We start from the raw sequence: 54,601 nt of genomic DNA on the forward strand, positions 1-54,601 counted from the left end.
ATGGTGGAGGGCGCGGCGGGATCGAACTCGATGCAGCTCAGGTAGCTGGCGACTCCGGGCAGGGCGCCGGCTTGGGACCAGTTGGAGCCGCCGTTGGAAGTCAGGAAGACCCGGGACTGGTTGCCGGCGATGCCGAGGATGCTCGCACTGAGGGAGGAGGCCGCCAGGTTCCGGATGAACAGCGGGGTGGGCGTGATGGTGGCGGTGGAGGAGGTGTCGAGGGGAGTGGGAAGGCCGCTGGTGCCGAGGGCGCTCCAGCTGGCCCCGAAATTGACGCTCTGGTAGATCTTCCCGTTGGTGGAGGTGTAGACCACCGCCGGGTGGGCCGCATCGCCGGGGACCACCTTGGGGGCGAAGGGCGCGAGATCCTTGTTGTTGGCCTCCGTGATCCCCGTGATGGATTCGCTGAAGCTGGCCCCGCCATTGGTGCTGCGGTAGATGTCCGTGTAGTAGATGCTGCCCAGGACCTGATCCCCGTTGGAGGGATGGAACAGGGTGGCGAAGCCGTCGCCGCCGATCATGTCCTCGAAGGTGCCTTCGGTGCCGGTGAGTGCCGTTCCCGGGGTGTTGGGCTGGCGGAGCCGCGTGCCGTCGTCCTGGAGGCCCAGGGAGATGCGCCACCTGGAATCCGAGGGGCTGGCCGCCGCGGTGGAACCGACGTTGTAGGCCAGGTGGGAGGCCAGGCCCTTGTTGCGGCGGTTGTCGAGGAAGGTGAGGTCGAAGGAGGCGGTGGGGATCGTCGCGATAAAGGGTTGCAGCATCACGGCCAAGCCGCCGTCATTGGCGACATAGAGGGTGGTTCCAGTCGGCGACCAGGCTGCGGCGTGGAAGTCCGCATGGGCGTAGACATGGCCGCTGCCGTACCAGTGGGTGAGCTGGACCCAGTTCAGGCCGCCATCAATCGAGCGGTAGAGGGCGAGGTTGGCCCCGACAAAGAGGCGGGACGGGTTGTTGGGATCCACTGCGAGGCCGTGGTTGTACCAACCCTGCCCGCCGTCGGTGCCCATCTGCGGCCCGGTCCCCTGGAAGAGGCCGCCGCTCGCCGTGGGGGCCGCCTGCCAGGTCCAGGTCACGCCCTTGTCGGTGCTCTTGAGGACGCCTCGGGCGACCGTGGTGCTGCTGGGACTGGTGGTGGTGTCCTCGAGGATGGCGTAGGCCGTGGCGCCGTCACCCGCGGCCTGGATGGTGATGCGGCCGGGGGTGAAGCCGAGGGTGGCGGTGCTGGGCAGGGTGGCCAGCGTCCAGGAGGTGCCGGCATTGGTGGAGTAGTAGATAGTTCCGGTGCCGTTGGTCGCACCGCTTGGAGTGACCTCCACGGAACAGAGGAGGTCCGTAGAGGTCACCTTCTGGAGGGACCAGACCTGCCCCGTGGCGGGGCCTCCGGCGGCTGTGGCGAAGGTGGTACCGCCGTCCGTGGAGATCCGGAGGCCGCTGTTGGTGCCCCAGAGGACGCGGCTGGCGTCCAGGGGGAGGATGGCGTACGAGCGGGTGGCGCTGCCAAGGCTCGCCGTGGGGGCGGCGGTCCAGGTGGTGCCGCCATCCGTGGTCTTGAAGAAGCCGCGGCCCTCGGCGTCGAAGGCGTCGCCCGCCCCGAGGTAGAGGGTGTTGGGATCGGCGGGGCTCATGGCCAGGGCGCCCACCGAGACATTGCCGCCGCTGCTGCTGGTGGGCAGGGCGTCGGTCACGGAGTACCAGGTCCAATCACCCGAGGCGGCCGGATTGGCGTTGTCGCAGCGGAACACGCCGCCGCCGCTGGTGGCCAGGTAGAGGGTGGCCGCCGTGGGGTGGGGCACGATGGCCACCGGACGGCCGCTGTCGATGTCAGGCGTCGTGCTGGTGAGCTGGGAAAAGGGGCCCAGGTTGGTCCAGGTCCCCCCCACGCCTGCGGGGCCGGTCGACTGGGTCGCGGGCAGCGGGGAGTCGGTCAGCGACTGGGCGGAAGGGAGGGCGGATCCGGAGCCCTGGAGGCGGCGGGGCGTCCAGGTGCCGGCCTCCTGCGCGGCGAGCCGGTTCTTGTAGTCCAGATAGTCGGGCCCCACGAGACCGCCGAACCAGAAGAGGTTCCAGTCCCGTCGCAGGTCCGCCCGGTCGTGGCCACCGAGGGCATGGGGGCTCAGGCGGTAGGGCAGCTCGCGGCGGCGTTCGGCGGGGTTCCCCTCCTGCGCGGCGAGGCTGGAGAGCGCCGAGGCCAGGATGAGAAGGGAGAGGAATGGGATCGCCCGGCCGTTCATGGCGCCTCCAGGTAGGGCCGCCCGGGGGCCTCGGGGGGGAGTGTGTGTCGGGGCCGGGGGGAATTCAAACTATACGACAGCCAAAGCCCCGTGCCAGTTGGCTTTTACGGACCAGGCCGGACCTCCGGCCAGAGCCTGTCGTTGACCCTTTCCCCCGGGGCCCCTAGGCTGAAGGTTTGGGTCTGCTGCCACCGTGATCGCCCTCCGTCCCGACAATCCGCTGATCGTCCAGAGCGACCGCACGCTGCTGCTCGAGGTGGCGCACCCGGCGTTCGAGCAGGTGCGCGACGAATTGGCCCGCTTCGCGGAGCTGGTGAAGAGTCCCGAGCACATCCACACCTACCGCATCACCCCCCTGAGCCTGTGGAATGCCTCGGCTTCCGGTGTGGCCTGCGTGGACATGATCGAGACCCTGAACACCTGGTCGAAGTACCCGGTGCCGCAGAACCTGCTGCAGGAGATCGAGGACCACGGCACCCGCTACGGCAAGTTGCGCCTGGTGGCCAAGGGCGACCGGCTGGCCCTGGAGATGGATGACCGCGGCCTGTTCTGGGAGCTGGAGAACCAGAAGTCGCTGCAGGGGATGCTGGCCGAGCCCTATCCGGACGAGAAGGGCATCTTCCTGAACACAGGCATGCGCGGCGAGGTGAAGCTGCAGCTCATCCGCCTGGGCCATCCCGTGCAGGACATGGCCGGCTACAAGCCCGGCGACCCGCTGCCCTTCGAGCTTGCGCCCATCACCAAGCAGAACGGCAAAGCCTTCGGCCTGCGCCACTACCAGCAGGCGGCGGTGGATGTCTTCCACGCCGGCGGCGGGCCCGATGGCGGCGCGGGCGTGCTGGTCCTGCCCTGCGGGGCGGGCAAGACCGTCATCGGCATCGGCTGCATGGGCACGCTGCAGACCCACACCCTGGTGCTCACCACGAATGGCACCGCCGTGAAGCAGTGGAAGCAGGAGCTGCTCGACAAGACCACGCTCACCGAGGACCAGGTGGGCCTCTACACGGGCGACACCAAGGAGATCAAGCCCGTCACCATCGCCACCTACCAGATCCTCACCTACCGCAAGAGCAAGACGGGGCCCTTCGAGCACTTCAAGCTCTTCGAGGCCGCCAACTGGGGCCTGGTGATCTACGACGAGGTGCACATGCTGCCCGCCCCGGTGTTTCGGGCGGTGGCGGAGCTGCAGGCCAAGCGGCGACTGGGCCTCACGGCCACCCTGGTACGGGAGGACGGCAAGGAGGAGGATGTCTTCAGCCTCATCGGCCCCAAGCGGGTGGATGTGCCCTGGAAGATGCTGGAGAAGGATGGCTTCATCGCCACGGCCCACTGCCTGGAGATCCGCGTCCCCCTGCCCACGGACGAGCGCATGGAATACGCCGTGGCGGATCAGCGCCAGCGCTTCCGCATCGCCAGCGAGAACAGCCTGAAGCTGGTGGTGATGGACGAGCTGCTGGCGGGCCATCCGAAGGACAACATCCTCATCATCGGGCAGTACCTCGAGCAGCTCCGCATCATCGGGGAGCGGCTCAATGCGCCCGTACTCACGGGGCAGACGCCCGAGAAGGAACGCGAAGTCCTCTTCCGCCGCTTCCGCGAAGGCGACCTGCGGATTCTCATCGTCAGCAAGGTGGCCAACTTCGCCATCGACCTGCCGGACGCCAGCGTAGCCATCCAGGTGAGCGGCACCTTCGGCTCGCGGCAGGAGGAGGCCCAGCGCCTGGGCCGCATCCTGCGCCCCAAGGGCGAGCGTAACGTGAGCTACTTCTACTCGCTCATCAGCCGCGACACCACCGAGCAGGAGTTCGCCCGCAACCGCCAGCTCTTCCTCACCGAGCAGGGCTACCGCTACCTCATCGAGAGCCGGCACTTCGACGAAACGGGGCGGCTGAGTGAGCCCGCCGTGTGGAAGCGGCTGTTGGAAGAAACGGCGGGCTGAAGCTGGATTGAAAAGTTCACGCGGAGGATGGCGGAGGCACGCGGAGAGAGGCGTTCATGCTCCGCATTCTCTGCTTCCTCTGCGATCTCTGCGAGAGTGGTTCTGTTGCTACCGCCACAGCCCCGGATGCAGCAGCGACTGCGCGCCCAGCCAGCGGTCCAGGGGCCAGACGAGGAGGGCGGCGAGGAGGCCGGCGAGGACATCGTCCAGCACCACGCCCCAGCCCCCAGGCAGGTGCTGGGAGCGGTCCACCACGCCCGGCTTCCAGATGTCGAAGAGGCGGAAGAGCAGGAACGGCGCCACCAGGCGCGCGGCCCAGAGGCTCCACGGCTGCGGCTGGAGCGTCATGGTGAAGAGCAGGGGCGTCAGGGCGATCCAGACGCCGGCCCACTCATCGGCCACGACGAACGAGGGATCCTTCTGGCCGGTCTCCCGCACCACGCCATCCGCCGCCCAGACAGCCATCAGGGTGAGGGCCAGGGGAGCCGCGAGGAGGGTCCAGGATGGGAGGGCCCAGCCCCGGACGATCCACACCAGCCCGAGCCAAGCCGCCACTCCAGCCAGGCTCCCCCAGGTGCCCGGCGCCGGCTTCAGGTAGCCGCTGCCGAATCCGGTGGCGAGCCACCAGGCGGGACGGGGGGCCCTATACATGCCGCAGGGCCTCCACGATGCGCAGCCGCGCGGCCTTCAGGCCCGGGAAGAGGGCGCTCAGCTGGAGCGTCGCCTGCAGGCCGAGGGCCACGATCGCATACACCATCGGGACGAAGTGGATGTCCAGCTCATAGCCGTGGCTGGTGCCGGGCGGGGCGGGCATCTGGATGTGCAGGGCATTGAGACCGGCGCGGAGCACCAGCGTCGCCGCCAGGCCCAGGAGGCTCCCGAAGAGGCCCAGGAATGCGCCCTCCCACTGGAGCAGGGCCACCAGCTGGCCCGGCTGGAGGCCCATGGCGCGCAGGACGCCGAACTCGCGGACGCGCTCCATGACGGACATGAGCAGCGTGTTGGCCGTGGCCAGCAGCACCACCAGGAACAGCACGAGGCCCATGAACCCGAAGATCGCGTAGTAGAGCAGCTTCACCTGGCGGTAGAAGGAGGCCAGCTCGAACCAGGGCTTCACCGAGGTTTCCGGGAGGAGGGCCTGGATCCGCGCGAGCTCGGCGGCGGTGTCCTGGGGGCGCTTCAGCACGACGGACAGCCGCGATCGGGCGGAGCCGGCGTCCACCAGCTGGCCGGCGGTGGCGAGGCTCACGGTAAGGAGGCGGTCGTTCAGCTCCCGCAGGCCCAGATCCTGGAGGCCGACCACTTCCACATCCACAGCGTTCAGGGCGCCGTCGCGGGTAGTGGACATGAGCGTGAGCAGGCTGCCCACGGAAGCCCCCAGGCTGCGGGCCAGACCCGCGCCGAGGATCACCTCGCGGGCCGAGGGGTCGGCGGAGAGCCAGCGGGAACCCGCGCCGCCCGGGGCCTTGGCGCCATTCTTCAGCGCATCGAGGCAGGCCATGTGCTTCGGCTCGAGCACGGGGTCCACGGCGGTGCCCAGGAAGGCCACGCTCTTCGCGCCACTGGACAGCAGCCCCATGAACTGGGTGCGGGGCAGCACCTCCGCCACGGCAGGATCCCGGCGGAGCCGCGCCGCCAGAGCCTCGCCATCAGGCAGGGCCTTCTCCAGGCTCTGGGCCTCGTCGCCCTCCAGGGCCCCCGGCGGCATCACCTGCAGGTGGCCCAGGCCACCGCGGATGGCCGAATCGGACAGGCCCTGGAAGGTCTGGGCCATGAAGCCCCCGGCCAGGGCCAGGGCCAGGAAACCCGCCACCACGACCATCAGGGTGAGCGCCGTGCGGCGCCGCTGGCGCAGCAGGTTGCGGAGGGCCAGGCGCGGGAGGATCACAGGTGCTCTTCCTCGATGAGCTTTCCGTCGGCGAGGCGGAAGACATGGTTGGCCCGGGCGATGACGGCGGGATCGTGGCTGGCCACGAGGAAGGTGGCGCCGCGCTCGGCGGCCAACTCGGCCATGAGGTCCATGAGCGGACCGCCGTGGGCGTGGTCCAGGCTGGCGGTGGGCTCATCGGCCAGCACCAGCAGCGGATCCGGGGCCAGGGCGCGGGCGATGGCCGCGCGCTGCTGCTGGCCGCCGCTCAGCTGGCCAGGGCGGTGGTGCAGGCGGTCCGCGAGGCCCACGCGGTCCAGGGCCCGCTCGGCGCGGCGGCGGGCCTCGGCTTCGGCGACGCCCTGAAGGTGCAGGGGCAGCATCACGTTCTCCAGGGCCGACAGCACCGGCACCAGGTTGAAGGCCTGGAACACGAACCCCAGGTGCCGCAGGCGCAGGTCACAGCGCTCCCGCTCGGACAGGCTGGACACTTCTTGTCCATTCAGCAGGACGGCGCCCTCGTCAGGCTGGTCCAGCAGACCCGCCAGCTGGAGCAGGGTGGTCTTGCCGCTGCCGCTGGGCCCGGCCAGGACGGCCAGGCAGCCCTTCGGCACCGTCAGCGACACGCCGAACACGCCGGCGCGCTCGCCGCCCAGTTCATAGGCGCGGGTCAGGTTGCGGAACTGCAGCATCCCACCAGTGTAGCCTTCCCCCGCTTCAGAACTGCATGGCCCAGGCCAGCTTGGCGAAGAGCCCCCGCTCCACCATCCGCTCGCTGGGCAGGATGGCGAGGGGATCCCGCCGCCGCTGGCCCGACCAGCCCACGTAGGCATTGGTGAAGGCATTGGGCTGCCAGCCCAGGAAGGCCTTGAGGAACTTGTCCACCCCGTCGATCTCGGAGCCGTCGTACCGCACCACGAAGGCCTGGGTCTTCAGGTAGAAGAACCGCGGCATCTGGTAGGTGGCCGTGGCAGCCAGCTTCCGCGCCCGCACGAGCAGCAGGTCATCGGACTCGCGGTTCAGTTCGGTCTTCTGCGCGGAGAGGTCGTAGCACACGTCCCCGACCGCCCCACGGGAGCTGAAGCTGAGGGTGTCGATGCGCGCCGGGGCGCCCGAGGCCAGGTCGATGGTGCGTCCGCGGACGACCCGCGCCAGCATCTGGGCCCAGCTGAGCTTCTTCCAGCTCAGAGCCATGTTGAGGTTCCGGGTGGCGTTGGAGGTCACCTCGTCGTCCGCCCAGGTGCGTCCCGCGATGTCCCAGTCCAGGCTCCAGGCCCAGCGGTCGGCGGTCTCCACATAGGTGCTCAGGCCCACGGCGCGGTCGAAGGGGTTGCCGTCCCACCACACGAGGCGGCGGGCGCGCAGGTAGAGGTTCGCCTGGGAGAACCTCCCCCCGTTCCAGTTGCCCTGCCAGCCGAAGGTTCCGTTCTGCTGGCGGTAGCCCCGGAGGTCCGTGAACCCCGAGACCAACACCAGGCCGGGGCTGGTGGTCTGGCTGACGGCCGAGGCGAACCAGTGGCGAGTGTTCCAGTCCAGCTCAGCGGAGGTAGAGGTGCCGCGCTGGGAGAGGAGGCTGCCGTCGGCCTGGGGGAGGTGCGAGGTGGCGGTCATGGCACTGCCGATGAAGTGGAACTCGGAGCCCAGGTACTGATCCAGGTAGAGGCCGCCGCTCTGGCCGCCGATCAGCCCCCCGGTGGCATCCGGCCCGCCCTGGAGGCGCTTGTCCGTGCCGAGGAAAGAGAGGCCGGAGCCCCGGCCGTCCAGCTGGAAACGTAACGCCGCCGCCGTGTCGCGGGTGGGCAGGCCCTCGACGCCCTGGGCGCCGTTGGCGCTCAGCATGAGGCCGCCATCCTCGTCCTTGGCATGGAGCACGGTCCAACTGGCCAGGGAGCCCTGGCCCGAGGCTTTGAGGCCGTAGAGGGGGCTCTGGATGGAGCGGCTGAAGAACTGTCGCTGGGCTGCCGGAGGGGAGAGCAGGTCCATGCCCTCCAGGAAGAAGGGGCGGCGTTCGGGATAGAACACCTTGAAGCGGCTGTTGATCTGGAGCGGGTCCACGTCCGCGTCCGCCGTGGCGAAGTCGGGGCGGTAGGTGCCTTCGAAGGTGAGGGCCGTGGTGGCGTACCGGACATCCATGCCCAGGCGGGCCTTGGATTCCACCGGGGCAGCTGGATCGGTCTCCAGCGATTGGGTGCGGCTGTAGGTGGCGAAGGGGATCACCAGGAAGGGCGAGCCGGGCTTGTCCACCGGGGCGCCGGAGATCCGGGCCATCTGGCAGATGTCGCACTGCACGTCCTTGCTCATGCGGGGCCAGGAGATGCCGTAGCGCCGCTCCCGGGGGATGATGCGCAGGATGCGGAAGGCCCAGTCGCCGGGCCGCCGGCGCAGGCTGCTGTAGGGGATGCGCATCTTCACGACGTAGCCGTCCGGCGTCAGCACGCCGGTGGAATCCCAGAGACAGTCGTAGGAGGCGTTCTCGCCCGTGCTGTCCGTCATGATCTCGTCGATCTGGCCGCCGAGGGGCGTCACGAACAGGCGGACAATGCTCTGGCCCTTGCCGGAGGGGTCCAGGTCCACGCCCACGAAGTCGAAGTCGCCGTTGTTGGTGTCGCGCATGTGGCGGGCGGCGTGGATCTTCGAAGGCTCGGGATCCTTCGCCTCCACGGCGACGTAGAGCGCGTCGGGGCCCCAGCCCACGTGGACGATGGTGGGCCAGCGGTTCTCGCCCTGGTCGTCCGGCATGATCATGCCGAACTCGGTGAGGACCAGCGCCTCCTTCCAGGTGGAGAGGTCCGCATCGCGGGCCATGGAAGGCGCTTGGGCCAGCCGGGGGATGGCCACGTGGGGCGGATGGGGGGCCTGGGAGGCCAGGATGGGCAGGCAGGCGAAGGCCAGGGCCGGATGGCGCATGAAAGATCCCCGGAGAACGGTTCTCAAAGTCCTACGAGGCCCTTCGGGGTCCGTTTAGGCCTCCTCCGCCTGGTTCCGGAACCCTCAGCGCTTGGCGGGGACCTGCTTGGCCGCGGGCTTGGCTTCCTTGCCGCGCGGATCATCCGGCTTGGGGCCGATGGCCTTGGTGTCCTTGCCCTTGGGATCATCCGGCTTGGGACCGATGGCCTTGGCATCCTTGCCCTTGGGATCGTCCGGCTTGGGGCCGATGGCCTTGGCGTTCTTGCCCTTGGGATCGTCCGGCTTGGGACCGATGGCCTTGGGATCCTTGGCTCGGGGATCGTCGGGTTTGGGGCCGATCGCCTTGGCCTTGGCCGGGGCCTGGGCGGTCAGCGGCGTGGCCTGAAGGGCGGCGAGCAGGGCGAGGCCGATGGGTAACAGGCAGGCCAGGGCGGACATGCGCATGGACGCTCCTATGAAGGTCGTGCAGAGAGGTGACTCACAGGTTAGCCGGGTTGGCGTTGAGGGTGTGAGCAGGGGCGGACCAGGGGACTGTACGCTTCGACCGGAAGGCCGCCTCATCGGCGGAGTTAATGGTCTCCAGGCCCCCCGCTTCGACTGCGCCGATGAGGTCGTAGGCGTGGGCCTCAACCCCGAGCCAGGTCGCATCTGGGGCTGCGGGGCAGCCTCAGACGCGGGGCACCCGGCCGGGCGTTGACGCCAGGAAGGCCCCGACTAGGACCGCTGGCGGTTCCGAAACGCCTGCTCGTAGGAGGCTGTGCTCGCCTCCAGGCCCCCCGCTTCGACTTCGCCGATGAGGTCGTAGGCGTGGGCCTTCACGATGCGCACCTTCTGGATGGTGTTCACCTGGGGCGCGCCATCCACCAGCAGCACGTTGCCGTCGATCTCGGGGGCCTGGCCCTGGTGGCGGCCCTTCACGAGGAGGTCCGTCTCCTCGTGGGCGCCTTCCACCAGCACGTCGATGACCTGGCCCACCTTCTCCTGGTTCTTCTCCCGGGCGATCTTCTGCTGCAGCTCGAGGAGACGCCGCTTGCGGGCCTCCTTGGTGCGCTTCGGCACGGGGTCGCCCAGGGCGTGGGCGGTGGTGCCTTCCTCGGGGCTGTAGGTGAAGACCCCCACATGCTCGAAGCGGGCCTCCTTCACGAAGGCCTTCAGTTCCTCGAAGGCGGCCTCGTCCTCGCCCGGGAAGCCCACGATGAAGTTCGAGCGGATGGCGATGCCCGGCACAATGCGGCGCACCTTCTCGATGAGCTTCAGAAACTGGGGGCGGCTGCCGCCCCGGGCCATGGCCTTGAGGATGGCGGCGTCCGCGTGCTGGAGGGGCATGTCCAGGTAGCGGGCGCAGTTGGGCGTCTCGGCCATGGCGTGGAGCAGGCCGTCGGTGAGGCGGTTGGGATAGGCGTAGTGGATGCGGAACCAGCGCAGGCCCTCCACCTGGCCCAGGGCCCGGACGAGCTTCTCCAGGGCATCGGGATCCCCGAAGTCGCGGCCGTAGTCCGTGGTGTCCTGGCCCACGAGGCTGATCTCCAGCACGCCCTGGGCCACCAGGTTCCCCGCTTCGGCCACCACGCTCTCGATGCTGCGGCTCCGCTGGGCACCGCGCAATTGGGGGATGACGCAGAAGGCGCAGGCGTGGTCGCAGCCCTCGCTGATCTTCAGGTAGGCGCTGGCCTTGGGGGTGGTCAGCATCCGGGGGCTGGCCTCGGTGTAGAGATAGTCGGGGTTGGGGTTCAGCTCGAAGGACGCGCCGGCGCCAATGACTTCGGCGATCTGCTCGATGTCGCGGGTGCCGATGCAGGCGTCGATCTCGGGCATCTCGGTCATGAGCTCGTCGCGGTAGCGCTCCACCAGGCAGCCGGCGACGATGAGCTTCTCGCAGGCGCCTTCCTGTTTCATGGAGGCGGCCTGGAGGATGGCCTCGACGCTCTCCTGCTTGGCCGCATCGATGAAGCCGCAGGTGTTCACCACCAGCACCTGGGCCTCTTCCAGCACGGGGGTGATCTGGTAGCCCTTGAGCCGCAGGTGGCCCAGCATGACTTCCGAATCCACCAGGTTCTTGGGGCAGCCCAGGGACATGAAACCGACTTTGGTCAACGGATCTCCAGCCACCTTCAGGTGGAACCTCATAGAATACCGCGTCCGGCCGATGAGGTCTGCAGCGCGTGCTAAACTCAGCACCCCCTCCGGATTGGCCATGAAGCTCACCCTCCAGGTTGACGGTGCCCTGCACCCCGTGACCCTCACGGAGGAGGGCGTGACCATCGGCCGGGGTGACCAGGCCACGATCCGCATCCAGGCCAATGCCGTGAGCCGGGTCCACGCCCGGATCTTCCTCAAGGATGGCCAGCCCCACGTGATGGACATGAAGTCCCTCAACGGGACCTCCCTGAACGGCGTGACCCTGGCGGAACCGGCGCCGCTCCATCCCGGCGATACGGTGCTCCTGGGCGAGGCCGTGGTGAAGTGGGTGGCCGAGGGCGACCCTGCGGGACCGGCCTCCGGCCTGAGCTTCAACCTCGCCCCCAGAGCGGGCACCTCGAGGATTTCGCTGGAGGACCGCGCCTTCGACGCCTCGGGCTCCATCCTCGTGCCCCACGCCAGCCTGGAGGCCATGCTGGCCCAGGCCAGCGGCCAGCATCCGGCGGGCGAGGCGGTCTCCCTGTTCCAGCGCCTCGCCACCATGGCGGGCACCCTGCTCCGGGCCGCGGGCCTGGCGGAGCTGCTGGAGTCCGTCATGAGCCTGGTGACGTCCCAGATCCCCTGCCAGCGCGGGTTCATCCTTCTGGCGGACGCCGCTGGCGAGCTGGTGCCTGAGCTGGCCTGGGAGGAGCAGCCCGGCCTGAACCCCAACCCCATCAGCCGCACCATCGCCCGCACGGCCATGAAGGATCGCGTGGCCATCCTGACCACGGACGCCCGCATGGACCCCCGCTTCAGCGCCGGCGAGAGCATCAAGATCCATGGCATCACCTCGGCCCTCTGCGCCCCGCTCATCGTGGAGAACCAGGCGCTGGGCGTCATCTACCTGGAGACGAGCCTCAGCAAGGGCAGCTTCAAGCGTGAGGACGAGCACCTGCTCAGCGCCATGGCCAACTTCGCCGCCGTGGGCATCCAGCGCGAGCGGGAGGCCAAGTTCCGCCAGCGGCTGGAGCGGTACCACAGTCCCGCCGTGGTGGATCAGATCCTCAAGTCCAGCCAGAGCAAGGAGGCGCCCGCCCTCCAGGCCCAGCGCTGCCAGATCAGCGTGCTCTTCGCGGACATCTCGGGCTTCACGCGCATGAGCGAAGGCATGGAGCCCCTGGTGCTGGCGGGCATCCTGAACCGCACCTTCGAGGCCATGACGGACCAGATCTTCAGCCGGGGCGGAACGCTCGACAAGTACATCGGCGACGCCATCATGGCCTTCTTCGGGGCGCCGAACCCCGACCCGGACCACGCGAAGCACGCCGTGGAGGCCGCGGCCGCCATGCAGGAGACGCTGCGGGCCCTCAACGCGGCCCGGCCCGAGGGTTATCCCGAACTGCGAATGCGCATCGGCATTAACAGCGGCGAGGCCTTCGCAGGCGACATCGGCTGCGAGAAGCGCATGGACTACACGGTCATGGGCAGCACCGTGAACCTGGCCTCCCGCCTGGAGAGCGGCGTGGCCAAGCCCGGCCAGATCGTCGTCGGCCCCCGCACCGCCGAGCTGGTGGGCCTGGAGCAGCTGCGTCCGCTGGAGGGGTTCCTCCTCAAGGGCATCGAGCAGGAGGTGCGCCCCTTTGAGGTGGTGTGGGCTCAGGACACCCAGCCGGCCCCCCACGGATCGATGTAGGGGCATGGGCCATCCCTACCGACCGAGGCGGACCTCCATCGAAGGTCCGCTCAAGCTGCTTGTATCCCGCCCATCCCGCCACTAAGCTTTGGCGAGACACCCGTTTCACGCTGTTGTTCCTGATCGTATCCCAAGGCTGGATTCTGCCTTTCCCGAGGAGGTTTCATGTCTCATTCCGATTCCAACGCCCTGGCGGCCATGCTGGGCGGAGGCTGCCTGATTTTCGTCCTGCTGGGCGCGGCGATCGCCCTGGCCATCGCGATCTTCTACATCCTGACGATGCAGAAGGCCCTGGACCTGGCCGGGGAGCGCCACCAGAAGATGAAACCCGGCATGGTCTGGCTGATGCTCATCCCACTCTTCAACCTCGTGTGGCACTTCTTCGTCGTGAAGAATGTCTCCGACTCCATCAAGAGCTGGGCGGCGGAGAACGGGAAAAACGTCGAGGATGCCGGCTACACCATCGGCCTGATCGCCTGCATCGCGCAGTGCTGCGGCCTCGTTCCGCTCGTCAATATGCTGGCGGGTCCTGTGGCCCTGGTCTGCTTCATCATCTGGTGGGTCAAGGTCGCCGGTTTCAACAAGCTCATGAGCACCCAGGCCTAGGCGCCCCGTCCGTTCGCCACCACCGGCCAGGCGGCGCAGAAGCGCCGCCTGGCCGGGGGGGGGGGGGATTGGGTTCCCGCCCGTCCCCCCCCGGGCCGGGGCCCCCGGGCGGTCCCCCCCCCCGGCCCGGGGGCCCCCCCCCCCCCCCCGGGCCGGTGGTGGGCTGGATTGGGATCCGGCGCTCATTCCTTCACGAAATCCTTCCACAGCATCGACGGCTGGATGCCGGAGTTGCGCTGGTATTTCCCGGATTCGTAGCTCTCGTACTCGCCGCTGACGGTGTGGTAGAAGATCTGGCAGATGCCCACGCCGGCGTAGATGCGCACGGGCTGGATGCAGCTGATCTCCAGGGTCCAGAAGCCGCAGAAGCCGATGTCGCCGAAGCCCGCGGTGACGTGGACGAAGAGGCCCAGGCGCCCCACACTGCTGCGGCCCTCCAGCATGGGCACCATGCCGTGGGTCTCGGTGTACTCCAGCGTGCGCCCCAGGTAGAGGGTTCCGGGCTTCAGCAGCAGTCCCTCGGCGGGGATCTTCAGGAACTCGATGCCGTTGGGCTTGGCCATGTCGAGCTCGCGCTCGGTGTAGACGGCCAGGTCATCGCCCAGGCGCAGGTTGTAGCTGTTGGGGTTCAGCTGGCGGTCCGACCAGGGATCGATGCGGATCTTCCCCTGGTCCCGGGCCTCGAGGATCTGCCTGCCGGTGAGGATCATCCGCGCTCCAGACGAAGGGCGCCCGCGAGAGCGGGCGTCGGCGCCAGATCACCCCCGCATCAGCGGTCGACCTTGATGACGAGGGACTTGGAGATGATGTCCTGCAGGCCCTTGCGCTCCGCCCCCAGGATCATGAGGTAGGGCAGGCCCAGCAGCACGCCGTTGACCAGATGGCCGACCATGCGGAGGACGGCCCCGGTCACATCGATGCGGCCGACGGGGTTGTCCTCGGGCACCACCCGCAGCTTCATCATCTTCTTGCCTGGGCTGGCCCCGAACTTGATCCAGCAGTAGGGGAGGAAGAACCAGGCGTACCCGATGACCGCGACGAGGTGCAGGAGGCCGATCAGCGCGGACACCAGGCAGGCGCCGGCGCCGAGAATGGCGCTCAGGACCATCTGAAGCACGAAGATGAGCACCCAGAGGACCACCAGCGGCGCGATGTCGATGAGGTAGGCGAGCAGGCGCGACCCGAAATCACCCCGCTCGCCCGTGGGCTTCGCGTCATCGGGCACGGAAGGCAGGTAGGGCAGGACGAACCCGGGCAGGGGCGATGGGTCCGTGCCGGGTGCGGGCCTGGGCGCCGGCGGCGGCGCCACCGGGGGAACGACCCTGACCGGGACGGGGCCGGTGGAGGGCTGGGCCGGGGCGGCAGCATGGGCCTCGGCGGGAGGCTTTCCGGTATGGATGGCGGCCAGCTCATCCGCGGACATCCGCACGGTGCCCAGGGGGGGCTTGGGGGCCTCCTCCCGGCTCACCGCCAGAGTGGCCCCCACTTCGGAAAGGGGATCCTGGAAGGTGAGCTGGATCTGACCCAGGGTGATGCGGTCGCCGTTCCGAAGGGGGGATGACTGCACCCGGTTGCCATTCACCAGCACGCCGTTGCTGCTCTGGAGATCCTGGATCTCATAGCCCGAGTCCACCTTGCGGAGCACGCAGTGGTGGCGGCTGATGCTGGGATCCGGCAGGCGGAGCGTGTTGTCCAGCTCGCGTCCCATGTGGACTTCGTTATCCACGATCTCGAATTCGCGGACTCCCGCGCTTTCGTGCACCAGCAGCTTGGCCATGGAAACCCTCGGGGATGGTGGGATGGCCGGAAGTGTAGCGCATCATCGGCTGACCGGGGGATAGTACGCCGATCCCGGTTCTTTCTTGACGGCATGCCGTAGACCCGCCAATCTTCCCGGAAGATCGCGAAGGTGAAGGCATGGTGCTGTTCAATGCGGCCACGAAAGAGTTGACGGCCAAGATCGTCTACTATGGCCCCGGCCTTTGCGGGAAGACGACGAATCTGCAGCACGTCTACGACACCCTCCCCGGCGAGGGGCGGGGCAAGATGCTCTCCCTGGCCACCCAGACGGACCGCACCCTCTTCTTCGACTTCCTGCCCATCGACCTGGGCACGATCCGGGGCATGAAGACCCGGGTGCAGCTCTACACCGTGCCCGGCCAGGTCTTCTACGACGCCACCCGCAAGCTGGTGCTTCGTGGGGCCGATGCGGTGGTGTTCGTGGCGGATTCCCAGGCCCCGGCCCTGGAAAGCAACAAGGAGAGCTTCCAGAACCTCATCGCCAACCTGAAAGAGCAGGGCACGGACCTGTCGAAGATCCCCCACGTCATCCAGTGGAACAAGCGGGACACGCCGAACGCCCTGCCAGTCGCCACCTTGAACAAAGAGATCAACCTCTTCGGCGTGCCCACCTTCGAGGCCTGCGCCATGCGGGGCGAGGGCGTCAAGGAGACCCTCACCGGCGTGGCCCGGCTGGTCCTGAAGAGCCTCGCCGAGAAGTACGGGGGTGGCGTCGTCGAGGAGCCGCCACCCACCGTCCTGACGGGCGGCGAGCCGCTGTCACCCCCACCGCCCCCACCCGCCATGGTGGAGTCCACCAAGCCCCTGGAGGTCGAGGAACTGTCTGCCGGTGAGCTGCTGGAGGAGATCGATGAGTTCCCCGTCGACGCCGCCTTCTCGCTGACCCACACCCCGGCCCCCACCCACATGCCCCATCGCAGCGTGGTCGAGGTCCCCATCGTGCTGGATCGCAGCCTCTTCAGCGGCGAGGGGCCGGTCGAGATCAAGCTGAAGCTGTATATTAAATAGGCTGTCAGCAGTCAGCTCTCAGCTGTCAGTCGGGCGCCGAGGGCGCCCGCTGCTTTGTCTGATAGCCGATAGCCCGGAGCCATACCATGTCCCGCCAGGTCGTCACCCGTTTCGCCCCGTCCCCCACCGGCATGCTGCACATCGGTGGCGTGCGCACGGCCCTGTTCTGCTGGCTCTTCGCGCGCAGGCATGGGGGGCGCTTCATCCTGCGCATCGAGGACACGGACCTCTCCCGCAGCACGGACGACAACATCCGCATCATCGAGGAGGGCATGGCCTGGTGCGGTCTGGACTGGGACGAAGGTCCGGTGGTGGGCGACCCCTCCCAGTGGAAGGGGCCGCACGGCCCCTACCGCCAGATGCAGCGCATGGAGCTGTACAAGGCCAAGATCCAGGAGCTGCTGGACAAGGGGCTGGCGTACCGCTGCCGCTGCTCGCGGGAAACGCTGGATGAGCGGCGCAAGGCAGTGGAAGCCGCCGGCAAGGTCTTCCAATACAACCGGGGGCTGGATGCCGGGAAGGGCTGCGCGGCCGCAAACCACGACGCCAGCCAGCCCGCCGCCATCCGCTTCCGGATGCCCGTGGACGGCGACATCGTGGTGCCGGACCTCATCAAGGGCGATACCCGCTTCCCCGCGGACAGCCTCGACGACTGGATCATCGCCCGCACCGGGGAGGGCCCCGGCGAGATCGGCGTGCCCACCTACAACTTCTGCGTGGTGGTGGACGACACCCACATGGAGATCACCCACGTCATCCGGGGCGACGACCACCTGAACAACACGCCCAAGCAGATCCCCCTGTTCGCCGCCTTCGGCTACGACCTGCCGGCCTTCGCCCACGTGCCCATGATCCTGGGGGCCGATGGCGCCAAGCTCAGCAAGCGCCACGGCGCCACGAGCATCACCGAGTACCAGGCCATGGGCCTGCTGCCTTCGGCCGTGCGGCTCGCGCTGGCCCGGCTGTCCTGGACGCCGAAGATCGATGGGAAGGCCGTGGAGAGCGCCGAGGAGGAGCTGCTCACGGACGAGCAGATGATCCAGCTCTTCGACCTGGCGGACTGCCAGAAGAGCGCCGCCCGCTTCGACATGGACAAGCTCCAGTGGCTGAACCAGAAGCTCATCCAGCGGGCCCCCTGGCAGGAGCTGGAGCCGCACCTGCGGCCCTTCATGCCCGCGGCCTGGGCCTCGAAGCCCGAGCCCTGGAAGGCCCAGGCCATCCAGTGCACCCAGAAGGGCAAGTCGCTCACCGACATGGCCGAGGCCCTGCGCTTCGCCTTCGAGCGGCCCGCCGCCTTCGACGACAAGGCGGTGGAGAAGTTCATGACGCCGGCCGTGAAGCCCGCCCTCCGGGAGGTGAGCCAGCTTGCGGACTACACCCACGAGGGGCTGGAGACCGCGTTCGCCGGCATCCTCGAGCGCCACGGCCTCAAGACCAAGGACCTGGCCCAGGCCCTGCGCGTGGCCCTCTGCGGCCGGCCCGTCAGCCCCGGCATCTTCGACACGCTCATGCTCGCGGGCCGGGATGAGGTGGTGGCCCGTCTCGAGCCCTGGCTCTGATGGACCTTCAGGAGTTCACCCACATCACCCTCGCGGTCCTGGAGGACCAGGGCGCCGAGGCCTATGCGCCCACCATCATCGCCGGGGAGACCGTGCAGGTGATCCAGGGCATTCCCGAGGGCATGGACCACCGTGCGGCGCTCCAGGAGACGGCGCACCGCCTGGGCCTCGAGCAGGCCGACTTCTATTTCGGAGTGCGCTCGGGCCCCGGCGAGGTCACCACGGGTTTCCACACGCCCGCCTGCACCCGCTGCCAGCGCATCTCCGAGATGCGGCAAGGCTTTGTCGTCTCCGACCTGGAGGACTGCCCCTGGTGGACCCTGGGCCGGGGGCGGGACCAGTAGCGGTTTTCTCCCGCCCGGGGCCTGACCCCGATATAGTGATCCGTATGATCCGCATTCCGGCCATCCACCCGCGCCCTAGCACCTTGCGTGCGGGGGGGAGTCGCACGACGGGCTGACCTGGATCCAGGTCCCGCCATCCGCCCCCGCCCCCACAGGCGGGGGTTTTTCGTTCCAGGGAGCCTCCATGAGCCGCCATCCCCAGCTCGCCATCCTCGGTTTCGGCACCATGGGCCAGGCCATCAGCGCCGGCCTGGTGGAGGCTTCGGGCTATCCGGCCGGCCGCATCCACGCGGCCACGCGCCACCCGGCCGCGGCCCAGGCCCGGGCCGCGGCCCTGGGCATCGCCCTGTCGAGCGACGCCAACGAAGCGGTGCGTCGGGCCGAAGTGGTGCTCCTCTGCGTGAAGCCGAAAGAGCTGAAGGGCCTGCTGGCGGGCCTGTCCGCCTCGGGGGCCCTGGACCACCACCCCCTGGTGGTCTCCATCGCCGCGGGCACGACCCTGGACTTCCTGGCGGCCCACACGCCCGCCGGCACGCCCCTGGTGCGGGCCATGCCCAACACGCCCTGCTCCATCCGCCGGGGCATGACGGTGCTGGCGGCGGGGCAGGGGGTCACCGAGGCCCAGCTGGCCCAGGCCCGGACGCTCTTCGAGCCCCTGGGCCGCGTCATGGACCTAGACGAGCGGCACATGGACGCGGTCACGGGCCTCAGCGCCAGCGGCCCGGCCTTCATGTTCGTGATCCTGGAGGCCCTGGCCGAGGGAGGCGTCCAGTGCGGCCTGCCCCGGGCCGTGGCCGTGGAGCTGGCGGCCCAGATGACCCTGGGGGCCGCCGCCATGGTGCTGGAGACGGGGCGGCACCCCGCCGCCCTCAAGGACGACGTCACCACGCCCGCCGGGTGCACCATCGCCGGCCTGCTGGCGCTGGAGGACGGCCGCATCCGCTCCGTCGTGGCCCGCGGGATCGAGCGGGCGACGCAGGTGGCGGCGGGGTTGGGGTGATCCGCGGGCACATCCTGGAACCGTGAATGACGCGTTTGGGCTGCGTGAACTCAGGCCATTCGCGTCATTCGCGGTTCCCAAAGCCTTTTCGACAAGGCCTTGGTATCTTTGAGGTTTGCATCCTGTGAGCCCCGATGTCCGCTGACCTGCCCCATCCCGAACCCAGGCCCGAACCCAAGAGCCTCCACTTCATCGAGGAGATCGTGGAGGCGGATCGCGCCTCGGGCAAGCATGGGGGGCGGGTGCTCACGCGGTTCCCGCCGGAACCCAACGGCTACCTGCACATCGGCCACGCCAAGAGCATCTGCCTGAACTTCGGCCTGGCGAAGGCCTACGGCGGAGCCACCAACCTCCGCTTCGACGACACGAACCCCGTGAAGGAGGACGTGGAGTATGTGGACTCCATCCGCGAAGACGTCCGCTGGCTCGGCTTCGACTGGAAGGGCGAGCACTACGCCTCGGACTACTTCCCCTTCCTCTGCGACTACGCGGAGTACCTGATCCAGCAGGGCAAGGCCTACGTCTGCGATCTGTCCGAAGCGGAGATCCGCGAGTACCGGGGCAACTTCCATGTCCCCGGGAAGAACAGCCCCTACCGGGACCGCAGCCCCGAGGAGAACCTGGACCTCTTCCGCCGCATGAAGGCGGGCGAGTTCCCGGACGGCTCGAAGGTGCTGCGCGCCAAGATCGACATGGCGAGCGGCAACATGAACCTGCGCGACCCGCTCATGTACCGCATCCGCCGGGCCCACCACCACCGCACGGGCGACACCTGGTGCCTCTATCCCATGTACGACTACGCGCACGGCGTATCGGACGCCATCGAGACCATCACCCACTCCATCTGCACCCTGGAGTTCGAGGACCACCGGCCCCTCTACGAGTGGTTCCTGGAACAGGACGTGGACGGGAAGTTCTTCCAGCGCCCCCTGCCGCGCCAGATCGAGTTCGCGCGCCTGAACCTTACCTACACGGTGATGAGCAAGCGGCGCCTCCTCCAGCTGGTGCAGGACGGCGTCGTCCGCGGCTGGGACGATCCCCGCATGCCCACCATCTGCGGTCTGCGGCGCCGGGGCTACACCCCCGAGGCCGTGCGGGCCTTCGCCGAGCGGGTGGGCGTGGCCAAGCGCGACATGGTGGCCGACGTGGGCCTGCTGGAGTTCTGCATCCGCGAGGACCTGGAGAAGCGGGCCCCCCGCCGCATGGCGGTGCTGCGCCCCCTCAAGGTGGTCATCACCAACATGGCGGAGGCCGAGGCCTTCGAGGTGGAGGTGGCCAACCATCCGGACGACCCGTCCATGGGCACGCGGAAGCTGCCCTTCACCCGGGAACTGTTCATCGACCAGGACGACTTCCGCGAAGAGGCCCCCAAGAAGTGGTTCCGCCTGGCCCCGGGCGCCGAGGTGCGCCTGCGGGGAGCCTGCCTCGTGACCTGCCGCGAGGTGGTCAAGGATGCCGCCGGGAACGCGGTGGAGCTGCGCTGTGAGTGGGATCCCGCCAGCAAGGGGGGGAATGTCCCGGATGGCCGCAAGGTGAAGGGCACCCTCCACTGGGTGAGCGCGGCCCATGCGGTGGAGGCCGAAGTGCGCCTCTACGAGTCCCTCTTCAGCCAGGAAGACCCCATGGACGTGCCCGAAGGCCAGGATTGGAAAACCCTCCTGAACCCTGGCAGCCTCGAAGTCCTGGTCCGGGCCCGTCTGGAGCCCAGCCTGGCGGCGGCCCGCTCCGGTGAGCGCTTCCAGTTCGAGCGGACCGGCTACTTTGCCGTGGACCCGGACAGCACCCCCGGGAAGCCCGTGTTCAACCGGACCGTGGGATTGAAGGATAGTTGGTCCAAAATCGAGGCCAAGGGATAAGCTGAATCGCAGGCTGCGCCCACGATTCAGCAGGAGCGCGGCCGTGCCGCGCGAGCTGCCTTGGCTTTTTACAGGAGGCCAAAGCGCCCGCTTTGGCCCCGGGCTGTGACCCAGGTCGCATCGGCGCCCCCGGAGTTCTTTCCCTCCGTGTCGGGAACGCCACGGCTCTGATAGGCTCGATGGGTTGGGCCTCCCCGCGGGTGGCCCTGCCGGGAAGCCGCCCATGGACAAGCTTGCAAGCCTGCTGCACACCTCGCCTGCCATCGCTTGGATGGTGGCGAAACTCGTCATCGTCTTCGCCGGCGTCTTCTCGCTGGCGGCGGTCTGGACCTGGGTGGAGCGCCGGGGCTCGGCCATGATCCAGGACCGCATCGGCCCCAACCGCGCCGCCCTCTTCGGCAAGATCAAGATCATCGGCCTGGCCCAGCCCCTGGCGGACGGCATCAAGTTCTTCTTCAAGGAAGACCTGGTGCCCCACGATGCCAACAAGGGGCTCTTCTGGCTGGCGCCCTTCCTGGCGCTCGTGCCGGCCCTCATGGGTTTCGCGGTGATCCCCTTCGGCCGCAGCTTCGTGAGCGGTGGCCAGGAGTACCACCTGGCGCTGCTGGATCCCGGCAACGGCATGGGCCTGCTCTATCCCCTGGCCATCGGCGGCATGGCGGTCTATGGCGTGCTGGTGGCCGCCTGGTCCAGCAACAACAAATGGTCGATCCTCGGCGGCATGCGCTCCTCCGCGGCCATGGTGAGCTACGAGATCGGCATGAGCCTCGCCGTGGTCGCGCTCTTCATGCGCGCCGGGGGCTACGATCCTTCGGAGATCATCACCGCCCAGGGAGGCACCCTGTGGAAGGTGCTGCCCAACTGGAACATCTTCCACCAGCCCCTCGGCTTCATCGTGTTCTTCACCTGCATGTTCGCCGAGACGAACCGCCTGCCCTTCGACTTCGCCGAGGGTGAGAGCGAGATCGTGGCGGGCTTCAACACCGAGTACGGCAGCATGAAGTTCAGCCTGCTGGCCCTGTCCGAGTACTGCCACCTGATGACCGCCTCGGCGCTCATGGCGACCCTCTACTTCGGCGGTTGGCAGGTGCCCTTCGTGCAGGACCCCTCGGTGATGCTCTCAGTGCTGAGTTTCCTGGTGAAGATGCTGTTCTTCGCCTGGGTCTTCGTCTGGATCCGGTGGACGCTGCCGCGGTTCCGCTATGACCAGCTCATGCACCTCGGCTGGAAGGCGATGCTGCCGATGTCCATGGTCAACCTGGTCTTCCACGCCTGGCGCATGAGCCAGGGCCACTGAGGAGTGAGGCGATGGGTGTCGTCGTCAAAAAGGTCGAGCTGAGCTGGCTGGACCGCACCTATGTCTGGCCGGTGATGAAGGGCATGGGCATCACGTTCCAGCACTTCCTCAAGCAGCTCTTCACGCCCACCGCGAAGCGCTACACGATCCAGTACCCGGACATGAAGAAGGAGATGCCCGAAGGCTACCGTGGCCTCCATGAGCTGAAGCGGTTCGAGGATGGTGCCATCAAGTGCGTCGCCTGCTTCATGTGTCAGGAAGCCTGCCCGGCCCGCTGCATCAGCATCGAGGCCGAGGAGTTCAGCGACCTGAACATCACCCAGGGTTTCGAGGAGAAGCGGCCCGCCAAGTTCAGCATCGACATGCTGCGCTGCATCTACTGCGGCATGTGCGAGGAGGCCTGCCCCAAGGACGCCATCTGGCTCCGCAAGGACTACGAGGTGGCCGCCTACGACCGGCTGTCCCTCCTGTATGGCAAGTGGGATCTGATGAACACCTACACCGCGACCGACGGCAAGGAGCGCATCGCCCAGGATCCCACCCCCTCCGTGCCGCGCCGCACGATCGCGTTGTAAGGGAGCGGCCATGTTCATCACCTTTGCCCTCATCACCCTCCTGGGCGCCCTGGGGATGCTGCTGCAGAAGAACGTCGTCGTGGCGGGCCTCTGCATGGTGGCCGCCTTCTTCGGCGTGGCGGGCCTCTTCGTGCTGCTGGCCAATCCGGTCGCCGCGGCCCTCCAGATCATCGTCTACACCGGCGCGATCATGGTGCTGGTGCTCTTCGTGATCATGATGCTGAACAGCCACGAGGAGGAGGCCGGTGCCGCCCGCCCCGTCCAGCGCTGGCTGTCCCTGGCCCTGATCGCGGTCCTGGCCTTCGCCGCGGTGAAGCTGGTGCTGGCCTCCGCCGGCCTGAACGCCCTGGCGGTGAAGGGGGCCGAGATGCCCCAGGCCATGACCCTGCAGAAGGTGGGCACCACCCTCTTCGCGGACCATCTGCTGGGCTTCGAGGTGGCGGGCCTGGTGCTGCTGGCCGCGATGATCGGCGCCGTGGCGCTGACCAAACGGAACCTGTGAGGAGCCCACGATGACCGGCATGGATGCGATCCTCCACGGCGGCCTCCAGGGATACCTGGTCGTCGCCATCCTGCTCTTCTTCCTGGGGCTGGCCGCGGTGCTGCTGCGCCGCACCCTGCTCCTGCAGTTCATGGGCGTGGAGCTGATGCTCAACGCCGCCAACGTGGCCCTGCTGGCCTTCGCGCGCTTCCGCGGCGGCGATGCCCAGGCCATGGTGTTCTACCTCTTCATCATCGCCGTGGCCGCCTGCGAAGCGGCGATCGGTCTGGCGCTGATCATCGGCCTCTACCGTCACCGGGACACCACCGACTCGGACCGGGCCGCCAGCCTGAAGCAGTGAGGGTGCGATGAACAAGTACTACTGGCTCATTCCGATCCTCCCCCTGCTGGGCGCGGCCTTCAACGGCCTGCTGGGCAAGCGTCTGGGCAAGAGCGCCGTCACGGTCGTGGGCCTGGGCGTCGTCTTCGGTTCCCTGCTGCTGGCCGCCTCCGCCTTCCTCGCCATGAAGGCCCTGCCGGATCATCGGCTGGTTCTGACCTACGGCGAATGGATGCTGACCGGCTCCATGGCCGTCCCCTTCGGCCTGGTGATCGACCCCCTCAGCGGCACCATGATGCTGGTCGTCACCGGCATCGGCTTCCTGATCCACCTCTACTCCGTGGGCTACATGCACGCGGAGGAGGGCTACGCCCGGTTCTTCAGCTACCTGAACCTCTTCGTGTTCTTCATGCTGACACTGGTGCTGGGCTCGAGCCTGCCCCTGATGTTCGTGGGCTGGGAGGGCGTGGGCCTCTGCTCCTACCTGCTCATCGGCTACTACTTCGAGACGGACTTCGCGCCGCAGGCGGGCCTCAAGGCCTTCCTCTTCAATCGCGTGGGCGATCTGGGCGTGTCCATCGGCATGCTGGTGCTCTTCGCCTCCTTCGGCACCCTGACCATTTCCGACATCCTCATCCAGGCGGGCCATCTGGCCCCCGAGGCGAGCTTCGGCATCCTCACCTTCGCGACCTTGATGCTCTTCGTGGGCGCCACGGGCAAGAGCGCCCAGCTGCCCCTCTACCTCTGGCTGCCAGACGCCATGGCGGGCCCGACCCCCGTCAGCGCCCTGATCCACGCGGCCACCATGGTGACCAGCGGCATCTACATGATCTGCCGCCTGGCCCCGGTCTACACCCTGACGCCCACCACCATGACCGTGGTGGCCTGGGTGGGTGCCGCCACGGCCCTGTTCGCCGCCACGATCGGCCTCTTCCAGCGCGACATCAAGAAGGTGCTGGCCTACTCCACCGTCTCCCAGCTGGGCTACATGTTCCTGGGCCTGGGCGCGGCCGGCTTCGCGGCGGGCTTCTTCCACGTCTTCACCCACGCCTGGTTCAAGGCCCTCCTCTTCCTCGGCGCCGGCAGCGCGATCACGGCCATGCACCACGAGCAGGACCTCTTCAAGATGGGCGGTCTGAAGAACAAGACGAAGATCACCTTCATCACCATGGTGGCCGGCACCATCGCCATCATGGGCTTCCCCGGCACCTCGGGCTTCTTCAGCAAGGACGAGATCCTCTACCTGGCCTACCTGAAGTCCCCGGCCCTGTGGGTGGTGGGCGTGGTCGCGGCCTGCTGCACGAGCTTCTACATGTGGCGCCTCATGGCCCTGGCCTTCTGGGGCGAGCCCCGCGACCACCACGCCTACGAGCACGCCCACGAGAGCCCGCTCTCCATGACCCTGCCGCTCATGGTGCTCGCCCTGGGCTCCCTGCTGTGGGGCTTCTGGGGCGTGCCCGAGGCCTTCGGCGGGCACTTCAGCATCGGCGAGTGGCTGAAGCCGGCCCTGACCTACGGGCAGACCCATGCCGCCCACGGCCACCACGAGGGTCCGGCGGTCCTGCTGGCGGTGATCTCCACGACCCTGGGCCTGGTCTTCGGCTTCCTGGGCTGGTCCAAGTACAAGAACGGCCCCGCCTGGGAGTTGGCCTTCGCGGAGAAGTTCCCCTTCCTCCACAACCTGCTGCTGAACAAGTACTACGTGGACGAGGGCGTGGAGCTCTACCTGCTCCGGCCCATCCGGTGGTTCGGCAACCTCATGTGGAAGCTCTTCGACGTCATCCTCATCGACGGCGTGGGCGTGAACCTGCCGGGCGCGCTGACCCGGGTGTTCGGGGACTTCACGGCGCTCTTCCAGACCGGCCGGGTGCGCAACTACGCGCTCAGCATGGCGCTGGGGGCCGCGATCCTCCTCTATGTCTTCCTGAAGTAGGTGGGGCGATGACCTGGCTGAACCTCCATCCCCTCACCTTCCTGGTGTTCGCGCCGACCGTCCTGGGCTTCGCGCTGATGGCCCTGCCGCACAAGCTCGGCAAGCTGGCCCGGCTGCTGGGCTTCCTGGGCGCCCTGGCCATCTTCGTTTTGAGCCTCGCCTGGCTGCTGGGCCACAGCCCGGCCGCCGGCGGGACGGTCCTGGCGGAACGCGCCCCCTGGTTCACCCTGGTGGGCCTGCCCGTGGACTACGCCCTGGCGGTGGATGGCCTGAACCTCTGGCTGGTGCTCCTCACCACCTTCCTGGTGCCGCTGACCATGCTGGGCACCTGGAACAGCCTCAAGGACCGCATGGGCACCTTCGCGGCCCTGTTCCTCCTGCTCGAGACCGGCATGCTGGGCGCCCTGGTGGCCCAGGACCTGTTCGTGTTCTACCTCTTCTGGGAGGCCATGCTGATCCCGATGTACTTCATGATCGGGGTCTGGGGCGGCGATGAGCGCCGCTACGCGGCCAACAAGTTCTTCCTCTACACCCTGAGCGGGTCGCTGCTCTGGCTGGTGGCCCTGCTCTACCTGGCGAACAAGGCCGGCGGCTTCAACCCGGCCCTGATGGCCCAGGCGGCCTCCGCGCTTCCCTTCGGCGTGCAGGGCTGGCTGTTCATCGCCTTCGCCGTGGCCTTCGCCATCAAGGTGCCCCTGTTCCCCCTGCACACCTGGCTGCCGGACGCGCACGTACAGGCGCCCACGGCCGGTTCCGTCATCCTGGCCGGCGTGCTGCTGAAGCTGGGCGGATACGGCTTCATCCGCTTCGCCATCCCCATGTTCCCCCAGGCGGCGATGCACTACGCCAAGCCCATCGCCCTGCTGAGCGTCATCGCCATCGTCTACGGGGCCCTGGTGGCCATGGTCCAGCGCGACATCAAGAAGCTGGTGGCCTATTCCTCCGTGAGCCACATGGGCTTCGTGATGCTGGGGCTCGCCTCCATGACCGTCATCGGCACCCAGGGCGCCATGCTCCAGATGCTCAACCACGGCATCAGCACAGGCGCGCTCTTCCTCCTGGTGGGCATGCTCTACGACCGGGCCCACACGCGCATGATCGCCGATTTCGGCGGCGTGGCCGTGAAGATGCCCATCTTCACCACCTTCTTCATGATCGTGACCCTGAGCTCCATCGGCCTGCCGCTCACCAACGGGTTCGTGGGCGAGTTCTGGATCCTCAACGGCACCTTCCTCTCCGGCTTCTCGTGGGGCCGCCTCTATGCCGTCCTGGCCACCTCCGGCGTGCTGCTGGGCGCGGTCTACATGCTGTGGATGTTCATGCGCGTCTTCTGGGGCCCCGAGAACAAGGACGAGGACAGCGGCACCCACCACCTGCACAGCGACCTGAATGCCCGCGAGATCGCGGTGATGCTGCCCCTGGTGGTGCTCATCGTCTGGATGGGCGTCCACCCGAAGACCTTCGTGGCCGCCAGCGAGACCCCCGTGGCCGCCCTGCTCCAGGAGATCAAGGCCCCGGCGCCCAGGACCTTCGTCCTGAAGCCGGCTGTCCATGAGGCTCCCGCGGCCCCCGCCGAATCCGGAGCGCATCTCCCCGAAGCTCCCGCCGCGCACGAGGTGCATTGATGAGCCTCACCCCCAGCCAGTGGGCGGCCCTGCTGCCGCTGCTCCTCCCGTCCTTCGGCGCCTGCCTGATCGTCCTGATGTCCCTCGACAAGGATCAGGCCACCGCCAAGTGGATCCGCGGCGCCATGTACGGCACGGCCCTCCTGGCCGTCGCCGGCAGCTTCTGGTACCTGACGGAACTCTGGAAGACCGGCGCCCAGCCCAGCTTCTTCCAGCTGCGGATGGACCGCCTAGCCCAGTTCACGGGCGTCTTCCTGATGGTGGCCACGGCGCTCACCATCCTGCAGAGCTGGGATCACTTCCACCAGGAGGGTTGGGTGAAGGGTGAGACCCTGGCCCTGCTTCTCTTTGCCGTGGTGGGCATGCAACTCTTCGCCTCCACCACCCACTTCGTGACCCTCTTCCTGGGCCTGGAGCTGTTCAGCCTCCCCCTCTATGCCCTGGTGGGCACCGTGCGGGCCCGGCCCGAGAGCGCCGAAGGCGGGATGAAATACTTCCTCACCGGCGCCGTGGCCTCCAGCTGCTTCCTCATGGGGGGCGTGCTGATCTACGGCATGAGCGGGACCTTCGACCTGGCTGCGGCCGCCACCTCCCTCAAGGGGCACGGCCTGGTCCTGGATCCCCTGGTGTTGGTGGGTGCCGCCCTGATGCTGCTGGGCTTCCTCTTCAAGGTGTCTGCGGTGCCGTTCCACCAGTGGACGCCGGACGCCTACGAGGCCTCCCCGCACCCCATCGCGGGCTTCATGTCCGTCGCCACCAAGGGCGTGGCCTTCATTGCGCTCCTGCGCGTGTTCGCCGGCAGCTTCGCCCCCCTGGGCGCGGTGGGTGTGAAGATGCAGTCGGTGGTGGCCGTGCTGGCCATCGCCACGCTGGTGCTCGGCAACCTCACGGCCCTGGTCCAGTCCAATGTGAAGCGCATGCTGGCCTACTCCAGCATCAGCCACGCCGGCTACCTCCTGCTGGGCTTCGTGGCCGGCACCCCGGCGGCCTACACGGGCGTGCTGTTCTACCTGGTCATCTACCTGGCCATGAACATGGGCGCCTTCGGCCTGCTGACGGCCTTCGGGCTGGTGGGCGACCAGACGACCTTCGAGGACCTGCGGGGTCTGGGCTGGAAGCGTCCGGCCATGGGCTTCTCCGCGGCCGTGTTCATGCTGAGCCTGGCCGGCATCCCCCCCCTGGGCGGCTTCTACGGCAAGTACATGATCTTCCGCGAGCTGGTGGGCACAGGTCACGTGGGCATGGCCATCCTCGGAGTCCTGGCGAGCCTGGTGTCCGCCTACTACTACCTGCGCCTCCTGGTGGCCCTGTTCCTCCAGGCCCCCAGTGCCGAAGCGGAGCGCCTGGCCTCGGATCGTCCCGCGGTCCACGCCCCGCTGGCGGGTGCCACCGTGCTGGTCTGCGCGGTCATCGTCCTGGCAGGCGGCTTTCTCCAGTCGGGCCTGGCGGATGGGTTTGCCAAGCGGGCCCTGATCGAGGGCCTGGGCCTGATCCGCTAGGGCGTTTTTTTCAGTCTCAACCGGGAACCTCCTCTGGCGGTCTATACATCGTTATGCGAAGGTACATGGCTGGGCCCTGCCCGGCCCCCTTGAGAAGCGGAGTGCGGCGTCATGAAGCGGAATACCTGGATTGGCCTGGGAATCGGCGTCGCGGTGGTGGCGGGTGGAGCCGCCTACGTGCTCACCCGGCCCAAGGATGAGGTGAAGTGGCGCCTGGCCAAGCTGGACAAGGGCAACATCACTCAGCGCATCAATGCCACGGGGTCGGTGAGCCCGGTGGTGCAGGTGGCCGTGGGCACCCAGGTGTCCGGGGTGATCTCGGCCCTCTACGTGGACTACAACAGCATCGTGAAGAAGGGCCAGCTCATCGCGCAGATCGACCCGACGGTGTCGGATACCCAGCTCCAGGATGCGCAGGCGAGCCTCCTCCGCGCCCAGGCCGCCTACGATTTCGCCAAGGCCGACTACGACCGCAGCAAGCGCCTGGCCGAGGACAAGCTCCTGGCGGCCCAGGACCTCGACACCAAGGAGACGGCCCTCAAGAATGCCAAGGGCAACCTGGAGTCCGCCAAGGCCACAGTGGACCGGGCCAAGGCGAACCGCGGCTACTGCGACATCACGGCCCCGGTGGACGGCGTGGTGATCTCCCGCCTGGCGGACGTGGGCCAGACCGTGGCCGCCAGCTTCAGCACGCCGAACCTCTTCCAGATCGCCCAGGATCTCTCCGCGATGAAGGTCCAGGTCTCCATCGGCGAATCGGACATCGACGAGGTGCAGGTGGGCCAGCGGGCCATGTTCACCGTGGACAGCCTGCCGGACAAGCAGTTCGCCGCTACCGTGAGCCTGGTCCGCCAGGAGCCGATCACGACCCAGAACGTGGTGAACTACGTGGTGGAGATGATCGTGCCCAATGAGCCGCTGGCCGGCTCGGCCGACGGCGGCGGGATGCCGCGGGCGATTGGTGCCGATGCGGCCGCGCCAGACCCCGAGAAGGCCTGGGAGCGGATGAAGGACCGCATGGCGGCCCAGGGCGTCACCAAGGAGCAGTTCCTCAAGCGGTTCAAGGAGCGCCAGGCCGGCCAGCCCAAGGGGGCGCCCAGTCTGGCCAAGGGCGGTCCCGCCGTCCTGCATGCCCCGGCGGGCGATCCGAAGGCGCTGGCCCGGATTCCCGGGGGCGCCAGTCAGCTGGGCGGCCCCAAGTTCACGGGCACCCTGGCCCTGCGCTCGGGCATGACCGCCAATGTCACCATCATCACCAACCAGCGCAAGGATGTGCTCCGGGTGCCCAACTCCGCCCTGCGCTTCAATCCCGCCGCCTTCATCAAGGAAGACAAGAAGGCCGATGGCCCGCGCCTGGGCCAGCCCATGATGATGGGTGGCCCCCGGCCCGGCGCCCAGAGCACCACCGGCAGCAAGGGCGGGGTGGTGGCGCGCCGGGAAGACCGCATCTGGGTGCTGGAGAACGGCAAGCCCAAGGCCCTGGTGGTCAAGGCCGGCATCACCGATGGCCAGTTCACGGAGATCTCCGGTGAGGGGCTCGTGGAGGGCCTGCAGGTCCTGACCGGTGTGGAGAACACCAAGCAGGCCAATGGCGCGGCCCCCCTGGGCGCAACCGGGGGACGGCGCTAGCCGGGGGGTCCATGCGATTCCTGGAATTCCTCAAGCTCGCGTTATTCGCCATCACCCGGAACAAGATGCGGGCCTTCCTCACCATGCTCGGCATCATCGTCGGCGTGGGCGCGGTGATCGCCATGATCGGCATCGGCGAGGGCTCGAAGCGCGCCTCCATCGCGCTCATCCAGAACATGGGCTCCAACATGCTGACCATCTTCCCGGGCAGCGCGGGGAACCGCTTCGGTCCTTCCGCCATGGGCAGCGCGGACATCCTGCTGGAAAGCGACCCGCCCCTGATCCAGCAGGAACTCGCCCAGAGCAGCGTCGTGGCCGCCACGGCCCAGGTCCAGACCACGCGGCCCATCATCTACCAGAACAGCAACTACGTGACCCAGGTCCAGGGCACCGGCCCCGAGTTCCTCCAGATCCGCGGCTGGGAGGTCGAGAACGGCCGCTTCTTCACCGATACCGAGGTCCGCGGCATGGCGAAGGTCTGCGTCATCGGCCAGACCGTGAAGGACAACCTCTTCCCCAACGGGGAGGATCCCGTGGGCCTCACGGTCCGCGTGGGTCCGCTGCCCTTCCTGGTGGTGGGCGTGCTGGAGAAGAAGGGCGCCGGCATGTGGGGTGACCAGGACGACCTCATCGTGGCGCCCTACACCACGGTGATGCGCAAGATCATGGGCCGGGACAAGATCCAGCGGATCATGGTCAGCGCCCAGGAGGGCAAGGCCGAGCTGGCCGAGACCGAGGTCACGGCCCTGCTGCGCCAGCGCATGAAGGTGGCGCCCAAGGACGACAATCCCTTCCAGATCCGCAAGCAGGACGACATCGTGCAGATGCAGACGCAGCAGGCGGGCATCCTCACGGCCCTGCTCGCCGTGGCCGCCAGCATCTCCCTGGTGGTGGGCGGCATCGGCATCTCCAACATCATGCTGGTGAGCGTCACGGAACGCACCCGGGAGATCGGCATCCGCCGCGCCCTGGGCGCCACCCAGAACAGCATCCTCTGGCAGTTCCTCGTCGAGGCGATCGTGCTGTCCCTGCTGGGCGGCATCATCGGCGTCGGCTTCGCCTACTCGGCGGTGTACATCCTCCAGAAGTTCCAGGTGCCCGCCGTGACCGAGTCCTGGGCCGTGGCCCTGGGTCTGGGCTTCTCCGGGCTGGTGGGGGTGGCCGCGGGCTTCCTGCCGGCGGTGAAGGCGGCGAAGCTGGATGTGATCGACGCCCTGAGATACGAGTGACCCGCTGTGGATGACGCCGCGGCGCGGCATGATCCGTACGCGGCCCTGAGGGACGGGAACTACCGCTGGTTCATCGCGACCCTGGGCCTCGTCACGCTGGGCCTGCAGATGCAGGGCGTGGTCGTGGGCTGGCAGGTCTACGACCGGACGGGGGATCCCCTGGCCCTGGGGCTGGTGGGTCTGTCCGAGGCGCTGCCCTTCCTGGCCCTGGCGCTGTTCGGCGGTCACGCGGCGGACCGGGCGAACCGCCTGCGCCTCTGCCTGGCCGCGACCCTGGGGCTGGCCCTGTGTTCCGGGCTGCTCTGCGCCTTCAGCTGGCGCTTCCAGGCGGGGCCGCTGGCCCAGGCGGTCTGGCCGATCTACGGAGTCATCTTCCTCACGGGGATCGTGCGGGCCTTCTACCGGCCGGCCAATGTGGCGCTGGGCACAGACCTGCTCCCGAAATCGCTCTATGCCAACGGCTCCACCTGGCGGGTCTCCGTCTTCCACTCGGGCATGGTGCTGGGACCGGCCCTTGGGGGTCTGGTCTACGCCTGGCGCGGCCCGGTGGCGGCCCACTTCCTGGTGATGCTGCTCATGGCCTGCGGGCTGCTGGGACTGTTCTTCATCCGCTACGCGCCCCGGGCCGTGGCGCCGCGCAGCGGCTCGATCGTGCAGAGCCTGGGCGAGGGCCTGCGGTTCGTGTTCTCGCAGCGCCTGCTGCTGGGGGCCATCAGCCTCGATCTCTTCGCCGTGCTCTTCGGCGGGGCCGTGGCCGTGCTGCCCGTGTTCGCCCGGGAGATCCTGAAGGTGGGCCCGCAGGGCCTCGGCGCGCTGCGGGCCGCCCCGGCCCTGGGCTCGGTGCTCATGGGGATCACCCTGGCCCACCTGCCCCCCCTGCGGCGGGCGGGACGCACGCTCCTGCTCTGCGTGGCGGCCTTCGGCGCGGCCATGATCGCCTTCGCCCTGAGCCGGAGCTTCCTGCTGAGCCTGCTGCTGCTGGCCGCCAGCGGCGCGGTGGACAACGTCAGCGTGGTCCTCCGCGCCACCCTGCTCCAGACCCTCACGCCCGAGCACATGCTGGGCCGCGTGTCATCGGTGAACCAGGTGTTCATCGGCTCCAGCAACGAGATCGGCGCCTTCGAGAGCGGCCTGGCGGCGCGGCTCCTGGGGCTGGTGCCCTCGGTGATCTTCGGCGGCTGCATGACCCTGCTGGTCGTCGCGACCACCGCCTGGAAGGTGCCGGGCCTCCGGCGGATGGACCGCATCGGCTGACCGAAGCGCGTGACATCGATCAAATGTGACCCGTGAGTCTATTGAGTGGAGGCTGGACATTCCACACTGATGGCATCTGTTGAATCCATCCCGGGTGACCCATGTTCTTCGACCTCCTCCACGTCCGAATCCGCATCAAGCTCCTGGGCCTGGTGCTGCTGCCCGTGGTCGGCGGCGGCTTGCTCTCCGGCCTGGTGGTGGCCGAGCAGACGCGCCTGCTGGAGCGCATGCAGCGCCTGCGCGCCGCCTCCAGCCTCTCGGTCTCGGTGGGGAACGTGGTCCACGCCCTCCAGGCCGAATCGGCGGGGACGGCCCTCTTCCTCGGCAGCGAAGGCACCCTCCAGGCGCCGATGGCGAAGGGCCGGGAGGCCGTGGATCGCGAACAGGCGGCCCTGAACGCCGTCCTGGCCGAGACGGGGCCCGAGTTCAAGGGCACCTTCCCGGCCCAGCTCCGGGATGGGAGCCACCTCCGGGAGCTCCGCCGCCGGGTGGACCGGCATGGCACCAGCCTGGAGCTGATCGACGACTACGCGCGGGAGGTGGACGCCCTGCTCCGGGTGCAGAACCAGCTCATGCAGCCGGCCGCCGGGACGCCGCTGGAGGGGCGCTCCCAGGCGTTCGCGACCCTGATCCGGGCCAAGGAGTCCGCCGGCCTGGAGGCCGCGGTGCTGGCCCATGTCTTCTCCCACGGCACGCTGGACGTGGCCACCCAGGAGCGGTTCCTGTCGCTGCTGGATGCCCAGAAGGCACAGGGCGAGGCCTTCCTGTCCTCGGCTCCCGAGGGCGTGCGCGAGGACTACCGGAAGGCGCTGGCGGGTCCCTTCAGCGCCGAGCTGCAGCGCATGCGCGACCTGGTCCAGGCGGGACGGGTGATCCAGGATCCCGAGGCCTGGGCGCGGGTGGCCGCGGAGGAGCTCCAGGCGCTCAAGGGCGTGCAGGACCGCATGAGCCGGGACTTGCTGGCCGACGCCCAGAGCCTGGAACGGGGCGCCCGCACCAAGGGGTGGTTCCTGGCGGCAGGGTTCAGCGTCTTCGGCCTGGTCGTGCTGCTCTGGACCTGGCGGGCCACCGTGCTGATCACGGAGCCCATCCACGCGCTGGCGGACGGCATGGCCCGCATGCAGCAGGGGGATCTGAGCATCCAGCTTCCGGTCCACAGCTTCGACGAGACCGGCCGCATGACCGAGACCTTCAACGCCATGAGCGCCCACCTCAACGAGCTGGTGCGGACCCTCCAGAGCCAGGCCGCGCGGGTCGCCAGCGGGGCGGGGCGGTGGTCCACCAGCGTCGAGCAGATCTCGGGCGCCACCCAGCAGCTCGCGAAGAGCAGCCGGGTGCAGCGGGAGGCCTCGGAGGACGTGGCCGCCGCCGTGACCCAGCTCCAGGCCACGGTCGTCCAGGTCCGTGCCAGCGTGGACGCCATGATCGACGGGGGCCGGGAGGCCGCCACCATGGTGCGCGACACGGGCCGCCGGGCCCAGCTGCTCCATCACCTGCTGGAGGACGTGGCGAAGGGGAGCGACGCCGCGCTCCTCGCCCCCCTGCGGGAAGGCGCAGCCCAGGCCGCGGCCATCATCCAGGCCATGGCGCACGTGAACGAGGCGCTCGGGGCCATCGAGTCCGTGGGCGGCGAGATCCACAAGGCCGCCGAGGCGCAGTCCGCCGTCAGCAGCGACGTGAGCCGGCGCATGCAGGCGAGTCAGGCGGCCACCGGCGAAGTGCAGCTGACCGCCGCCCAGCTGGCGAACACCGCCCCGGAGCTGGCCATCACCACCCGTGACCTGGTGAGCGTCGCCCAGTCCCTCAAGGCCTCCGCCGCCGCCTTCCGCGTGGAATAGAAGAGCGGCCCCGAAGGGCCGCTCTTCATCAAAACTGACAGCTGAGAGCTGACAGCCGTTCTACAACACCGCCAGCGCGGCGTTGTAGTCGGGCTCCTGCGCGATCTCGGGGACCAGCTCGGTGTGGACCACCTTGCCGGCTCCGTCCACCACCACCACGGCGCGGGCGAGCAGGCCCTTCATGGGGCCGTCCGTCAGGGTCACGCCGTAGGCCTTGCCGAAGTCCGGCGCGCGGAAGACCGAGGCGGGCACCACGTTGTCCAGGCCCTCGGCGCCGCAGAAGCGCTTCTGGGCGAAAGGCAGGTCGGCGCTCACGCAGAGGATCGTCGTGTTGGGCTTCTCGTTGGCCCGGGCGTTGAACTTGCGCACACTGGCCGCGCAGGTGGGCGTGTCCAGGCTGGGGAAGATGTTCAGCACCACGCGCTGCCCGGCGAGGTCCTTGGCGGAAACTTCGGAGAGGTCGGTGCGCACCAGGGTGAAGGCCGGCGCCGCCGAGCCCACCTTCGGCAGGTCGCCGGCGGTGTTGAATGGATTGCCCTTGAGAGTGACTTTGGCCATGACTGGCTCCTTAATAGGAACCTCCAGGTTACTGCCAGGGCCCTACTTCGGTGGGAATTTGGCGAGAATGTCGTGAACGGCTTTCGGTACCACTTCGTCCGCATCCTCGGGGGTGTTCAGGCCCGTGAGGGCCCCGGCGGCGGCCCCCTGCCAGATCATCTGGTTGGTCTTGAAGTCCACGATCTCGATGACGATGGTGCCCTCTTTGTAGCTGTGGACCTGGCTCATGCTGGTGCCCATGCGGCCGTAGAAGGGCCGGTAGCCCCAGCCCCAGCCGAGGTGGGTGGTGGTGCGGTAGCGGCGCTCATGGACGATGGGGTAGTAGGTCACGAGGAAATCGGGGTCCGCCTTGGTCTCCATCGCGAACCCCTTGGCCTGGAGCTCTTTCTCCACGGCCGCGCGCACCCGCTTGTCCATGAGGCTCGTGGTGCCGCCGGTGCCCTTCTTGGAGGTGTAGTAGTCGAACGTCTTGTAGCGGCTGAACGAGGCCGTCACGTCGTAGTCGTAGTTCACGCTGTAGCCCGTGCAGGCCCCGAGGAGGAGGAGGGGGAGCAGGGCGGCGGAGAGGGCAAGGCGGCGCATGGAACCTCCGGTTCACCATTATGGAGGGCGGAACGGAGCCAGGGTTGAGCGCGTCATCCGGTCTAGGGCGGTCTGGGATATGCCCCCGGGTCGGGCTACCCTGCGTCATGGTCTGCTCCGGGCTGCGAATTTCGTCGTTTTTCGTGCCTGAATGACCGATCCTGATGGGGATGGTTCTCGATCCCACCCTCGATCCGGGCGCATCAAGCCCCCTGTATCTGCAGCTGCAACGGCGGCTGCGGGGGCTCATCCAGGAAGGCGAGTGGCTGCCGGGCTCGCGCCTGCCCGCCGTGCCGGAGCTGGCCCAGCGCTGGGGCGTCCACCGCCTGACCGTGCTGAAGGCCTTGGCGGGGCTGAAGCGGACGGGCTGGATCCAGACGGTGCAAGGGCGGGGCAGCTTCGTGGCCCCCCGGCTGCCGGAGGCTCCGGGCCTGCGGGCCAGCGCCGATTTCCCCTTCGAGGGCTCCCCCATGCTGGTCCACGACGGCGAGCTGGGCTCCTGGCTGGGCGAGACCCTGGAGCGGGTGCAGGATCGCCACCTGGTGAGCTTCTCGGCGGGGTTCATCCCCTCGGACCTGCTGCCCGGTGAGCACCTGCGCCGGATCACAGCCCAGGTGCTCAAGGAGATGGGCCCGGAGATGTGGGTCTACGCGGCCCCGGCAGGCTATCCGCCCTATCTCGAAGCGGTCTCCCGCTGGCTGGCCTCGGAGGGCGAGCCCATCGACGAGGGCTGGGGCATCCGGTCCATCCCCGGGGCCCAGTCCGGATTGGCCCTGGCCCTGGAATCCTTCACCGTGCCAGGCGATCGCGTGCTGGTGGAGAGCCCCTGCTACGTGGGCATCCTGGCCCTCATCCGCGCCCTGGGCCGCGAGGCCGTGCCCGTGCCCGTGGATCGCCAGGGTCTGGATCCCGATCGGCTGGCGTCCGCGCTGCAGCGCAGTGAGGCCAAGCTGCTCTTCACGGTGCCCAGCTTCCACAATCCCACGGGCATGACCCAGTCCAAGTCCCGCCGGGAGCGCGTGCTGGCCGTCGCCCGGGCCCACGGCGTGATCGTGGTGACGGATTCCGCCTACGGCGACCTGCGCTTCTCCGGCAGTTCCCTGCCGCCCTTCCGCCGTCTGGAGGGGGCGGACAACGTCATCCACCTCGGCAGCTTCTCCAAGTCGCTGGCCGCAGGCCTGCGCCTGGGCTACCTCATCGCCAAGGACGACCTGCTGCGGCGCATGGCGCTCATCCAGGAGGTGCAGACCATCGGACAGCCGCCCCTCATGCAGGCGGTGGTGGCCCGCTTCCTCGACACCGGCGGGTTCCGGCGCCACCTGGCCCGTCTCCGCCGGGCCCTCAAGGAACGCCGCGACGCCATGGTGGAGGCCCTGGCCGAGCACTTCCCCCCGGGCACCCAGGTCTCCGAGCCCAAGGGCGGCATGCACCTGTGGGTGGTGATGCCCGAAGGCTTCTCCGCCCTCGACCTGCACCGCGACGCCCTGCAGAACGGCATCGGCTTCGCGCCGGGTCCGCTCTTCTTCGCCGACGGCCGAGGCACCAACTGCCTCCGCCTGAACTTCTCCACGCACGATCCCGCGACCACCCGGGACGCCATCGCGCGGCTCGGGCACCTGGTCCACCGGGCCTGATCGTCCATCTTCAAGGAGCGCCTGTGAATCCCGTGATGCCCACCTCCACCCTCGAGATCCACCCCTCGGACCACGCCGCCAGCTCCGAGGAACGCACGAAGCTCATGACCAATCCCCGCTTCGGCCAGGTGTTCACTGACCACATGGTGGTGATCCCCTACAAGGAGGGCCAGGGCTGGGGCAAGGGCGTGCTGAAGGCCTATGGTCCCATCGAGCTGTCCCCGGCCGCCTCCGTGCTGCACTACGGCCAGGCCATCTTCGAAGGCTTCAAGGCCTACAAGCAGAAGGACGGCACCATCGCCGCCTTCCGTCCCGAGGCCAATGCCCGCCGTTTCGCCACCTCGGCGGCGCGTCTGGCCATGCCCGAGCTGCCCGAGGGGCGGTTCCTGGAGGCGGCCAAGGCCCTCATCGCCCAGGATCAGGCCTGGGTGCCGGGCGCCGTGGGCGAGAGCCTCTACATGCGCCCCCTCATGATCGGCACGGAGCCTGCGCTGGGCGTCCACGCCAGCAGCGAGTACCTCTTCATCCTCATGGCCTGCCCCAGCGGCGCCTATTTCTCCGGCGGCGTGAAGCCCGTGACGGTCTGGATCTCCGAGGACTATGTCCGGGCGGCCCCCGGCGGCACCGGCTTCGCCAAGTGCGCCGGCAACTATGCCGCCAGCCTCGTGGCCCAGAGCCAGGCCAAGGACCAGGGCTGCGACCAGGTGGTGTGGCTCGATGCCATCCACCGCAGGAACATCGAAGAAATGGGCGGCATGAACATCTTCTTCGTCTACCAGGAGAAGGGCGAGACGGTGGTGGTGACGCCCGAGCTCACCGGCACGCTGCTGCCCGGCATCACCCGCGACAGCCTGCTGCAGCTGGCCCGCGAGCAGGGTTTCCGCGCCGAGGAGCGCAAGGTCACCGTGGACGAGTGGCGCGCCGCCATCCATGATGGCCGCATGACCGAGACCTTCGCCTGCGGCACGGCCGCGGTGATCACGCCCGTGGGGCGCGTGAAGTCCAAGCAGGGCGAGTGGCTCGTGAACAAGGGCGAGACCGGCCCCGTGGCTGCCAAGCTGCGCGAGTCCCTCCTCAACCTCCAGCACGGCATCGCGCCGGATACCCATGGCTGGATGAAGACGATCGTCGGATAATCCGGACCGGACCGGGGCCGCGCCCCAGCCCGCCGGAGGGGGCCATGCCCACCGTCCGCCACGGGAGACCCGCCTGGAGAGTTCGCCTCTCCGCGGGTCTCCTGTCCGTCCTGGCCTGGGGCTGCGCCACCCCGCATCCCCTGGCCTACACGCCCGCCGTGCCCGAAGCCGCCCGGCGCGGAAGCATGGCGGTGGCCGTGCGGCCCATCGCGTCCCCGTCCGGGGCCTCGCCCCAGCTGGGCGGAAAGGTCGGCAAGGGGTCTGCGACCGGCCAGGGGGCGACCACCGGGGCCGCGACAGGGGCGATGGCGGGCCTCCTGACCTCGCTCCAGACGGGACCCTTCTTCGTCCTCCTCGCCCCCATCCTCGTGCCGGCGGGGGCCCTCGTGGGCGGGGCGGGGGGCGCGGCCGTGGGCTATGCCCATGGCATCCCCCGGAAAGAGGCGGAGGCCGCGCAGGCGCTGCTGGCCCGCAACCAGGCGGACCTCTCCGCCGAGCTGGCGCAGCGGGTGGCCCGGCGCCTGCCCGGGCTGGGGAAGGTCCAGGCCTCGCCGGGTGTGGCGCCGGACCTGCGGATCGATGTCTCGGCCCTGTCCTGGGGCCTGTACGGCGGGGCGGGCGCCCAGCCCGTGGCGGACTTCGAACTCACCGTGGGCTATGGGGTCCTGGACGGGAAGGGCGCGATGCTGCTCTTCCGGCAGTTCACGGTGGGCGGCCCCCGCCGGCCCCTCCAGGCCTGGGCCGCGGAGGACGGCCGGCTCCTGCGCCAGGCCGTGGAGCGGGCCGTGGACGAGGCCGCGGAGGCCGTGTGCGACGCGACCTTCCTGATCCAGGACTTCCACCTGTCCGGAGACCTGCCCCCGCTGACCTGCGGCTTGCTCCCCCTCCGGCCGGGCCCGATGTTCCTGGCGGCTCCGCCCTTCCGGGGGGCCCTGCCGAAGGTGGAGGACTGCAGCCCGGTGCTGCGCTGGGAGGCCTTCCCCCGGCAGCAGGATCTGGACCACGACCAGGGCGGGGTGTGCCGGCGCATCGGCGAGGTCTGCTACGACCTCCGCATCTGGGTGTCGGTGGGGGGCGGCCCGGGGGACCTGGTGTACGAGCGGACCGGCCTCCACCTGGAACCCCGGGCGGATCCGGCCGAGGCCTCGCCGCCCGAAGGCGAGCCGAGGCGCCCCGCGCGGCCCGCTGCGGAGCACCGCGTCGAGGCGGTCCTGGCCCCGGCCACCGAGTACCTCTGGTCGGTGCGGGCGCGCTTCACCCTGGATGGCGTGGCCCGCGCCACGCGGTGGTCCATGAACCAGTCGCCGGATGTCCGGGCCCAGACCACGGCCCAGCGGTGGTTCCGGATGGAGCCTCTCCCGCCGCGCGGCCCCTGCCTCTACGACGGCATCCCGCCCCTGCGGCACCACCGGTTCCGCACCCCCTGAAGGGCCCGGATCATTCACGACCTTTGGGTTGGATGAAGATTTGGATGCGGGCGCGTAGCCTGGAGGCCTCTTCCGAGGAGGAATCCATGATTCTGATCCGTTCTGTGGTGGCGGCTTTCATCGCGAGCGCGTGCGCGCTCTCCGGCGCAGCGCCCACGCGTGTCGGCACCGCGGCCTGCAAGATGTGCCACAAGGTCCAGTTCGAGTCCTGGAACGCCTCGGCGCACGCCAAGCTGAAGCCCGTACTGGACTGCGAAGCCTGCCACGGCCCCGGCAGCGAGTACAAGGCCGTGAAGGTCATGAAGGATCCCGCCGCCGCGAAGAAGGCCGGCCTGATCATGCCGGACAAGGCGCAGTGCGCCACCTGCCACGGCAAGAAGAAGGTCTCCCCCATGACCGACGCGATGTTCGCGAAGGTGCATGCCCACAAGAAGGCCTGACGCGCTCAGATGTCTGCCGCCGCCACCCGGGCCTGGAGCCAGGGATCCAGCCCGGGGGCGAGGTAGAAGCGGGGGAAGAGCAGGTCCGCCTCGTCCGCGAGGACGCCCTCCCGCACGGCGCGGCGGGCGAGCGCCGTGCCCGGGTAGATGCGGATGCCCACGGTGACCCTCAGGCCGTCCAGCCGCAGCGAACGGGCGAAGGCCAGGCTCTCCTCCACGGTCTCGCGGGTCTCGCCGGGACCGCCCAGGAGCAGGAAGCCCATGCGCCGGATGCCGTGGGCCGCGAGCAGGTCCGAGATGCGCCGCACCTCGTCCGGCGCGAAGCGCTTGTTCATCTCCTTGAGGATCGCCGGCGAGCCGCTCTCGAAGCCCAGGCTGGCCTCGACGCAGCCCGAGGCGGCCATGGCGCGGACCAGCTCCTCGCCGACGCCCTGCGGGTAGAGGATGCACCGCCACTGCACGGCGGGGGCGAGGGGCCGGAGGCCCCGGCAGAGCGCCAGGGCCTGGGCTTCGGGGAGGTTGAAGGAGTTGTCCACGAAGTAGAAGCGCCGGTAGCCCCGCCGGGCCAGGGCGGCAACGGCATCCGCCACCTGCCGCGGGGAACGGCACCGGTACGCCCGGCCCTGGATGCGGGCCGTGGAGCAGTAGGAGCAGTCGTTGGGGCACCCGCGCCGCGACTGCACCGGTACCCAGAACTCGGGGGACTCCCGGTCCGCCGGGCGTTCCAGCGCGTCGTCCCACAGGGGGAACCGGTCCAGGTCGGTGACGGCCGCGCACGTCGTGGCCCCGCGGTCACCGGCGACCTGGACCCCCGGGACGTCCCGGGGATCCCGGCCGGCTCGGAGGCGCTCCAGCAGGGCGGGGAAGGCTGCCTCGCCATCGCCCCGGATGCCGTAGTCGGCCGCCAGGTAAGCGAGGGTCTCCCGGGGGAAGATGCTGTAGCCGGGCCCGCCCAGCACGATGGGGGCTTGGGAGGCCGCCCGGCAGGCCGTCACGACCTCCCTCGCCTTCTCCAGCAGGAAGTGGGGCTCCTGCCGGTTCTGGTCGTCGATGTTCCGGATGGAGAGGCCGATGACTTCGGGAGCGCTCTCGCGGATGGCCTGGTGGATGGCAGCGCCGAGCTCCCCAGCGTCGAGGAGGTCGAGGAAGGCCACGGTGTGCCCGGCCTGGCGCAAGGCCGCCGCCACGAGGCCCAGACCGTAGGGCAGGGCCACCATGCTGATCCGCTCAGTGTTCGCCGCGATCAGGAGGATCCGCATGGCGCCTCCCGGGGGTCAGCCCATCCTTGCGTGCTTGGCGAGCCACGTGGGCAGGGACCGCAGGTTGTAGTAGGTGCCCAGGTTGTAGAAGCAGGTGGAGGAGCAGTGGGGCAGGCAGGCCTCCTTGGCGGCCCGTAGCGCCTCGGGGTTGAAGTCGGGCTTCCAGATGCGGCCCCAGTCGTAGGGGTGCGTGATGAGGTCGAAGCAGGGCGCGATGGAGCCGTCCGGCTTGATCAGTGCGCCGTTGTGCCCGGCGCGGCAATCCCAGGGTTCGATCCGGCCCCGCAGGCGGTCCTTCATGGCCCGGAGGTGCTCGGGCGCGTTGACCATGCACCAGCCCTGGTCCTGCTTCTCGATGAGCCAGTCCAGGAGCGCGTCCACCTCCCCGTACTGCTCGGGCCGGATGCGGAGGTCGTTGTCGGGGTGGGCGTAGTGCTCGGTGTCCACGGTGGCCTGCGGGTCCTCCAGCAGGTGGTAGTCGGTGCCGATGCCGTTCTGGTGCGCGATCTCGGTGAGCATCCGCACGTCCCGGAGGTTGGGGCCGCAGATGTTGATGTTGAAGAAGAGGATGTAGCCGTAGGTCTTCTGCTGGGCCACGAGGTAGCGGAACTGCGGCTCGATGGCCAGGAGCGCCTTCGGCAGGCCCTTCCGGGGCGCCACGCAGTCCACGGCCAGGTTGATGGCGGTGACCCCGGCCCGGCCCGCCGCATCGATGAAGGACCGGTCCATGAGGTAGCCGTTGGTGGGCAGGTAGACGAAGAACCCGTTCTCGCTGCCGTAGCGGATCACGTCCAGGATGAAGTCCTTCCGCACCAGGGGCTCGCCGCCCATGATGGCGAGGACCCGGCAGCCCACCGTCTTCAGCCAGTCGATGGAGGAGCGTGCCGTCTCGAGGGGCATGCCCGGCCGGTGGTTGTCGTACTGGAAGCAGTAGTGGCAATCCACGTTGCACTTCCAGTCGGTGAAGAGGTAGCAGAGCAGGGGCCGGAACTCGTCCGGCCGCAGCCGCGACCCGACGTAGGGAACGGCCCAGCGCCGGATGGCGCGGGCCCCGTTGAGGCTCCGGTACCGAAGCGTGTCCAGCATCGCCTCCTCCTTTCACTTCCGGATCGCCGGGCGATCAGGCCTTGAAAACCGGGAAGACGCCTTGAGCAAGGATCCGTCCACCTTCCAGCGCCAGCCCCTGGGGGCCGGCCGGCGGATGCGACGCCCCATGCTAGGCCCATCCCCGGGGGCGGGGGCGGTTTTCTTTCGGGACCTCGGCCGGTCTCCCCGAGCCAAGACGGGAGCCGGGGATTCAGTGACTTCGAATCCCCCGCATCTCCGCCACGAAGAAGCCGCCTTTCGGCGGCTTCAGTGGCGGAGAGAGGGGGATTCGAACCCCCGGTACTGGTTTACCCAATACACTCGCTTAGCAGGCGAGCCCGATCGGCCACTCCGGCATCTCTCCAAGGTCCCCCAGATTACCGTTGGGGGTGGCTTGGCACAAGGCTTCTTGCCCAGAGCCGCGCCCAGCCTTCAAGATGGAGGCACGGAGGGATGGCCGAGCGGTTTAAGGCAACGGTCTTGAAAACCGTCGTGGGTGTGAGCTCACCGCGAGTTCGAATCTCGCTCCCTCCGCCACATCAGCGCCCCGCACCGCGGGGCGCAATCGTTGCTTTGTGGCGTGGACGTTGTCATTCCGTCAATCCTGGCCGAAATTTCTGTCTGCACACGTATAGTCGGGGATCAGCGGTGCGGAGGTCGTGGTGCGGATGCTGCTTTCCTTGATGATCCCTTCTCTCCTGTGGGCGGCCCAGCCGGCGGCGCCGGTCCACGACCACTACGACCGCCGCCTGGCGCCTCGCATGGTGCCCCTGCTGTCCGAGGTGATCCGCTTCCCCACGGTCGCCGGGAACACGAGGGCCTGGACGGACCAGAAGACCTGGCTCCAGACGCTCGCCACGGGCCTGGGCTTTGAGGTACGGGACGCGGGCAAGGTGATGGAGGTGGACCTGCCGGCCACGGACGGGCGGGCAGGTGCGCCGGTGCTCGGGCTCCTCGTCCATGGCGACGTGCAGCCTGTGGACGACCACTGGAGCATCCCGCCCTTCTCGGGGACCGTGAAGGATGGGCAGGTCCTCGGCCGCGGGGCCGCGGACGACAAGGGCCCGATGATCCAGGCCCTCCTGGCCATGAAGGCCCTGAAGGAGGCGGGCCCCGTCCGGTCCAGCACCATCCGGCTCCTGGTGGGAAGCGACGAGGAGAGCACCAACACCGACATCACGGACTACCTGAAGGCGAACCGGCCGCCGGACTTCAGCCTCGTGCTCGACTCCGCCTTCCCCGTGGTTGTGGGCGAGAAGGCCTGGAACGCCCTCACCCTCGCAACCCAGCGACCCACCGCTCCCACGGCGGACCGCCCCTGGGCCGTGGCGGCCCTGGAGGCGGGCCTGGCCACGAGCATCGTCCCCGATCGGGCGGTGATCCGCCTGGCCTCCGAGATCGGAACGGACCCCCTGGCCGCCCTCCAGGAGCGCCTGGAAGCCCGGCCACTGGCCCCCGGGTGCCGGGCGGCCTTCGGCCTTGCGCCGGAGGGGGCCGGAGCCTCCCTGACCATCACGGTCCAGGGCAAGGCCGCCCATGGGGGCGTCAACCTGGAGGGGGGCCGCAATGCGCTCGTGGCCCTGGCGCGGCTGCTCGACGGCGAACTGCCGCCGGGCGGGGCGGATGACCTGCTGGCCTTCGTGCGGCAGGCGGGCCGGGACCTGTACGGGACCGGGCTGGGACTCCCTGAATCCGATCCACTCTGGGGCCGGTGCGCGGTGAACGTGGCCACCCTCAAGCCGGAGCCAGACGGCAGTCTGAAGCTCACCCTCAACATCCGCGCGACGCCGAGGTGCTACGGACCCGCGCTGGAGGCGCACCTCCGGCAGGTGGTCTCCGAGTTCGCGGCCGCTCGGCACGCGACCTTCAGCTTCGGGGGCTTCTTCGGGGACATGCCGCTGGGTTTCGACCCCCAGTCCCGGTTGGTGAAGCGCCTCATGGCCGACTATGCCCGCGCCACCGGAAGGGTGGATCAGCCCGCCATCTCGGGGGGCGGCACCTACGCCAAGCGCATGCCCCACGCCATCGCCTTCGGCATGTGGTTCCCCGGCAGGCCCTACCCGGGGCACGACGTGGACGAGCAGGTGCCGATCGAGGACCTGCACCGCGGCGTCCACGTGCTCATCGAGACCCTCACCGACCTCGCCTGCGGCGAGCCGCTGAAGGAGCCCTTCAAGCCCTGATCCCTAGCCCCGCTGGTCCCAGCCTTCCGCCGCGCGGAAGCTGTGGTAGCGCTCGTGGCCGAGGATGAGGTGGTCGGCCAGGGGCACGCCGAGGGATTCGCCGGCGGCCTGGAGGCGGCGGGTGAGCTGGATGTCTTCGCGGCTGGGGGCGGGGTCGCCGCTGGGGTGGTTGTGGAAGGCCAGGGCGGTGCTGGCGCCGTAGCGCAGGGCCTCGCGGAAGAACTCGCGAGGACTGATGAGCGTGGCGGTGGCGGTGCCCTGGCTGAGGATGCGCTCGGCCAGCAGGTCGCCCTTGGCGTTGAGGGCCAGCAGGCCGAAGCGCTCCTCGGTCCAGCCCTGGCAGCGGGGCAGCAGGTAGCTGCCGGCGGCGCGGGGGCTGGTGATGCGGGGACGGTCCGAGCCGCGCTGGGCGCGGCGGGTGAGTTCGAGGGCGGCCCAGAGCTGGCCCGCCTTGGCGGGGCCGAGGCCGGGCTGCTCCAGCCAGTCGTTCAGTCCCAGGGCCAGGAGGCCTGCCAGACCGCCTGTGCGGCCGAGCACGGACTGGGCCAGTTCCACGGCACTCTGGCCCCGCAGGCCTGTGCCCCAGAGCAGGGCCAGGAGGTCCGCGTCGGAGAGGGTTTCGCCGTGGCCCGCCAGGAGGCGCTCCCGGGGGCGCTGGTCCGGGGATAGGTCGAGCATGCGCATCAGACCCTCGTCCACTTCTGGCGGTCCCGGTGCCACCGAAGCACCTGGAGCTTCCCCTGGCCGGAGAGCCTCATGCACAGGGCCTCCCGTCCATCGTTGAGGAACCAGGCGCTGGCCAGGGCCGTATGGCGGGGGGTGACGGTGAGGATGGGGTGGGCCTCACCGGTGCGGGCGGCGACCGTCGTCTCGTCCATGTCGGGCGGCAGGGGGATCTGGGCGGGCTTGCCCCATTTCACCCGGCGGCTCAGCTGCACCCGCAGGTGTTCGCCCGCGCCGCTGGCCTGGCCCAGGGCCACGGTGACGTTGGTGCCCCGGGCCCGGGCCAGGCTGAAGGCCTGTTCCAGGCTGCCGCGGATCTCCTGGTGGGCCATCGAGAGATCGAGGCTGCCCGAATCCCACTGGGTCAAGCAGACCATGGATACGACGGCGGCCACGGCCATGGACACGGTGAGGTCCAGGAGCGAAGCTCCCTGCTGGGAAGAAGCGCGGCGGCGCTGGAGCATGGCCGCCTCCTACCGGGTCGCGGCCGCGGGGCGCGGCAGGGGGGGGAGCGCCAGGTAGGGCTTGAGCTTGGCGTAGGACTTCTCGCCGATGCCCTTGACGTTCATCAGCTCCTCGGGCCGCTGGAAGCCGCCGTGCTGTTTCCGGAAGGACACGATGCGCTCGGCGGTCTTCTGGCCGATGCGGGGCAGCTGCATCAGCTCGGTCACCGAGGCCGTGTTGAGGTTCACGGGCCGCTGGGGAGCCCGGGGGGCGCGGCCGGGTGCGGCGGAGAGGGGAAGGGCCAGGGCGAGCGCCAAGGCGAGGGTGGTGAAGGGGTTGGACATGGTTGCCTCCTTTCAGGCAGGCATGTCCAATCGAGGGTTGTGCCAGTTTGTAAGTTGCTTATTTGCAGCTGAAAAATAATCTCTGCTAAAAAATTTTGTTAGTAAAACATGACAAGATTGATTAAATAATCGTCAAATATAATTATTTCTATCTTTATTTTTTGTATCAAAATTTCGAAGCAATTTTGCCAGAAGACACGATATGGAGCCGAGGAAAACCATCCCCGACTTCCTGTCGTCACCGCTATCCTGAGAGGGTCCGAGGAGCGCTGCAGGACCCGGCAGATCGGCTGTGCGGGATCTCAGGCTCGGACCCATCCTTTCTGGAACGGCGCTCGCCTCAACCCTGAACCAGGGTGATGGGGTGGGCCAACCCCCCCTTCGACCTGGCCCTCTGTGGAGGTCCCCATGACCGTCGCCACCTCTGATTTCATCGTCGCCGATCTCGGCCTCGCCGCCTGGGGCCGCAAGGAGATCGCCATCGCCGAAGGCGAGATGCCCGCCCTCATGGCCATCCGCCAGGAGTACGCGGCGAAGCGGCCCCTCCAGGGCGCGCGCATCGCGGGCTCGCTGCACATGACCATCCAGACCGCCGTGCTCATCGAGACGCTGAAGGCGCTGGGCGCCGAGGTGCGCTGGGCCAGCTGCAACATCTTCAGCACCCAGGACCACGCCGCCGCCGCCATCGCCGAGGGCGGCACGCCGGTCTTCGCCATCAAGGGCGAGACCCTGCCCCAGTACTGGGAGTACACCCACCGCATCTTCGACTTCGAGGGTGGTGCGAACATGATCCTCGACGATGGTGGCGACGCCACCCTGCTGCTGCACCTGGGCGCCCGCGCGGAGAAGGACATTCACGTGCTGGATCGCCCCGACAGCGAGGAGGCCACCGTGCTCTTCGCCGCCATCCGCCAGCGTCTGGCCGAGAAGCCGGGCTGGTACTCGGCCCAGCTGGCCAAGGTCCAGGGCGTGACGGAGGAGACCACCACCGGTGTGCACCGGCTCTACGAGATGGCCAAGAAGGGCGAGCTGAAGTTCCCCGCCATCAATGTCAACGACAGCGTCACCAAGAGCAAGTTCGACAACCTCTACGGCTGCCGCGAGTCCCTGGTGGACGCCATCAAGCGCGCCACCGATGTCATGGTCGCCGGCAAGATCGCCGTCGTCTGCGGCTACGGCGACGTGGGCAAGGGCAGCGCCCAGGCGCTGCGCGCCCTCAGCGCCCAGGTGTGGGTCACCGAGATCGATCCCATCTGCGCCCTGCAGGCCGCCATGGAGGGCTACCGCGTGGTCACCATGGACGAGGCCTGCGAGCAGGCCGACATCTTCGTCACCTGCACCGGCAACTACCATGTGATCACCCACGACCACATGAAGCGCATGAAGCACAACGCCATCGTCTGCAACATCGGCCACTTCGACAGCGAGATCGACGTCGCCAGCCTCGAGGCGTACCCCTGGGAGGAGATCAAGCCCCAGGTGGACCACGTCATCTTCCCCGATGGCCATCGCATCATCCTGCTGGCCAAGGGCCGCCTGGTGAACCTGGGCTGCGGCACCGGCCATCCCAGCTACGTGATGTCCTCCTCCTTCGCCAACCAGACCCTGGCCCAGATCGAGCTGTGGACGAAGAAGGGCGAGTACCAGATCGGCGTCTACACCCTGCCCAAGCATCTGGATGAGCAGGTGGCGCGGCTCCAGCTGCAGACCCTGAACGCGAAGCTCTCGATCCTGCGCCCCGACCAGGCCAAGTACATCGGCGTGCCCGTCGAAGGGCCGTACAAGGCCGACCACTACCGCTACTGAACGATGCCCGCTTCAACGAACAGGGCGCCGCGAGGCGCCCTGTTCGTTGAAGGAGGGAACCTGGTTCAGGTCGGCATCTCCGTGGGCAGCGGCGTCAGGTTGGGAGGCACCTCCACGGCCTTCATCACGGCGTGGCGGGTGACGGCCTCGCAGTCCAGCTGGGGCGTCTGCGTGAAGTGGGCGGCGCTGAGGTCGGACCGGATCTTCGCCAGCACCTTGGCCCGGGTGAGGTGGTTGCCGCTGGCCATGGCCTCCCGGCAGAAGTGCCAGGTGAAGGCGCCGTGCCAGTCGCCCTGCATGAAGGCGTCCGCGGCGGTCTGGCTCTCCTTGCAGGCGGTCCACAGGATGTGGTGCGACAGGCCCTTCTCCAGGAGCTTGAGGTGGCCCGGCCGGGCGCGGCGGTATTCGATGTCGCGGAAGGCCTCGATGGAAGGCGGCGGCAGGTAGCGGGGCTTGCGGTCCATGAGCAGGTCCGCGGCCCGCAGGCCCGCGCCGCTGTGGGAGGTGTCGAGCAGGATCTCGAGGATCACGGTCGGGGGCAGCTGCACGAACAGGTCGTGGAGCTCGTCGTCCACGATGAGGTGATCGCGATCCCACTGGGGACCGCTCTTGGCCAGGTCATGGGGGCAGAAGGCCTCGTCGGCCCGGTCGAACTCGTCGAGGTTCAGGTCCGGCACCTGCGTTCCGTGGCCGGAGAAGGTGAAGACCAGGTGGTTGTACCGGCCGGCCAACGCGCCCTCCACCATGCGGCGCAGCTCGCGCATGATGTTGGCCTTGGTGGCGGCCTGATCCGTCAACTGGATGATGTCGGAGTCCTCGAAGCCCAGCAGGTCCCTGAGCAGCGCGGCCATGTCGTGGGCGTCGTTGACGCACCCGTGGAGGTTGGCTGAAGGGAAGTTCTGGTACTGGTTGATTCCGACGCAAAGCGCGGTGCGATGCAGCATGGGAGCCTCCTGGGCGGTGCGCTCTGACTCGGGGCACATGGGGGCGGACGCATCGCCCGCCCCCGGAAAGGGCAGCAGATCCCGGCAGGATCGGAGGAGGACTGCGGCATTCGGCGCACATCCCGGAGGACTCCACTTCCCACGATAGGCCTGGGGCCCACCGGTTCAAGCAAGGGCCCCTTTTTCCGTAAGATGGAGGGGACTAGTTGAGGCGGAGTCCCATGAGCGACGACAAGAAAGAACCCTGGCTGAACCTGCTGGCCCTGACCACGGTGATCCTGGCGGTGTGCGCCACCCTGGCCACCTTCAAGGGCGGCGGCCACTCCACGCGGGCGGTCCTGAGCCAGAGCCAGGCCTCGGACCAGTGGGCCTACTACCAGGCCAAGGGCATCAAGGGGAACCTCTACGAGGTCGAGGCCATGCGCCTGCGCCGGGAACTGGAGCTGGCTCCCAGGACCGCCGTGCCCACCCTGGAGAAGAGCCTTGCCGATGTCGAGAAGAAGGTGGCCAAGTACGAGGGCGAGAAGGCCGAGATCCAGAAGGAGGCCCGCCGCTTCGAGGACGCCAAGGCCGACGCCCAGAAGCATGGTGCCGCCTTCGGTCTGGCGGTGATCTTCCTCCAGATCGGCATCCTGCTCTCCTCCATCGCCGCCCTGCTGAAGCAGAAGCCCGTCTACTACCTGGGCCTGCTGGTGGGCGTGGTGGGGATCGTCTACTTCATCAACGGCTTCTACCTGTTCCTGGCCGCCTGATGTGGGCCCTCACCGTCGCGGCCATCATCGAACGGAACGGCCGCTTCCTCGTGGTCGAGGAGACCGACGGCTCGCCTGAGCGCGTCTTCAACCAGCCCGCGGGCCACGTGGAGCCCGGCGAGGGCCTCCTCGACGCCGTGCGCCGCGAAGTGCGGGAGGAGACGGGCCTGGGCTTCACGCCGGAGGCGGTGGTGGGCATCTACCAGCTGCGGGCCCGCAACGGGAAGGATTACTGCCGCGTCTGCTTCCGGGGCACCGTGCCCGACGGCGCCGAGGCCGCGCCGGAGGATCCGGAGATCCTCGGTTGCCGCTGGCTCTCCCGGGAGGAGCTGGCCGCCGCGCCCCTGCGCTCCGGGCTCGTCTTGCGCTGCCTGGACGACGCCCTGGCCGGAGCGGCCCATCCCCTGTCCCTGGTGGAGGCCGTCCGCCGCGAACGCTAGCTGGCGGGTGGCGGCGGGCTCGCCACCGGGCGCGTCAGGCGCTTGTGGTACCAGGCCGCCGTCACCAGGGAGGTGAACAGGCCCGTGATCCAGGTGCCCAGAGCCCCGGCGAAGGCGCTGCCCAGGGGCTTCTGCATGGGCGCCTGGGCCCTTACCACGGCTTCGATCTGCTCGGGGCTGAGGCCCTGCTGGGCCATGCGGAGCCGGCCCAGGGCCTCGAGTTCCGCGAAGTAGCTGGGGAACACCACCATGGTGAAGAGCAGGCTGCCCACGAAGATGATGGCCGAGGCGATGGCGGAGGCCCCCACACCGTTCTGCACTTGGCGCAGGTACCCGTACTCGGGGGCCGACTTGCGCAGCATCAGCACCAGGATGCCGATCTGCAGGGGGATCACCAGCCAGAAGAGGAAGAAGAGGCCGGGCTGGCGGTACCAGCCCGTGAAGCCCATGACGAAGGTCCAGAGCACCACGAGGATGCCGAGGATGAGGCCGGTGCGCAGGGCCGCCATGGAAGACTCCTAGAAGGTGTAGCCGCCGCCGTTCACGGGGAGCGTGGCGCCATTGACGAAGCCGGCCTGCAGGATGCCGACCACGGCTTCGGCGATGTCTTCGGCCTGGCCGTTGCGCCGGAGGGGCGTGTGCTCCGCCGCGGCCTGCTTGTTCCTGTCCGGAAGGTTGGCCGTGGCGTCCGTGAGCGTGAGGCCCGGGGCCACGGCGTTCACGCGGATGCCCATGGGGCCCAGCTCGAAGGCCAGGGCCCGCACGAACCCCTCCAGGCCCGCCTTGGCGCTGCTGTGGGCGCAGAAGCCCCAGCCGGGGTTGCGGGCGAGGCCGCTGGTGATGGCGACGATGGCACCCTTCTTCTGCTCCAGCATCTGGGGCACCACGGCGCGGCAGCCGTGGAAGGCCGCGCCCAGCTCGCCCAGGAGCTTGGCTTCGAAGGCCTCCCAGGGATAGTCGAGGAATCCCTGCATGGGAAAGCTGATGGAGGCGTTGAGCACCAGGAGGCCGATGGGCCCCAGCTCGGCCTTCACGGCGGCGGCCATGGCCTCCACCTGGCCCCGGTCGCGGGCATCCGCCTTCACGGCCATGGCCCGGCCGCCCGCGGCCTGGATCTCGGTCACCACGGCCAGGGCGGCGGCTTCCGAACCGAAGTAGTTCACGGCCACCGCAGCGCCCCGGCCCGCCAGGGCCCGGGCCACGGCGGCGCCGATGCCGCGGCTGGCGCCCGTGACGAGTGCGACCTTCCCGGCCAGGGACATGGGACCTCCTTCAGGCAGTCCTTCCGATTCTCCGCCGGTGCCTGGATCGGCTCAAGGTTCCGCCAGGTCCTGGATGGCCATCCCCCCGGCGCTGGTGGCGTCACCCGTGAGCGCCCGGCGCAGGTAGCCGACCTGCCCCAGGTGGAAGGCGAGGTGGGCCTCCAGGTGGACCAGGAACCGGCGGGTGGACATCCGGTGGCTCCCGATGGGCATGGGGAAGGGGGCGGCCAGGGCAGCCTCGGTCAGCGCCGCCAGGCCCGTCTCCACGGCGGCCACCGTGGCCTCCAGGCCGGCGACGACCTCGGCCCGGGTGCCATCCCGCTGGGCGAATTCCCGCTCCCGCTGGCGCACGTAGCCCGTGGCGCCCAGCACGGCGCCCACGAAGTGCTGGAGGTTGCCCGCGACATGCAGGGCCACGTTCCCCGCGCTGTTGGTGATGCCCGGCGCCCTGCGCCAGAGCGTGGCGTCATCCGGGAACAGCTCCACCTCGCGGATGAGGCAGCGCAGGTCGCGGCGGAACAGCAGGAGCAGGTCGGCGGCAAGGGGGGTCATGGTCACTCCCGGCGGGAAAGAACTCCGCCCCAGATGAACACCGATGAACATGGATGGGCAAGGTTCTATCTGCGTTCATCCATGCCCGTCCGTGGCTATGCTTCCTTTCATGGACCTCCAAGCCCTCCTCGACGACCTGGCGGTGGAAGCCGCGCCCCTGGCGGCGCAGGGGAAGGTGGCGGACTACATCCCCGCCCTGGCCTCCGTGCCGGCCACGCGCTTCGGCCTGGCCCTCGCCACCATGGAGGGCGGGCTCTTCGGCACCGGCGACTGGCGCACGCCCTTCTCCATCCAGAGCGTGTCCAAGGCCTTCTCCCTGGCCCTGGTGCTGGCCCGGGACGGCGAGGCCCTGTGGCAGCGCGTGGGCCGCGAACCTTCGGGCAACCCCTTCAACTCGCTGGTGCAGCTCGAATACGAGAAGGGCATCCCGCGGAACCCCTTCATCAACGCCGGGGCCCTGGTGCTCATTGACCGCCTGCTCACGCTCACCGGCGATTCCCTGGGGACGCTGCGGGACTTCCTGCGGGCGGAGAGCGGCAACGCGGCCGTGGAGGTGGATCCCGAGGTGGCCGTCTCGGAGGCCTCCCATGGCCACCGCAACGCGGCGCTGGCCCACTTCATGGCCAGCTGCGGCAACCTGGAGAACCCGGTGGACCAGGTGCTGGACCACTACTTCCGCCAGTGCAGCCTCGCCATGAGCTGCGCGGACCTGGCGAAGGCCGGGCTCTTCCTCGCCAACCACGGCCTGCGGGCGGACGGCTCGCGCCTGCTCTCCCGCAGCGAATCCAAGCGCATCAACTCGATCATGCTCACCTGCGGCACCTACGATGCTGCCGGGGACTTCGCCTATCGCGTGGGCCTGCCCGGCAAGAGCGGGGTGGGCGGCGGCATCCTGGCCGTGCTGCCCGAGCGCGGCGTCCTCTGTGTCTGGAGCCCGGCTCTCGATCCCCACGGCAACAGCATCGCCGGCGTCGAAGCCCTGGACCGCTTCACCACGCGGACGGGGTGGTCGGTGTTCTGAGCTTCAACCCCGCCTTCGCTTGTCCCGCAGCAGCCACGCGGCCCAGGCCGTGAACGCCGCCACGGCGCCCAGGATGAAGACCAGGCGGAGCCAGGGCTCGCCGAAGGCCAGGCGCTGGCGGACATCCCCCGTCAGGGTCCACAGCCACACCAGCGCACCCAGGGCCAGGGCCCAGCGCACCGTGGCCTGCGCCCAGGGCCGGGGCACGAAGAGCGGCACCAGCAGGAGCAGGCAGAGCAGCACCAGCGGGGTCTCCCCGCCGCGCAGGAAGTGGGCTCCCAGCATCAGCAGGGCGAGCAGGGCGGGCAGGCGGCGAAGGACGGCCATGAAGACTCCGGCGATGGAGTAATCATACTTGTCAGTCCGAAATATCGGATCACAACCCGGAGCGCCGCTTCCGCCAGGCCTCCCGCGCCGCGGGTTCGAGGAAGGTCCAGGCCAGGAAGCGGCTCTGCTTCTGGCCCTGGGCCATGGGTACGGTGCGGACCTCCGCGGCCCCGGCCTGGCGGAGGGCCTGGTGCAGGGCGGGCAGGTTCCTGGAACTGGAGATGAGTGTGGTGAACCAGCCCACCTGGGCCCGGAGCTCCGCGCTCTCCGCGATCATGCGCCGGACGAAGCCCGCCTCGCCGCCCTCGCACCACAGCTCCGCGCCCTGGCCGCCGAAGTTCCGGGCGTGGCCGGAGGCGCCCCGCCCGAGCTTCCGCCATTTCACCTGGGCGGCCTCCCGGGCCTCCCGCAGCGAGGCGTGGAAGGGCGGGTTGCAGAGAGCCAGGTCGAAGCGCTCCTCCGGCCTCACCACGCCCCGGAAGATGGCCCGGGGATCCGCCTGCGGCCGCAGGGCGATGGCCGCCTCCAGACCCGGGTTGGCCGCCAGGATGCGGGCGGCCGAGGCCAGAGCCGCGCCCTCGAGGTCCGTGCCCACGAAGGACCAGCCGTACTCCCGGTGGCCCAGCAGCGGATAGATGAGGCTGGCGCCGGTGCCGATGTCCAGCGCGCGCACGGCGGGGCCCCGAGGGATGGGCCCGCCCTCCGCCAGCAGGTCCGCCAGGTGGTGCAGGTAGTCCGCCCGGCCGGGGATGGGCGGGCAGAGGGCGCCTGTCGGCAGGTCCCACCCGCGGATGCCGTAGGCTTCCAACAGCAGGGCGCGGTTCAGGGCCTTCACCGCCGCGGGATCCGCGAAGTCGATGGACGGGCCGCCGTGGGGGGCGCGCCGCACGAAGGGCGCCAGCTCGGGGCAAGCCGCAATCAGGCGGGGGAAGTCGTAGCCGCCGGCGTGGCGGTTGCGGGGATGGAGGCCCGGCTTGGAGGGGCGGAGGGCCATGTCAGGCTCCGTCCCCATCGTGCTTCCTGGAGGTCGGGCCGAGGTCCGTGCCCACG

50 protein-coding genes, 2 tRNA genes, 1 pseudogene and 1 riboswitch (2 of these 54 cut by a window edge) are annotated in these 54,601 nt (G+C 68.9%); of the genes and pseudogenes, 29 read left to right on the forward strand and 24 right to left on the reverse strand.

Translation table 11 applies throughout. The features are described 5' to 3' along the window. Nucleotides 1-2,231, reverse strand: the 5' portion of a protein-coding gene (locus MLE43_RS07615; protein ID WP_243302994.1) for a dockerin type I domain-containing protein. 493 nt of this gene lie to the left of the window's left edge; the window shows 2,231 of its 2,724 coding nt (coding positions 1-2,231); its start codon is at nucleotides 2,229-2,231; the stop codon falls past the left edge of the window. Nucleotides 2,232-2,424: 193 nt separating this feature from the next. Between MLE43_RS07615 and MLE43_RS07620 the strand changes: the two genes are divergently transcribed. Further along, nucleotides 2,425-4,170: a DNA repair helicase XPB gene (locus MLE43_RS07620; RefSeq protein WP_243302995.1), complete on the forward strand. Its 1,746-nt coding sequence runs from the start codon at nucleotides 2,425-2,427 to the stop codon at nucleotides 4,168-4,170. Nucleotides 4,171-4,278: 108 nt separating this feature from the next. On the opposite strand, the gene MLE43_RS07625 is transcribed toward MLE43_RS07620, so the two are convergent. From MLE43_RS07625 to rimO, 6 genes are all read right to left on the reverse strand, one after another. Beyond that, nucleotides 4,279-4,821: a phosphatidylglycerophosphatase A family protein gene (locus tag MLE43_RS07625; protein WP_243302996.1), complete on the reverse strand. Its 543-nt coding sequence runs from the start codon at nucleotides 4,819-4,821 to the stop codon at nucleotides 4,279-4,281. Continuing rightward, complete coding sequence (locus tag MLE43_RS07630) at nucleotides 4,814-6,058, reverse strand: ABC transporter permease (RefSeq protein WP_243302997.1); 1,245 nt, start codon at nucleotides 6,056-6,058, stop codon at nucleotides 4,814-4,816. Before MLE43_RS07630 ends, MLE43_RS07625 begins: the two co-directional genes overlap by 8 nt. After that, on the reverse strand, nucleotides 6,055-6,729 hold the full coding sequence (locus MLE43_RS07635) for an ABC transporter ATP-binding protein (RefSeq protein ID WP_243302998.1): 675 nt from the start codon (nucleotides 6,727-6,729) through the stop codon (nucleotides 6,055-6,057). Before MLE43_RS07635 ends, MLE43_RS07630 begins: the two co-directional genes overlap by 4 nt. Nucleotides 6,730-6,754: 25 nt before the next feature. Next, nucleotides 6,755-8,944 (reverse strand): DUF5916 domain-containing protein, encoded by a 2,190-nt coding sequence (locus MLE43_RS07640; protein WP_243302999.1) that lies wholly within the window; start codon nucleotides 8,942-8,944, stop codon nucleotides 6,755-6,757. Between the two features lie 84 nt (nucleotides 8,945-9,028). Further along, nucleotides 9,029-9,388, reverse strand: coding sequence for a hypothetical protein (locus tag MLE43_RS07645; RefSeq protein WP_243303000.1), 360 nt, complete (start codon nucleotides 9,386-9,388; stop codon nucleotides 9,029-9,031). 270 nt (nucleotides 9,389-9,658) lie between these two features. Further along, the gene (gene rimO, locus MLE43_RS07650) at nucleotides 9,659-11,038 is read right to left on the reverse strand and encodes a 30S ribosomal protein S12 methylthiotransferase RimO (protein WP_243303001.1); all 1,380 of its coding nucleotides are present in this window, start codon (nucleotides 11,036-11,038) and stop codon (nucleotides 9,659-9,661) included. Between the two features lie 100 nt (nucleotides 11,039-11,138). On the opposite strand from rimO, the gene MLE43_RS07655 reads away from it, so the two are divergent. Together MLE43_RS07655 and MLE43_RS07660 are read left to right on the forward strand one after the other, a co-directional pair. Beyond that, nucleotides 11,139-12,758 carry an adenylate/guanylate cyclase domain-containing protein gene (locus MLE43_RS07655; RefSeq protein ID WP_243303002.1) on the forward strand — a complete coding sequence of 540 codons (1,620 nt, stop codon included), beginning with the start codon at nucleotides 11,139-11,141 and terminating at the stop codon, nucleotides 12,756-12,758. A 165-nt stretch (nucleotides 12,759-12,923) separates the two neighbouring features. Continuing rightward, nucleotides 12,924-13,364, forward strand: a complete 441-nt coding sequence (locus MLE43_RS07660; protein ID WP_243303003.1) for a hypothetical protein — start codon at nucleotides 12,924-12,926, stop codon at nucleotides 13,362-13,364. Nucleotides 13,365-13,546: 182 nt separating this feature from the next. Here the strand turns inward: MLE43_RS07660 and dcd are convergent, their stop codons facing one another. Both dcd and MLE43_RS07670 read right to left on the reverse strand, forming a co-directional pair. Beyond that, complete coding sequence (gene dcd / locus MLE43_RS07665; protein WP_243303005.1) at nucleotides 13,547-14,074, reverse strand: dCTP deaminase; 528 nt, start codon at nucleotides 14,072-14,074, stop codon at nucleotides 13,547-13,549. 59 nt (nucleotides 14,075-14,133) lie between these two features. Continuing rightward, on the reverse strand, nucleotides 14,134-15,141 hold the full coding sequence (locus tag MLE43_RS07670) for an FHA domain-containing protein (protein WP_243303006.1): 1,008 nt from the start codon (nucleotides 15,139-15,141) through the stop codon (nucleotides 14,134-14,136). Between the two features lie 140 nt (nucleotides 15,142-15,281). Here MLE43_RS07670 and MLE43_RS15090 point away from each other — a divergent pair. The 16 genes and pseudogenes from MLE43_RS15090 to MLE43_RS07750 all read left to right on the forward strand — a co-directional run. Further along, nucleotides 15,282-15,854: pseudogene (locus MLE43_RS15090) on the forward strand (GTP-binding protein); the annotation flags it as partial. A gap of 404 nt (nucleotides 15,855-16,258) precedes the next feature. Next, nucleotides 16,259-17,731 (forward strand): glutamate--tRNA ligase, encoded by a 1,473-nt coding sequence (gene gltX / locus MLE43_RS07680; RefSeq protein ID WP_243303007.1) that lies wholly within the window; start codon nucleotides 16,259-16,261, stop codon nucleotides 17,729-17,731. Beyond that, complete coding sequence (locus MLE43_RS07685; protein ID WP_243303009.1) at nucleotides 17,731-18,075, forward strand: hypothetical protein; 345 nt, start codon at nucleotides 17,731-17,733, stop codon at nucleotides 18,073-18,075. The genes gltX and MLE43_RS07685 overlap by 1 nt, the downstream gene beginning before the upstream one ends. Before the next feature lie 184 nt (nucleotides 18,076-18,259). After that, nucleotides 18,260-19,075 (forward strand): pyrroline-5-carboxylate reductase, encoded by an 816-nt coding sequence (gene proC, locus MLE43_RS07690; protein WP_243303010.1) that lies wholly within the window; start codon nucleotides 18,260-18,262, stop codon nucleotides 19,073-19,075. Nucleotides 19,076-19,209: 134 nt separating this feature from the next. Next, nucleotides 19,210-20,931 carry a glutamine--tRNA ligase/YqeY domain fusion protein gene (locus tag MLE43_RS07695; protein WP_243303011.1) on the forward strand — a complete coding sequence of 574 codons (1,722 nt, stop codon included), beginning with the start codon at nucleotides 19,210-19,212 and terminating at the stop codon, nucleotides 20,929-20,931. A gap of 223 nt (nucleotides 20,932-21,154) precedes the next feature. Further along, nucleotides 21,155-22,228 carry an NADH-quinone oxidoreductase subunit NuoH gene (gene nuoH, locus MLE43_RS07700; protein ID WP_243303012.1) on the forward strand — a complete coding sequence of 358 codons (1,074 nt, stop codon included), beginning with the start codon at nucleotides 21,155-21,157 and terminating at the stop codon, nucleotides 22,226-22,228. Between the two features lie 11 nt (nucleotides 22,229-22,239). Then, nucleotides 22,240-22,803 carry a NuoI/complex I 23 kDa subunit family protein gene (locus MLE43_RS07705; RefSeq protein WP_243303013.1) on the forward strand — a complete coding sequence of 188 codons (564 nt, stop codon included), beginning with the start codon at nucleotides 22,240-22,242 and terminating at the stop codon, nucleotides 22,801-22,803. A gap of 10 nt (nucleotides 22,804-22,813) precedes the next feature. After that, nucleotides 22,814-23,305, forward strand: a complete 492-nt coding sequence (locus tag MLE43_RS07710; protein WP_243303014.1) for an NADH-quinone oxidoreductase subunit J family protein — start codon at nucleotides 22,814-22,816, stop codon at nucleotides 23,303-23,305. Between the two features lie 19 nt (nucleotides 23,306-23,324). Next, nucleotides 23,325-23,645, forward strand: a complete 321-nt coding sequence (gene nuoK, locus MLE43_RS07715) for an NADH-quinone oxidoreductase subunit NuoK (RefSeq protein ID WP_420843178.1) — start codon at nucleotides 23,325-23,327, stop codon at nucleotides 23,643-23,645. Between the two features lie 7 nt (nucleotides 23,646-23,652). Next, entirely contained in the window at nucleotides 23,653-25,557 is a 1,905-nt protein-coding gene (gene nuoL / locus MLE43_RS07720; RefSeq protein ID WP_243303017.1) for an NADH-quinone oxidoreductase subunit L, read from the forward strand. A gap of 8 nt (nucleotides 25,558-25,565) precedes the next feature. Next, complete coding sequence (locus MLE43_RS07725) at nucleotides 25,566-27,182, forward strand: complex I subunit 4 family protein (protein ID WP_243303018.1); 1,617 nt, start codon at nucleotides 25,566-25,568, stop codon at nucleotides 27,180-27,182. After that, nucleotides 27,182-28,681 (forward strand): NADH-quinone oxidoreductase subunit N, encoded by a 1,500-nt coding sequence (locus tag MLE43_RS07730; protein ID WP_243303019.1) that lies wholly within the window; start codon nucleotides 27,182-27,184, stop codon nucleotides 28,679-28,681. The genes MLE43_RS07725 and MLE43_RS07730 overlap by 1 nt, the downstream gene beginning before the upstream one ends. A 111-nt stretch (nucleotides 28,682-28,792) precedes the next feature. Then, nucleotides 28,793-30,310 carry an efflux RND transporter periplasmic adaptor subunit gene (locus MLE43_RS07735; protein WP_243303020.1) on the forward strand — a complete coding sequence of 506 codons (1,518 nt, stop codon included), beginning with the start codon at nucleotides 28,793-28,795 and terminating at the stop codon, nucleotides 30,308-30,310. Between the two features lie 11 nt (nucleotides 30,311-30,321). Further along, nucleotides 30,322-31,539 carry an ABC transporter permease gene (locus MLE43_RS07740; RefSeq protein WP_243303021.1) on the forward strand — a complete coding sequence of 406 codons (1,218 nt, stop codon included), beginning with the start codon at nucleotides 30,322-30,324 and terminating at the stop codon, nucleotides 31,537-31,539. Between the two features lie 6 nt (nucleotides 31,540-31,545). Then, nucleotides 31,546-32,793: an MFS transporter gene (locus MLE43_RS07745; protein ID WP_243303022.1), complete on the forward strand. Its 1,248-nt coding sequence runs from the start codon at nucleotides 31,546-31,548 to the stop codon at nucleotides 32,791-32,793. A gap of 101 nt (nucleotides 32,794-32,894) precedes the next feature. Next, the gene (locus MLE43_RS07750; RefSeq protein ID WP_243303024.1) at nucleotides 32,895-34,631 is read left to right on the forward strand and encodes a methyl-accepting chemotaxis protein; all 1,737 of its coding nucleotides are present in this window, start codon (nucleotides 32,895-32,897) and stop codon (nucleotides 34,629-34,631) included. A 60-nt stretch (nucleotides 34,632-34,691) separates the two neighbouring features. Here the strand turns inward: MLE43_RS07750 and tpx are convergent, their stop codons facing one another. Together tpx and MLE43_RS07760 are read right to left on the reverse strand one after the other, a co-directional pair. Continuing rightward, nucleotides 34,692-35,189 carry a thiol peroxidase gene (gene tpx / locus MLE43_RS07755; RefSeq protein WP_243303026.1) on the reverse strand — a complete coding sequence of 166 codons (498 nt, stop codon included), beginning with the start codon at nucleotides 35,187-35,189 and terminating at the stop codon, nucleotides 34,692-34,694. Nucleotides 35,190-35,231: 42 nt separating this feature from the next. Then, nucleotides 35,232-35,771 (reverse strand): DUF4136 domain-containing protein, encoded by a 540-nt coding sequence (locus MLE43_RS07760; RefSeq protein ID WP_243303028.1) that lies wholly within the window; start codon nucleotides 35,769-35,771, stop codon nucleotides 35,232-35,234. Between the two features lie 170 nt (nucleotides 35,772-35,941). Between MLE43_RS07760 and MLE43_RS07765 the strand changes: the two genes are divergently transcribed. The 4 genes from MLE43_RS07765 to MLE43_RS07780 all read left to right on the forward strand — a co-directional run bounded on the left by MLE43_RS07765 (nucleotide 35,942) and on the right by MLE43_RS07780 (nucleotide 40,408). After that, nucleotides 35,942-37,405: an aminotransferase-like domain-containing protein gene (locus MLE43_RS07765; RefSeq protein WP_243303030.1), complete on the forward strand. Its 1,464-nt coding sequence runs from the start codon at nucleotides 35,942-35,944 to the stop codon at nucleotides 37,403-37,405. A gap of 35 nt (nucleotides 37,406-37,440) precedes the next feature. Further along, nucleotides 37,441-38,541 carry a branched-chain amino acid aminotransferase gene (locus MLE43_RS07770; protein WP_243303032.1) on the forward strand — a complete coding sequence of 367 codons (1,101 nt, stop codon included), beginning with the start codon at nucleotides 37,441-37,443 and terminating at the stop codon, nucleotides 38,539-38,541. 44 nt (nucleotides 38,542-38,585) lie between these two features. After that, the gene (locus MLE43_RS07775) at nucleotides 38,586-39,968 is read left to right on the forward strand and encodes a hypothetical protein (RefSeq protein ID WP_243303034.1); all 1,383 of its coding nucleotides are present in this window, start codon (nucleotides 38,586-38,588) and stop codon (nucleotides 39,966-39,968) included. A gap of 86 nt (nucleotides 39,969-40,054) precedes the next feature. After that, nucleotides 40,055-40,408: a cytochrome c3 family protein gene (locus tag MLE43_RS07780; RefSeq protein ID WP_243303036.1), complete on the forward strand. Its 354-nt coding sequence runs from the start codon at nucleotides 40,055-40,057 to the stop codon at nucleotides 40,406-40,408. Between the two features lie 5 nt (nucleotides 40,409-40,413). Here the strand turns inward: MLE43_RS07780 and MLE43_RS07785 are convergent, their stop codons facing one another. The 3 genes from MLE43_RS07785 to MLE43_RS07795 all read right to left on the reverse strand — a co-directional run bounded on the left by MLE43_RS07785 (nucleotide 40,414) and on the right by MLE43_RS07795 (nucleotide 43,117). Beyond that, nucleotides 40,414-41,667: a B12-binding domain-containing radical SAM protein gene (locus MLE43_RS07785; protein WP_243303037.1), complete on the reverse strand. Its 1,254-nt coding sequence runs from the start codon at nucleotides 41,665-41,667 to the stop codon at nucleotides 40,414-40,416. Nucleotides 41,668-41,682: 15 nt separating this feature from the next. Further along, entirely contained in the window at nucleotides 41,683-42,753 is a 1,071-nt protein-coding gene (locus tag MLE43_RS07790) for a radical SAM protein (protein WP_243303038.1), read from the reverse strand. Between the two features lie 271 nt (nucleotides 42,754-43,024). Next, nucleotides 43,025-43,117, reverse strand: a tRNA-Ser gene (locus MLE43_RS07795). An 83-nt stretch (nucleotides 43,118-43,200) separates the two neighbouring features. Between MLE43_RS07795 and MLE43_RS07800 the strand changes: the two genes are divergently transcribed. Together MLE43_RS07800 and MLE43_RS07805 are read left to right on the forward strand one after the other, a co-directional pair. After that, nucleotides 43,201-43,290, forward strand: a tRNA-Ser gene (locus MLE43_RS07800). Nucleotides 43,291-43,436: 146 nt separating this feature from the next. Further along, the gene (locus MLE43_RS07805; protein WP_243303039.1) at nucleotides 43,437-44,936 is read left to right on the forward strand and encodes a Sapep family Mn(2+)-dependent dipeptidase; all 1,500 of its coding nucleotides are present in this window, start codon (nucleotides 43,437-43,439) and stop codon (nucleotides 44,934-44,936) included. A 3-nt stretch (nucleotides 44,937-44,939) separates the two neighbouring features. Here MLE43_RS07805 and radC read toward each other — a convergent pair whose 3' ends face one another. The 3 genes from radC to MLE43_RS07820 are packed head-to-tail and all read right to left on the reverse strand — an operon-like array spanning nucleotide 44,940 to nucleotide 46,447. Then, nucleotides 44,940-45,620 carry a RadC family protein gene (radC, locus tag MLE43_RS07810; RefSeq protein WP_243303040.1) on the reverse strand — a complete coding sequence of 227 codons (681 nt, stop codon included), beginning with the start codon at nucleotides 45,618-45,620 and terminating at the stop codon, nucleotides 44,940-44,942. Further along, complete coding sequence (locus tag MLE43_RS07815) at nucleotides 45,620-46,123, reverse strand: pilus assembly FimT family protein (RefSeq protein WP_243303042.1); 504 nt, start codon at nucleotides 46,121-46,123, stop codon at nucleotides 45,620-45,622. The genes radC and MLE43_RS07815 overlap by 1 nt, the downstream gene beginning before the upstream one ends. A 9-nt stretch (nucleotides 46,124-46,132) precedes the next feature. Continuing rightward, on the reverse strand, nucleotides 46,133-46,447 hold the full coding sequence (locus tag MLE43_RS07820; protein ID WP_243303044.1) for a ComEA family DNA-binding protein: 315 nt from the start codon (nucleotides 46,445-46,447) through the stop codon (nucleotides 46,133-46,135). 255 nt (nucleotides 46,448-46,702) lie between these two features. Next, nucleotides 46,703-46,791, forward strand: a riboswitch (S-adenosyl-L-homocysteine riboswitch). A gap of 64 nt (nucleotides 46,792-46,855) precedes the next feature. On the opposite strand from MLE43_RS07820, the gene ahcY reads away from it, so the two are divergent. After that, nucleotides 46,856-48,253, forward strand: a complete 1,398-nt coding sequence (ahcY, locus tag MLE43_RS07825; protein ID WP_243303045.1) for an adenosylhomocysteinase — start codon at nucleotides 46,856-46,858, stop codon at nucleotides 48,251-48,253. A 65-nt stretch (nucleotides 48,254-48,318) separates the two neighbouring features. On the opposite strand, the gene MLE43_RS07830 is transcribed toward ahcY, so the two are convergent. Beyond that, nucleotides 48,319-49,197, reverse strand: coding sequence for a caspase family protein (locus tag MLE43_RS07830; protein WP_243303046.1), 879 nt, complete (start codon nucleotides 49,195-49,197; stop codon nucleotides 48,319-48,321). Nucleotides 49,198-49,418: 221 nt separating this feature from the next. On the opposite strand from MLE43_RS07830, the gene MLE43_RS07835 reads away from it, so the two are divergent. Then, nucleotides 49,419-49,949 (forward strand): DUF4337 domain-containing protein, encoded by a 531-nt coding sequence (locus MLE43_RS07835; RefSeq protein ID WP_243303047.1) that lies wholly within the window; start codon nucleotides 49,419-49,421, stop codon nucleotides 49,947-49,949. Beyond that, the gene (locus MLE43_RS07840; protein WP_243303049.1) at nucleotides 49,949-50,389 is read left to right on the forward strand and encodes an NUDIX domain-containing protein; all 441 of its coding nucleotides are present in this window, start codon (nucleotides 49,949-49,951) and stop codon (nucleotides 50,387-50,389) included. Before MLE43_RS07835 ends, MLE43_RS07840 begins: the two co-directional genes overlap by 1 nt. Here the strand turns inward: MLE43_RS07840 and MLE43_RS07845 are convergent. Genes MLE43_RS07845 through MLE43_RS07855 form a run of 3 tightly spaced genes read right to left on the reverse strand, consistent with a single transcriptional unit; the run spans nucleotide 50,386 to nucleotide 52,203 of the window. After that, nucleotides 50,386-50,898, reverse strand: coding sequence for a DUF4199 domain-containing protein (locus MLE43_RS07845; protein WP_243303051.1), 513 nt, complete (start codon nucleotides 50,896-50,898; stop codon nucleotides 50,386-50,388). The genes MLE43_RS07840 and MLE43_RS07845 overlap by 4 nt on opposite strands. Nucleotides 50,899-50,907: 9 nt before the next feature. Further along, nucleotides 50,908-51,651: an SDR family NAD(P)-dependent oxidoreductase gene (locus MLE43_RS07850; protein WP_243303053.1), complete on the reverse strand. Its 744-nt coding sequence runs from the start codon at nucleotides 51,649-51,651 to the stop codon at nucleotides 50,908-50,910. Nucleotides 51,652-51,702: 51 nt separating this feature from the next. Next, on the reverse strand, nucleotides 51,703-52,203 hold the full coding sequence (locus tag MLE43_RS07855) for a DinB family protein (protein ID WP_243303054.1): 501 nt from the start codon (nucleotides 52,201-52,203) through the stop codon (nucleotides 51,703-51,705). A gap of 109 nt (nucleotides 52,204-52,312) precedes the next feature. Between MLE43_RS07855 and MLE43_RS07860 the strand changes: the two genes are divergently transcribed. Further along, nucleotides 52,313-53,224, forward strand: a complete 912-nt coding sequence (locus MLE43_RS07860; protein WP_243303056.1) for a glutaminase — start codon at nucleotides 52,313-52,315, stop codon at nucleotides 53,222-53,224. Between the two features lie 3 nt (nucleotides 53,225-53,227). On the opposite strand, the gene MLE43_RS07865 is transcribed toward MLE43_RS07860, so the two are convergent. The 3 genes in view from MLE43_RS07865 to MLE43_RS07875 are tightly spaced (at most 49 nt apart) and all read right to left on the reverse strand, a layout consistent with a single transcriptional unit that may run on beyond the window. Beyond that, the gene (locus MLE43_RS07865; protein ID WP_243303057.1) at nucleotides 53,228-53,551 is read right to left on the reverse strand and encodes a hypothetical protein; all 324 of its coding nucleotides are present in this window, start codon (nucleotides 53,549-53,551) and stop codon (nucleotides 53,228-53,230) included. Between the two features lie 49 nt (nucleotides 53,552-53,600). Further along, entirely contained in the window at nucleotides 53,601-54,563 is a 963-nt protein-coding gene (gene rlmF / locus MLE43_RS07870) for a 23S rRNA (adenine(1618)-N(6))-methyltransferase RlmF (RefSeq protein WP_420843171.1), read from the reverse strand. After that, nucleotides 54,547-54,601 carry the final stretch of a hypothetical protein gene (locus MLE43_RS07875; RefSeq protein ID WP_243303060.1) on the reverse strand. 545 nt of this gene lie beyond the right edge of the window, so only the last 55 of its 600 coding nucleotides appear in the window; its start codon lies off the right edge, out of view; it ends in the stop codon at nucleotides 54,547-54,549. Before MLE43_RS07875 ends, rlmF begins: the two co-directional genes overlap by 17 nt.

This window comes from Geothrix oryzisoli (genome assembly GCF_022808865.1).
GTDB classification, from domain to species: Bacteria; Acidobacteriota; Holophagae; order Holophagales; family Holophagaceae; genus Geothrix; species Geothrix oryzisoli.

Bases quoted from the DNA above. Each gene is read 5' to 3' on its own strand.
- MLE43_RS07625 (WP_243302996.1), bottom strand. From the start codon at position 4,821: ATGTATAGGGCCCCCCGTCCCGCCTGGTGGCTCGCCACCGGATTCGGC.
- MLE43_RS07635 (WP_243302998.1), bottom strand. From the start codon at position 6,729: ATGCTGCAGTTCCGCAACCTGACCCGCGCCTATGAACTGGGCGGCGAG.
- MLE43_RS07640 (WP_243302999.1), bottom strand. From the start codon at position 8,944: ATGCGCCATCCGGCCCTGGCCTTCGCCTGCCTGCCCATCCTGGCCTCC.
- MLE43_RS07645 (WP_243303000.1), bottom strand. From the start codon at position 9,388: ATGCGCATGTCCGCCCTGGCCTGCCTGTTACCCATCGGCCTCGCCCTG.
- MLE43_RS07655 (WP_243303002.1), top strand. From the start codon at position 11,139: ATGAAGCTCACCCTCCAGGTTGACGGTGCCCTGCACCCCGTGACCCTC.
- MLE43_RS07660 (WP_243303003.1), top strand. From the start codon at position 12,924: ATGTCTCATTCCGATTCCAACGCCCTGGCGGCCATGCTGGGCGGAGGC.
- dcd (WP_243303005.1), bottom strand. From the start codon at position 14,074: ATGATCCTCACCGGCAGGCAGATCCTCGAGGCCCGGGACCAGGGGAAG.
- MLE43_RS07670 (WP_243303006.1), bottom strand. From the start codon at position 15,141: ATGGCCAAGCTGCTGGTGCACGAAAGCGCGGGAGTCCGCGAATTCGAG.
- gltX (WP_243303007.1), top strand. From the start codon at position 16,259: ATGTCCCGCCAGGTCGTCACCCGTTTCGCCCCGTCCCCCACCGGCATG.
- MLE43_RS07685 (WP_243303009.1), top strand. From the start codon at position 17,731: ATGGACCTTCAGGAGTTCACCCACATCACCCTCGCGGTCCTGGAGGAC.
- proC (WP_243303010.1), top strand. From the start codon at position 18,260: ATGAGCCGCCATCCCCAGCTCGCCATCCTCGGTTTCGGCACCATGGGC.
- MLE43_RS07695 (WP_243303011.1), top strand. From the start codon at position 19,210: ATGTCCGCTGACCTGCCCCATCCCGAACCCAGGCCCGAACCCAAGAGC.
- nuoH (WP_243303012.1), top strand. From the start codon at position 21,155: ATGGACAAGCTTGCAAGCCTGCTGCACACCTCGCCTGCCATCGCTTGG.
- MLE43_RS07705 (WP_243303013.1), top strand. From the start codon at position 22,240: ATGGGTGTCGTCGTCAAAAAGGTCGAGCTGAGCTGGCTGGACCGCACC.
- MLE43_RS07710 (WP_243303014.1), top strand. From the start codon at position 22,814: ATGTTCATCACCTTTGCCCTCATCACCCTCCTGGGCGCCCTGGGGATG.
- nuoK (WP_420843178.1), top strand. From the start codon at position 23,325: ATGGATGCGATCCTCCACGGCGGCCTCCAGGGATACCTGGTCGTCGCC.
- nuoL (WP_243303017.1), top strand. From the start codon at position 23,653: ATGAACAAGTACTACTGGCTCATTCCGATCCTCCCCCTGCTGGGCGCG.
- MLE43_RS07725 (WP_243303018.1), top strand. From the start codon at position 25,566: ATGACCTGGCTGAACCTCCATCCCCTCACCTTCCTGGTGTTCGCGCCG.
- MLE43_RS07730 (WP_243303019.1), top strand. From the start codon at position 27,182: ATGAGCCTCACCCCCAGCCAGTGGGCGGCCCTGCTGCCGCTGCTCCTC.
- MLE43_RS07735 (WP_243303020.1), top strand. From the start codon at position 28,793: ATGAAGCGGAATACCTGGATTGGCCTGGGAATCGGCGTCGCGGTGGTG.
- MLE43_RS07740 (WP_243303021.1), top strand. From the start codon at position 30,322: ATGCGATTCCTGGAATTCCTCAAGCTCGCGTTATTCGCCATCACCCGG.
- MLE43_RS07750 (WP_243303024.1), top strand. From the start codon at position 32,895: ATGTTCTTCGACCTCCTCCACGTCCGAATCCGCATCAAGCTCCTGGGC.
- tpx (WP_243303026.1), bottom strand. From the start codon at position 35,189: ATGGCCAAAGTCACTCTCAAGGGCAATCCATTCAACACCGCCGGCGAC.
- MLE43_RS07760 (WP_243303028.1), bottom strand. From the start codon at position 35,771: ATGCGCCGCCTTGCCCTCTCCGCCGCCCTGCTCCCCCTCCTCCTCCTC.
- MLE43_RS07765 (WP_243303030.1), top strand. From the start codon at position 35,942: ATGGTTCTCGATCCCACCCTCGATCCGGGCGCATCAAGCCCCCTGTAT.
- MLE43_RS07770 (WP_243303032.1), top strand. From the start codon at position 37,441: ATGCCCACCTCCACCCTCGAGATCCACCCCTCGGACCACGCCGCCAGC.
- MLE43_RS07775 (WP_243303034.1), top strand. From the start codon at position 38,586: ATGCCCACCGTCCGCCACGGGAGACCCGCCTGGAGAGTTCGCCTCTCC.
- MLE43_RS07780 (WP_243303036.1), top strand. From the start codon at position 40,055: ATGATTCTGATCCGTTCTGTGGTGGCGGCTTTCATCGCGAGCGCGTGC.
- MLE43_RS07785 (WP_243303037.1), bottom strand. From the start codon at position 41,667: ATGCGGATCCTCCTGATCGCGGCGAACACTGAGCGGATCAGCATGGTG.
- MLE43_RS07790 (WP_243303038.1), bottom strand. From the start codon at position 42,753: ATGCTGGACACGCTTCGGTACCGGAGCCTCAACGGGGCCCGCGCCATC.
- MLE43_RS07805 (WP_243303039.1), top strand. From the start codon at position 43,437: ATGATCCCTTCTCTCCTGTGGGCGGCCCAGCCGGCGGCGCCGGTCCAC.
- radC (WP_243303040.1), bottom strand. From the start codon at position 45,620: ATGCGCATGCTCGACCTATCCCCGGACCAGCGCCCCCGGGAGCGCCTC.
- MLE43_RS07815 (WP_243303042.1), bottom strand. From the start codon at position 46,123: ATGCTCCAGCGCCGCCGCGCTTCTTCCCAGCAGGGAGCTTCGCTCCTG.
- MLE43_RS07820 (WP_243303044.1), bottom strand. From the start codon at position 46,447: ATGTCCAACCCCTTCACCACCCTCGCCTTGGCGCTCGCCCTGGCCCTT.
- ahcY (WP_243303045.1), top strand. From the start codon at position 46,856: ATGACCGTCGCCACCTCTGATTTCATCGTCGCCGATCTCGGCCTCGCC.
- MLE43_RS07830 (WP_243303046.1), bottom strand. From the start codon at position 49,197: ATGCTGCATCGCACCGCGCTTTGCGTCGGAATCAACCAGTACCAGAAC.
- MLE43_RS07835 (WP_243303047.1), top strand. From the start codon at position 49,419: ATGAGCGACGACAAGAAAGAACCCTGGCTGAACCTGCTGGCCCTGACC.
- MLE43_RS07840 (WP_243303049.1), top strand. From the start codon at position 49,949: ATGTGGGCCCTCACCGTCGCGGCCATCATCGAACGGAACGGCCGCTTC.
- MLE43_RS07845 (WP_243303051.1), bottom strand. From the start codon at position 50,898: ATGGCGGCCCTGCGCACCGGCCTCATCCTCGGCATCCTCGTGGTGCTC.
- MLE43_RS07850 (WP_243303053.1), bottom strand. From the start codon at position 51,651: ATGTCCCTGGCCGGGAAGGTCGCACTCGTCACGGGCGCCAGCCGCGGC.
- MLE43_RS07855 (WP_243303054.1), bottom strand. From the start codon at position 52,203: ATGACCCCCCTTGCCGCCGACCTGCTCCTGCTGTTCCGCCGCGACCTG.
- MLE43_RS07860 (WP_243303056.1), top strand. From the start codon at position 52,313: ATGGACCTCCAAGCCCTCCTCGACGACCTGGCGGTGGAAGCCGCGCCC.
- MLE43_RS07865 (WP_243303057.1), bottom strand. From the start codon at position 53,551: ATGGCCGTCCTTCGCCGCCTGCCCGCCCTGCTCGCCCTGCTGATGCTG.
- rlmF (WP_420843171.1), bottom strand. From the start codon at position 54,563: ATGGGGACGGAGCCTGACATGGCCCTCCGCCCCTCCAAGCCGGGCCTC.